We start from the raw sequence: 57,671 nt of genomic DNA on the forward strand, positions 1-57,671 counted from the left end.
CATCACACCTCCTGCATCCGTCACTGATCTTGGAGAAACTGATGTCGGTCCAACCTGGATCAACTGGACGTGGACAAATCCCACAGCTCCGGACTTCAGTCATGTGATGGTGTACCTGAACGGTGCATTTGTGACAAACACATCCGGTAGTTCTGTCAATTACTACAATGCAACCGGACTTACTGAAGGACTGACTTACAGCATCGGTCTACACACAGTCGATACTTCCGGGAACATCAATTCCACATGGGTGAATGATTCAGCAACTACTCCAATACCTTCAGACATCACACCTCCTGCATCCGTCACTGATCTTGGAGAAACTGATGTCGGTCCAACCTGGATCAACTGGACGTGGACTAATCCCACAGCTGCGGACTTCAGTCATGTGATGGTGTACCTGAATGGTATATTTGTCACAAATACATCCGGTAGTTCTGTCAATTACTACAATGCAACCGGACTTACTGAAGGACTGACTTACAGTATCGGTCTACATACAGTCGATACCTCCGGGAACATCAATTCCACATGGGTGAACGATTCAGCAACTACAGTGAAACTCCCGAAGGTCTTCGGCTTATCGGGGACCAATATCACAATCAGCTCGATAACACTGATATGGGGAGCTTCTAGTGACACTTTCAGGGTGGAAATATTCAGGGATAATATACTTATCGGGGATGTACGCGGAGTAACAACATATGTAGACAGTAACCTGAGCAGTAGTACGAAGTATAGCTATACCTTGATCCCATACACTGTGAATGGACTTGAAGGTAAAGCTGTGAGCATTAGCCTCACAACAGCTTCTCCCAGCAGCGGCAGCGGCGGTGGTGGAGGAAGCAGTACCAGCAAGACTAGCAGTGGTGGTGGAGGCGGCGGTGCAGGCAGTGCTGAAGACTTTACAAATGTGGTAATGAAAGATGTGGACACTGAATACCTTGCAATGAATACCAATGTTACCTATGAGTTCACAAGAGAAGGTAATCCCATTCAGTCGGTCAGCTTCTATTCTCTTAAGAACTCGGGACAGATAACGTCTACTATAGAGGTGTTGCACAATAGGTCCAAGCTGGTGAAAAGCAGCCCTGAAGGACTTATCTATAAACATGTCAACATCTGGGTGGGCAAGTCAGGGTTTGCCACGGCAGCTAACATTAAGGATGCTACTGTAAGGTTCAGGGTCACTGGCTCATGGCTTGAGGAAATGGGTGTGAACCCTGCAGATGTTAGGCTACAGAGATATAATGGAAATGCATGGGAAGTGTTGCCTACTACCATGGAAAGCAACACTACAAGCTATGCAATATTCGAGTCCCGGACACCGGGTTTCTCTCCGTTCGCTATCACTGCTGAAAAAGCAGTTGTGGCATCTGTGGACGATGAAACTGCTGAAGGACCAATTATGCCAGGGGATGTAGGTGTGGAAGAAACACAATCCGAAAGGTCCGGAATATGGACATTCATGTTGGCCATTCTGATAATAGGTACTCTTGCAGTAGGATATGCGTATCTGAAGAAAAGGCAAAATTGATCTATGCTACCCCTGTACAAAGGTACAGGGGATTTTACAGCAAAACCAGAATAATCTCTGATGCTATCCAATAGCTGAAAAAGTTGTTTCTATCCTCCCTTATTTTCTATTGATCCCATCTATTGATGTTTGTCAAATGAAGTTGATCATATTGTCCTTGGAAAGAGATTAAGAATATATAATTACATAATAAAAATATATTTCTATTCACAATTTTTATTGCGTATGTTCAAATAGTGCCTCATACCATATATTTCTATGTGTATCCACTAAGGCAATTTCCCATAAACTGGTGGAGTGGGTGTATATACAAATCATATCAAGTAGATTCATCTTTTCTGGAATTGTATTGCTGTTCCTTATACTGATGGCTGGACTCGGTTCAGCTGATAAGGTTAATGTGGAGCAGGTGGGACACTTTGGTGGACATATAAGTGGTGTTGCACTAGAGCACAATTATGCATATATTGGACAGGGTAAAGATCTTGTTGTGCTGGATATAAGTGATGTTTCCAATCCTTCAGAAGTGGGAAGGGTAATCATTCCATCAAGGGTGGATGAGGTTGTTTTGTCGGAAAATTATGCTTTTATAACCGGTTATGAGAATGGTCTTTTTGTTGTGGATATCACCGATCCTTCAGTACCAAAACTTGTTGGCAGCTATGATACTCAAGGAGCAGATAATATTGCTGTTTCAGGCAATTACGCCTACATAGCTGTTGGTGATGGTCTTGTGATACTGGATATCAGTAATCCTTCTGGACCAGCATTTGCAGGTAAATATAACATTGGTTCTGCATTGGACGTAGCCGTGGCAGGCAATTATGCCTACATAGCTGGTTGGGTCACTGGTCTTTCCACCTTGAATGTAGAGAAACCCGCAGAAAAGACATCGGGATTCGGCTTCTTGCTGGCAGTATCAGCAATTGGAGGCGCATTTATGGTTTTAAGAAGAATGAAGTGATATAAGTAGTAAATCTATAATGAGAAATAGGTATCAATAACAATTGTTAGCAGGGTATTAGATAAGTCGTGTTACGTAACTCACTCAGCACTAACACTTCCTCCAAAAGTGTTCAGCACCTACAACATTTATGCACGACTTATCAAACCCATTTTCGTTGGGGTCTAAATCCATTTCTTCCATAGGGGAGGGATATAACTTGTGGCATCCAAGCTTATGATATTTAGAAGAATACACCAAGATATCATAAGCTTGTGGCCCTGTTCTTTCCCCCATATGCACATATATGCATCTAAAGGCTTATAAAATGTTCTTTTTGAATGCGTTTACTACAACATATATGATTCATATAGAACTTGATTCGCAGTATACGGAGGCTTGGAGTCGTAAAGGTGGTACCCTTGAGGCTCTGGGTAGACATCAAGAAGCTCAAATGTGCTATGATAAGGCTAAGGAATTGGGATATAGGAATGAAAATATCCATTTTCATTTTCTACAAATTGTTTCTAGCATATATACATACCTACAACCCACAGCTGCCCGTTCATGTGAAGTACTTCTGCCTGCATCAACACGGTCTGAGTAGCTTTCTTCTGCTTGTCTGGAGGATGCCCATACTTACGCAATATCCTCTTCATAAGCACACGCATCTCTGCACGTACATTCTCTCGCACGGTCCAGTCAATAGTACAGTGGCTACCAGTTCCCTTGCAATTGTCTGCAGGATATCATCAATGATAAGGTCAATGAACTCCTTGATGACATGAGCGGTTTTTATGAAACGGTTATAATAGCTTCTAAGAGCCAGCTCAAGAATATCGGAATTCTACAGAGGCCCAATTTTTATTGTTAATTAGGTGATTATGGGTAGCAAAAAGAATATAATCTTTATTATTATATTATATATAAAATATTTATTTGTAAATATACCCGGGAGCTATGGAAAAAGATGATCATATGGGCAAAGGCGTTCTTTTCAATGTTTGTCGTATTTATTTTATCAACATTGCTGCCTTACGCGGGAATAAATGAAAATGCAACATTCAAAATACAACTGATCCTGATATTCTGTGTTTGTATCGTTGTTTTTTATCTTTCAGTTACCTATTCTCTTTCTGTTTCCAAAGATCATGTACCTGTAAATGGTGAGGCATGCCGGTCTCAGGTGCCGGCAGTTAATGGATCTCCTGTACCCCTGGTTCCTGATCATTCACCTAATAGTTTCAGATATGAGTTCCCGGAAATAATGTCTATTCTCTCTCTCCTTTCTGGAACAGCGGAAGGTATCGATAAAATATTAGGCCATATTGGGGAATTGACAGATTGTACAAGATGTTCCTTCTATGAGATACAAGGTACTGTCAAGATAGCTAAAAGAAAATATCTCTGGGTAAAGAACGGAGCTTATGTCCAAACGGATGTATTCCATAACTCCAGGATGAAAATGTTCCCTTTGGTATTTAGCAGTATGAACAGCAAAAAAACAGTGTATATAAAGGATGTTCTGGCATATGCTGACCAAGCAGCTCCCGATCTGAAAATGCTGCAGAAGCAGGTAAAAGTTTCTTTCATTGCCATTCCACTGGTCAATGAAGGGGAAGTCTTTGGTTTCATAACCGTTGAAGATTCTAAAGTAACCGGTTCTCTGGAAGAAGAGCCAGGGGATCTGATCTTTTTATCAGAACTACTAAGGATAGCGATAGTTCAGAAAAAGTTCATAGATGAACTCTCTTTATTCAAAAATCTTGTAAACAGGTCTAATGATTATATTATAGTAATAGATCGCAACAGTTCCAAGGTACTGGATGTCAATGAAACGCTCTGTGCTCAGACAGGGTATTCGAGAACAGAGTTCATGGCAATGGATAAAGATCTTTTGATGGATACAGTGGGTAATTTCTGGAATGGGGCTTTCTTTGAAACTTGTGGGAGTCGCTATCTGGATGTTGATTCCAGTTTCAAGGCAAAAACAGGAAAGAAGATACCTGTGGAGATCAACGTCACATTTATAGCACACGATGACAGTGGATATGTCCTTGCTGTTGCCAGGAACATTACTGAGCGCAAAGAAAGGGAGATCATGCTCCAAAAGACGAGAGATAGGGTTGAACTGGCTCTCAATGGCGCTGATCTGGGCATGTGGGACTGGGATGTGGCCACCGATGAGCTTGTTTTTAATGAACGCTGGGCAGAAATGCTTGGCTACAGGGCTGCAGATCTTCCTCCTAATTTTAGAACGATAGCTGGAATGATCCATGAGCAGGACAGGGATAGAGTGATCTCTGTCCTCAGAAACATCAGACCCTCCTCTCCTTTCTTTGAGGAAGAGTTCAGGGTCAATACCCTAGGTCAAGGATATAAATGGTTGCTTGTAAGGGGTAAGGCCACAGAGTTCGATAATGAAAGCAAGCCATGCAGAATAACGGGAACTGCTATGGATATTACCCAACGTAAACAATCTGAAGAACATCTCAGACAATATGCAGATAAACTACAGCGCTCAAACGAAATGAAAGAGTTGTTCACTGATATCTTGCGACATGATCTGCTTAATCCGGCAGGAACTATCAAAGGATTCACTGAAATATTGCTTGAGAACGAGAACAATGCACAGAAAATATCAATTCTTGAGAAGATCCATAAAAGTGATGCTAAACTCATCGATATGATCGATACTGCATCCAAGTTAGCTAAACTTGAATCTCAGGACGGTCTTGAATTCTCTGTAATGGATATTGGTGGGATCATTCATAGTGTAGCTGAAAACCTACGGCCCATGATCGAAAAAAAGAAAATGTCTGTTATCACACGTTTCTCTGGGACCCACAGTTCAGCTGTTAATCCCATAATTGAAGAAGTATTTGCTAACTTCCTCACCAATGCCGTGAAGTACAGCTCTGAGAACACATCTATATCCATTGATATATTTGATGAAGGCAATATGTGGAAAGTAGCTGTCAGCGATCAGGGTGAAGGTATTTCCGATGCTGATAAACCTTATGTTTTTGACAGGTTCAAGCGGGTCACAAAGAAGGGTGTCAAAGGTAGTGGTCTTGGCCTTGCCATAGTTAAAAGGATAGCTGAACTGCATGGTGGTGAAGTGGGTGTGGAGGATAATCCTGAAGGCAAAGGTAGCAGATTCTGGATCAGGTTGAATAGGGTTTGAAGATCACAATATATTTTATATTAAACTGACCCGGATGACATCTATTCTTCATGTGGTCCCTGATCCCCATGAAGGAAAAGTTTATGTAAGAGAGATACATGTATAGGGTGCTCGTGTTAACAACACGTAACACCTACTTCGAGCCGGGGTGGGGTAGCGGTTATCCTGTGGCCCTGTGGAGGCTACGATTCGAGTTCGATTCTCGATCCCGGCCCCATTTTCAAACATTTCTATTTTAAAGTTCATTTTTCTCTTAAACTTATCTTTCTTCGTATTCAGTAATAATACCCTACATACTATATCCAATGATGAAAAAAGCTTAGGAGAACTCGTTGAGTTTCAGTTGTCTGCGTGGGCAGTATTCACCCGGTATATCCAAAGGGTATTCACTTGTGAGGCATGCAAGGCACAGGTTTTCCTTTTCGATGCCTATTGCCCGGACCAATCCCTCTATGCTTAAATATCCAAGTGAGTCAGCATTGATCACGGCTTCGACCCCTGCCACTGTTTTATGAGCTGCTATCAATTCATTTCGGGTACCCATATCTATTCCAAAATAACATGGAGCTATTATCGGAGGGCTGCCAATGCGTGCATGTATCTCTTTTGCACCGGCACGCCTTATCATATCAATGATACGCCTGGAGGTAGTCCCCCGTACTATGCTATCGTCAATAAGAACTATCCGCTGGTCTTTGATGTTCTCGGAGATAGTGTTCATCTTGAGCCGCACAGCTGTTTCGCGCATTGCCTGTCCAGGGAGAATGAATGTCCTGCCAATATACCGGTTCTTCATTAGCCCTTCACTATACTTTATATTTGCTTCGTATGAATAACCAATTGCAGAAGTTATTCCTGAATCAGGCACAGGCGATACAATATCTGCTTTTACAGGATGTTCACGGGCAAGTTCTCTGCCTATCTTCTCCCGGACATTATACACAAGCTTACCATTAATGATAGAGTCAGGACGTGCAAAATACACATATTCGAACACACAATGTGCATGACACTTCTCCTGGACCAGACGATAGCTTTCAAATGTATCGTTCTTAAAAACGATCAATTCCCCAGGCTCTACTTCCCTGATCAATGTCCCATTGAGCGTGTCTACAGCAACACTTTCGGAGGCAACTATAAAGCCACGATCGAGTTCCCCTATACATAATGGTTTAAAACCCAGGGGATCTCGTAACGCATATAACTGATCATCTATGAGTATGGCAAGTGAATAGGAACCCTTTAGCCTTTTGATCACATTTGAGATAGATCCGATCGGGTCGTGGCGCAATAGTTCTTTTACAAGAAGGTGCGCGATCACTTCTGTGTCGGAATTGGTAATGAATATACGACCTTCCAATTCCAGTTCATTTCTCAGGGCTCTGTAGTTTGCCAGGTTTCCATTATGGGCGATCGCTATAGTACCGCTCTTATACTTTACTATCAGGGGCTGGCAGTTCTCTATTTTTGAGTCCCCGGTTGTAGAGTACCGTACATGGCCTACACCTACGTTGCCTTTTAGTTCCACAAGGTCTTTCTTGGCATATACTTCGGGCACCAATCCCATACCTTTAATGGATTTACCATGCAGTCCATCATGCACAGTGATACCTGTGGATTCCTGCCCTCTGTGCTGCAGGGCATAAAGGGCATAGTATATCTGAAGAGCAGTTGGGTTGTCTGTGGATGCGCCATCCTGCATCACAACACCAACAACACCACATTCCTCTTTCATCTATACTCCAAAAGAGAAAATCTTATGACGCTTAGAATTTGCACTTACGTTCCCATTTATAACTTCTCATACGTGGTGTCCTGCCAAAACCACATGCAGTACACTGCTTTGTATGGATATTAAGTGACACTCTACCACAGCGCCTACATGTTACATGTGTGCGCTTTTGCCTTTTTCCCATCGAAGGAGTACCTTTTGACATCTATCTTCACCTTTTTTACTATTTCGTCTCTCTATTTAATTATCATTATATTTACTATCAATTAGTTAACCATGTATCAGGCGAACCCCAGACAGTACCATAGGATAAATATGTTACGGGGATACGTATACTACGTTGTCACCCCTTATTATTACAGTACCCAGTTTCCTAGCCTCTCCTTCCTTAAGCTCTTCAGCTTCCTCGAGAACAAGGTTCATGTGTACATCGTAGCCCTGCAAATTTCCTCTGAACTCGCGGGCTCCTTTCAATCTCACAATAACAGGTGTGTTCAAAGCATCGTTCAGTATATCAAGAGGTCTGTTTCCCATTTAAAGCCGCCCTCATCTTAATAGATCAAAGTAGTCCGGAATGATATGTGTATCAACGGAATGATAGCATTATACTGGTCACCATTGTGTATAGTCAGATATAAAACTATCGAACATGGTATTACATTGACGATATGAAGAACAGGGTATAGATCACCCCAGACCATAATGTATTTAGGACATTGTCCATATTTCTTCCCGTATCCTTATAGTGATCCTTTTTGCAGGAACACAGATGGTGAACATAATGTCCGGTATTCCCGTGGTAATGACAATAGCAGGTTCTGATTCAGGTGGCGGTGCAGGTATTGAAGCTGATATAAAGACTTTCGCAGCCCTGGGGGTACACGGCAGCTGTGCCATAACTTCTGTCACGGCGCAAAATACAACGGGTGTGCTCAGCGCCTATGATCTGCCTCCCCATGTGATAAGTGCGCAGATAAATGCCGTATGTTCTGATATGGATGTCAGATGGGCAAAGACAGGCATGCTCTCTTCTGTTGAGATAGTTGGTTTAGTGGCAAAAGAGGCACGTTCCCATAGATTATCTCTTGTGGTGGATCCTGTGATGGCAGCGGAAGCAGGTGGGGACCTTTTGCGTAAAGATGCTGTGAAGGCACTTAAAGAGGAACTGCTTCCATTCAGCAAGGTGGTAACGCCCAATGTCCATGAAGCATGTACGCTCTCAGGTATTGATATTAAGGATGTGGAGGATGCAAAAAAAGCAGCAAAAAAGATCACAGAGTTTGGTGTAGAGGTCGTGATAGTCACAGGCGGCCATCTAGATGCATCTGATGTGGTATATGAAGCTGTTTCTGATAAATTCACTGTGGTACCGGGTAAGTTCCTGGAAGGTGGCACCCATGGATCGGGATGTACTTATGCTGCATGCATTGCAGCTTTTCTATCCAAAGGACATTCGATCATAGAAGCTGCCACGTTTGCAAAATCCTTTGTTGAAAAAGCTATAATCAGCAGTGTGAAAGTGGGGCATGGGGTGGGACCTGTGAACCAGCTGGGTTCAACTCTCAGGGATGCTCATCGCTTTGCAGCTCTTCAAAATACTATTTCAGCTGCTGATTTACTGGTCTCATGTGATGATTTCGGGCGACTCATTCCGGAAGTGGGGTGTAATATTGCCATGGCGATCCCTTCTGCCACTGTAGTGGCAGATGTGGCCGGAATTAACGGACGTATAGTCCGTGTAAGGGGCAGGCCCTACATCGCAGGAGTTGTGGAACTAGGAGGTAGTGGACATGTTGGAAGAATGGTTCTTGCAGCTATGGAATTTGATCCGTGTGTAAGGGCAGCTGTCAATTTAAGGTACTCGGAAAAAACACTTCTCATATGCAAGGAATTGGGGCTTTCTATTTCTTCTTTTGACAGGGCTGATGAGCCGGCACAGGCCAGTACGACCGGTACCGTGGATCGGGACGTGACCTGTGCAATTGAGAAATTCGGTTCAGCTGGTTTGAAAAAAGTGCCTGATATTATATATGATACAGGCGGTCTTGGTAAGGAACCCATGATCAGGCTTTTCGGAAAAAGTGCTGAAGAGGTTGCCTGTCAAGCAGTTAAGATCGCAAGATCATATTCCAGCATCAATGATACTGATGATCATATTGGTGTTTGATCTTTGTGTGTAATATGCGAAAGTTTATTCTTTAAATGGATGAGAACATGCAGGATTTCATTATAATTGGACATAAGGCTGTTACAACCGGAGGCTTTTCGCTTAATGATATGCCAGGCTCTGCAGGAAGGATGGATATTCTATGCAGATGTATAAATTCGGTTTTTTTCCTGTCTCACGATCTGCGACGGGACGTGCAGGCACATCTGTTACTTCTGGGTGAGCCCAATCCTCCCAGGGTCATACGTTTCAATGGCGAGAAACTGAGATATCTAAATCCGGATGAAAGAAGTGCAGGCGCATTGATCAAAAAAGCATTGGAAATAGATGACATCTCTTCCATTGAGACCCGCTCGACCCCGGGAGTCTGGATAAGGGAAGCTGATCTAAGCACTTTGCTGAGTGAATTTTCCAGTGATGGTCGCAAAATATTTTACCTCAGGGAAGATGGTGAAGATATACGGAGTATCTCTGAGGGGCTTAAAGACGGAGTTTTTATCCTTGGGGATCATCTCGGGCTTACGGAAGATGAGGAAAAACTTGTACTGGGAATGTCCGCAGGCACTATCTCAGTAGGGCCGCTATCATTACATGCAGATCATTGCATAATCCTTATACACAATGAGCTAGATAGAGTTGCGTTCGGTCAGATACAAAGATAACTGTTTTATCTTGGTTTGCCATTAGATGACCAGGACATAAATTCAGAGTGATTAGATGAGCATATTCGATACCGCTAAGATGATAATCCATGAAGGGCCGATCTGCGACAACTGCATGGGAAGGCAGTTCGCAAAGTTATCCACGGGCCTTACCAATGCCCAGAGAGGTAATAGTCTGAAGATGGCGCTTGCCATGGAAGGACACCGGATACATAAAGAAGAAGGAGATGATTCTCTCCTCAGGGAGCTTGCTTCAAGCTCCGGTTATGTGAGAAAGGTACTTGGCGTGCATGGGGAAGACGAACGTTGCTGGGTATGTCTTGGTTTGTTCATTGACCTCGAAAAATGGGCCGATCTTGCTGTTGCTGCACTTGAAGGTCTTGAATATTCCAGTTTTCTTGTGGGCACCAAGGTCAGCGGCCTTCTGAGTGAGAACGAGGAGATCCTCTGGAGCGAATGCAGTATTGCCCATGCCGAGCAGCTAAAGACCGAAATGAACAGGGAAGTGGGAAAACTTATCGCATCCAGGACAGGCAAAGTGGTGGACTTCGAAAAGCCCGAGATAGTTGTGATGCTTGACCTCGCTGCCGAGACCCTGAGCCTTCAGATAAGATCTCTTTATATTGAGGGCCGCTACAAGAAACTTATCAGGGGGATCCCTCAGACAAGGTGGCCATGCCGTAATTGTAAAGGCAGAGGATGTGAAAAATGTAATTTTACCGGTAAGCAATACCCGGAATCTGTAGATGAGCTGATAAAAAAAGATGTTGTCGATGCAGCCTCTGCTGCTGATACTGCATTCCATGGTGCAGGAAGGGAAGATATCGATGCTCTCATGTTGGGCAGTGGCAGGCCTTTTGTGGTGGAGGCCATCAGTCCACGAATTCGTACCATCGATCTGAAACAGCTTCAGGAAGCTATTAATACTCATGCCGGCGGTAAGGTGGAAGTACATGGGTTGCAGGTCGTATCAAAGGATACGGTAGAGAAGCTGAAAGCAGCTCATGCGGATAAAGTATATAACCTTAAAGTTACATTCACTGACCCAGTTTCAAAGGAAGAACTAATATCAGCACTGGAAAGTCTTTCAGGTGCAGAGATCCAGCAACGCACGCCTCAGCGCGTATCCCACAGAAGGGCTGATCTGATCCGAAAAAGGTATGTCCATGTTATAGAACTTTTAGGATGGGAGGCAGACCATGCAATAGTGAGGGTCAGCTGCGAGGGCGGCCTCTATGTAAAAGAACTTGTATCCGGCGATGAAGGGCGGACCGTTCCAAGTCTCACCGGAATATTAGGTAAGCAGGCAACAGTTGCTGAACTTGATGTAGTGAACGTTGACATTTGAGCTATTATCCATTAATCACAATACATACAACGGAGAAGAATTATGTCACATGGTGAGAGACACTGTACAAGGTACAAATTGAAGAAGACCATAAGGGAAAGAGGTATTTCCCCAGTAAGTAAGGCTATTCAGGAATTCAATAACGGACAGATGGTACACATAGATATCGACCCAAGTGTCCAAAAAGGAATGCCAAATCCGAAATTTCAGGGAAGCACGGGTAAAGTCGTTGGCCAGAGGGGCAGAGCTTATCTATTGCAGGTAAGGGACGGGAATTCCATGAAAGAGGTAATTTCCCTGCCGCAGCACCTGAAACCTCAGAAGTGATGGGAATAATACCTTCACTGGCAACATTTTAAGATCATTATCGATAAATATATCTTGATGTGTGATTATAAGCTATATGTTATCGATAGAGTTCCACATACTGTAGGATACATTAAGAGTGTATTTAGATGATAGTAAAGAACATTCTAAGTGAAGAACTTCTGACCATCTCTGAGGTCAGGGAGATGCTCAATGAGATCATGGAAGATCGCCTAAGTAAAGGAGAGGAGCTCAGGTACGAGCTACGTAAGGCTATCAACCATGCGGAGATGTTCTCCAGGATGAGCGCCCAGAGGTCACGGGAACTTGTTAACAAGCTCATGGAATTGGAAAAGATGAAACCAGAGATCGCTGTACGGATAGCCGACATAGCTCCCCAGACAAGGGACGAACTCAGGACCCTGTATGCAAAGGAACGGTACACTCTTTCCGAATCCGAGCTGGACTCGATATTGGACCTTGTGAGCGAGGCAGTAGAATAGATTTATATTTGAATATCCCATTTTTATTTTGATTGTTGTACGCAAGCATTAGCGGTTAGTTTTACGGAAGTGTTTAGTATGATGACAAGGGGAAAATCACCTGAAAGAGAGGACTACGCATGGATCATAGATTATCTGCCCTACGGCAGTAGTGTGGATTCCAAGCCCTCCTACCAGAAAAAACCTCTCGTTCAGGCTGTAGGGGAAAAACACTTTGCCCTCATGGAATTAGTACCTAAAGAGAATGCAGTACCTCAGATCGGGTCGAGGGTCTATATTGGCGAAGGGGACCGTGATGTTATTGATCATGTTAAGCACAGGATCGGTTTCAATGATCTCAGCCATGGCTCTCAGCTAGAGCTTCCATATATGGTTGAGAAGATGGTACTTCTTGATGAGCAGCGTTTCGTGGATTTCTTCAATGATGCGCATCCTATAACCAATCGATTGCACATGCTGGAACTACTTCCGGGTATCGGGAAGAAGCTCATGTGGGCTATCATCGATGAACGTAAGAAAGGCAATTTCACCAGCCTTAAAGAACTTCACGGAAGAATAGGGGGCCTGCACTCTCCTGAAAAGATCATCGCTAACCGTATAATCGATGAGCTCAAGGACGACAATATCAAATACAGGCTATTTACCCTGCCTCCCCGCCGTCCCAAGCAGGAATAAGGGTGGAAGTATCCTTGGTCCGCAGTATTCTGCGCCATTATGGCATACATGGAGGGCAGCATGACCAGCATTTTCTGGTGGATGAGGCTATCCTGGACAGGATAGTCGAATCTGCAAATATTGCTCCTGATGAGACTATCCTTGAGATCGGTGCAGGCATAGGCAACCTGACAGAGCGTCTATTGCGCCGGGCCGGCAGAGTAATAGCAGTCGAATTTGATCCAAAGCTTGTGGCTGTACTGGAAGACAGGTTCAGGGGAGAAGAGAAACTGCAGCTTATCCACGGGGATGTCCTGAGGGTGGAAATTCCCGTCTTCGATAAAGTAGTGGCGAACCTGCCGTACTCCATTTCTTCGGAAATAACCTTCAAGCTCTTCAGGTACGATTTCAAGCTGGGGATACTAATGTACCAGTATGAGTTCGCCCGGCGCATGATCGCAAAGCCTGGATCAGATGATTACAGCAGACTAACAGTGAATACTGCATACTTTGCAGATGCATCTATTATTATGAAAGTTCCAAAAGGTGTTTTTTCTCCTCCGCCTCAGGTAGAGTCCGCTGTGGTAAAGGTCTGCCCAAGGCCAGCTCCTTTTACAGTAACTAACAAGGATTTTTTTCTGAAGTTCGTAACAGCGGTCTTTACCAAAAGGCGCAAGAAAATAAAGAACGCCATTGTAGAAAGTAACCACATGTTAGGCATACACAATGTCAAGCAGGTCGTCTCCAGGCTGCCTGAGAACCTGATGAAACTGCGGCCTGAGAATCTGGACCCTGCTCAGCTTGCTGCACTTTCCGATGGGATACTTGCAATGCAGCAGGAGGCATGATGCCCTGCATCACTCACAGGAAAGCCAGTGTGAAATTTGCTGATGATGTCTACGAGCCTGCAGAAGATTCTTTTTTGCTTGCCGATGCTGCACTCGAATATGCAAAGAAAGGCATGAAGATCCTGGAAATAGGCACAGGTACAGGTTTTGTTTCTGCGGTTCTGCAGTCAAATCTGGACGTGGACCTGCTTGCTACGGACATAAATCCCCATGCTGTGAAATGTGCTTGTGACAATGGAGTTCTGACCATCAGGGCCGACATGTTCTCTGCGTTCAAGCCGGTCCAGTATTTTGATATGATCATTTTCAATCCTCCATACCTTCCCACTTTAGAGGAGGATAAGGTCCCAGGCTGGCTCAACTACGCTTTTGATGGTGGTGTCGATGGTACGGGACCTCTTTGCAGGTTCCTTGAAAAAGTTTCTCTTCATCTTCGTCCCACCGGCATCATACTACTTTTGATCTCATCGCTTACAGGGATCGAAAAGACGAAGCTCTGGATGGAAGAAGCAGGCTTTGAACCGGAAGTTGTGGAAAAAGAAAAGTGTTTTTTTGAAGAACTGGTGGTCTTAAAGGGCATCCGGAAGGATAAACCTCAGAAAGATGAAGTGATCCGGCAAGATCACATGAACGAATCTATCAATTCATCTACCAGGGTCTGATCTTTAGGGCTGCTAATAAGAGTTCCTTCTCCAAGCACACCGAATCCGTCTTCAAGGGTAGGTTTCTCTTTCTTGTAAAATATTCCTATAGGGATCCGGTCTCCCCATTCAAGCGATCTTTCAAAAGCCTTGATCCGGTCATCAGGCACATACCCTTCTTCATCAAGCCTGTATACTCTTTCTGTATACCACTTGAATGTGTTGAGTTTATTAAAGGACACGCACGGTTGCAAAATGTCCACCAATGCAAAACCGCGGTGCTTGATCGCTTCTTCCAGAATGCCTGCCAGATGTTCGATATTCCCTGCATATCCCCTCGCCACAAAGGAACAGTCCAGGGAAATGGCAAGAGCAAGAGGGTTTAGAGGTGTATTTACCACCCCATGGGTCTGGACCTTGGTCTTCATACCAAGCTCACTTGTAGGAGATGCCTGTCCTTTGGTAAGGCCATATATCTTGTTATCGTTAACAATGGCAGTTATGTTAGGATTACGTCTGATGGCATGGATAAGGTGATTACCGCCTTCTCCATAAGCATCCCCGTCCCCGCCTACTGTGAGGACCGTCAGTTCATGGTTAGCTATTTTTGCCCCGGTGGCCGGAGGCAATGTTCTTCCATGCAGCCCGTTGAACATATTACATTTCATATAATGGGGAAGTTTACCTGCCTGTCCTATGCCGGACACCATGAGGACCTCATGCGGAGCCTTACCTATGTTCACCAGTGCTTTCCTGATAGCTTTAAGTATCCCAAAGTTCCCGCACCCTGGGCACCATTCGGTCTCAATGTCAGGATAATCCTCTATCGTGACCATCAGATCACCTTCTTCTCATGCAGGGCACGCATTATATATCCTGGAGTGAAAGGCATGCCATCATACCTCAGCAGGTTCATATCAACAGATATGCCTGCTTCGGCTTTCAATAGCTGTGCGAACTGCCCAGTCGCATTACTCTCCACACATACGGTCGTTCCTTTCCCTGTAATCATATTCCTTATCTCTTCACTTTTAATAGGGTATATATGTGTGAAATGCACGAGGTTCAGACTTTGTCCTTCTTCGTTTAGCAGCTCCACTGTTTCTGCAAGGGGTCCATATGACGATCCCCATCCGATAAGAGTAACATCTGCTTCCTGAGGTCCGTACACATCAGGTCCTTCCATTTCCATTGTAAGCCCTTTAAGTTTCCTCATTCTCTTTTCCATCATAAGGATACGATTATCCGCTGTCTGGTCAATGTGTCCCTCCTCATTGTGTTCATCGCTATCCGCAACTACAAGGTGCTTACTCTGACCAGGCAGGGCACGGGGTGAAATGCCATCAGGTGTGATACTATATCGCCTGTATGTGTCCATAGTTCGCAGTTCATCATCTGATAACAGATGTCTATCAATGGTGATCTTTGAAGTATCGAACCGCTCGCAAGTGAACTGGGCATCGGCAAGGTATTGGTCACTCATGATAAACACAGGGATCTGGTACTTGTCCGCCAGGTTAAAAGCCTTGGCCGTGAGATAAAACGCATCCTCAGGGGTCTTTGGTGCAAGTATGCATCGGGGAAACTCTCCCTGGGAAGCGTGCAATGCGAACAACAGGTCCCCCTGTTCGGTCATCGTAGGCAGTCCGGTAGCAGGCCCGGGACGCTGGCCAAGGAATATTACGGCAGGTGTCTCCGTCATACCTGCCAGCCCTAAAGCTTCAGCCATAAGACTGAATCCACCTCCGGATGTAGTGGTCATGGCTCTGGCACCGGCAAAAGATGCACCCAATACCATATTAAGGGCGCTGATCTCATCTTCCGCCTGTTCGACTATCACATTGAACCTGTCTGCATGTGCAGCCACAAAATTCATCACTCCGGTGGAGGGGGTCATAGGGTAAGAGGCAAGGAATTGCACGCCTGCCGCAAGCGCACCAAGCCCTACAGCATCATTCCCATCTATTAACATCTTCCTTGAAGTTCTGCCGGCCTTTGCAAAAGAGTATTTACACTTGTCCTTATAGTTATTCTGCGCATGTTCATAGCCGGCTCTTGCGGCAAGTATATTAGTGTGAACTATTTCTTCTCCTTTTTTTGAGAACGTATCTCTTAACACATCTTCCAGATATCTCAATTCAAAGCAGAGCAAGCCCAGGACAGCTCCCATGGCCACAGTGCTTGTATATAACTTGCTGCCACCGGTCCCTTTTGCTATTTTCTGGAATGGCACATCAAATAGTTGTTTGTCATAGCTGGGAATTTTAAATTCTTCTGCGTCCAGGAGTACAACACCATCATTCAGCTCTTCCATGTATTTTTCAAGAGACTTTCTGTCCAGTGCGATCAGCATATCCAATCTATCCGACATCGCTCTTACTGGCCTGTCGCTCACCCTTATTTGGAAATAGTTATTCCCTCCCCGAACCCTCGATAGATAGTACTGTGTTGAAAAAACATGCAGTCCACTTTTTTGGAACGTCTTTGCCAGCGCAAGGCCTATGGTTTGTATACCCTGTCCGGCTTCTCCTCCTATTCGTATGCTTATGTCGTGTTCCATTTCCTTCCCCCTTGAAAGCTAAATGTATCCTCTGATGTTTGCGATGAACCCATGGGATCAAAGATGCAAATTCAAAATCAGCGCATCCGGTTATCATAATACTATTGAGGATATCCGCTTATATCATTTACCCATAATTTTTGTCGGTGATGCTTCGATCATTCTTCTCAGCTATTGTCTGCTGGAATAGCCAGCTATATATACTTATAATTATAATATGCAAAATATAAATAATCTCGAATATGGAACTCAGTGATAGAATGGAACGCGTCCCCACAGGCATAGAAAACCTTGACACAAAAATAGGTGGAGGCTACCCACAAGGAAAAGGGATACTTTTAACAGGTGTTCCGGGTACCGGTAAGACTATATTTGGACTCCATCTGTTGTACCGATCCTGTTCGGATGGTAAGAAATGTGTGCTTATAGCAACTGAAGAGTCGCCCGAGGATCTGCTGCAGCAGGCAGGTATGCTTGGCTTAAAGTTAGATCCTTTTCTGGAAAATGGCCTTCTTAGTATCAAGCAGGTCCTGGAAATAAGGGCAGGAGCAGTGGCCAGAGCGGCCCATATTGTAGATGGGTTCAACAACACTGAGATCGATCTTATTGAAGAATGTGAACTGGACAGATCCTTCAGGCATGATCAGGTGGGTTTCAACATTGGTGCGATGGACCTTGTGGATGTGGTAAAACTAATTCCGGATGATGCTAACGTAGTGGTTGTAGATAATCTGGGAGTGCTTACCTTTGGTCTTGACATGAAGCAGTTCAGGGATAAGTTCGACACTCTCAATCGTGTACTATCCGCTAAGCAGATCACTGTAGTATATGTAATGGACGATGCTGCATACCAGTTGACCCATCAGATAGCTGATTACTCGACACATGGGGCTATAAAATTGTTCGTGAAGGAAAACCCATATACAGGAAAAATGGAACGTTTCCTTAGTATCCCGAAGATGCGTAGTACGTCGATATCATTGGACTTTATCTTATTTGATATCACTGCTTCGGGGATCCAGTTAAAGGGCTCCAAAGGTAAGCTTATAGATGTGGGTTAAGGATGTGGGATGTTGCTGAGTTCCAATATATGATGCCTGTATCGTGTAGCATTATTATTGCAATGGAGTGACCAGCTTCTTTCAAGGTACATGTGGATCAGTATTTCATAGATGTATGGAAGGCAGCAGGATCTATCGATATGGGGTGAATTATATGGCAGATCAACCAAAACCTAAAGTGCTTATAGTAGATGATGAGCCCATGAACGTGGAACTTTTGGAGGCATATCTGGGTTCTGAATACGTGACCGTTTCGGCTTCTAATGGCAAAGAAGCACTTACAAAGGTAAATGAAGAAAAGCCGGACATTTTACTTCTTGATATAATGATGCCGGAAATGAATGGTTATGATGTATGTAAGCTTATTAGGTCTGCTGAAGGCACTCAGCTCTTGCCGGTAGTTATGGTGACCGCGCTCTCTAACAGAGAAGACCGGATAAGGGGTGTAGAGGCCGGAGCGGATGATTTTCTTATAAAACCAGTGGATAAAGTAGAACTAACTGCAAGGATCAGGTCCCTTCTTAGAATTAAACATCTGCATAACAGTTTGCAACAGGAAAAGGACAAACTTGAGATGCAGAACCGTGTCAGATCTGTGCTTACAAGGATCATCCCCACTCTTTTTAAAACCATTCCCTTGGAACAGAAGAACATGATCATTCACCAGATGACAAATATGGTAGTGGAATCAATGTTAGAGGGCTTAATTGGGTATGAGGATATTAAAAGTAAAGAAAATCCTCTTGGGGATGCTTGCTGCATGCTGATGAACCAGCTTGGAGGCAGTTTTGAATCAAAACCCAATGCAGAAAATCATAATTCGTTTTACTTAAAAGGAACCAGGTGTCCCTGGGGTGCTCAGGAAGCACAGTTAAATCCCGTCCTGTGTAATCTTACAAGAGGTGCTTTTGCAAGACTGGCTGAAAGAATAGATTATGAAATGGATGTGGAAGTTCTTTCAACTATGGGTAACGGCGACGAGCAATGTATTTTCAGGTTCAGCAAGCAAGGCTGATCAGCCACTGAATATTTTTTAACTGCTTAGCAGGTCAAGTATCCTTATGGCAAGATGTGCTGCGTTTGCACCATTGTCAATACCCACGCTGGCCACAGGCACGCCCGGAGGCATCTGAGCAATGGACAGCAATGCATCAAGTCCCATCATTTTCGCACTCACAGGCACTCCTATTACCGGTTTTTTTGTTTTTGATGCAATAACTCCAGGTAATGCGGCAGAGAGGCCTGCAATTGCAATAAATACCTTTGCACTGCTTCCTGCAATGTATTCATCCAGTGTATCAGGATTGCGATGTGCTGAGATCACCTGTATGTCATAAACGTACTTGCTCTCATCCAGTACTCCTGTTACACGATTGGCTATGGCACGATCCGATTCAGATCCCATTATGACTGCTATGTCTACCATTATATACTTCCTCAGGGGAATTTACCCTTTCCACTAAGCTCCTGCTGGTGTTCTATGCTCATTTCAATAAGTATCTTGAATATCGATCGCACAGGATTTGTATCAAGATTGAATTCTATAGCATTGTCTACTGCCCTCTCAAGGACAACTTTGTTCTGAGCCTCGTCATTGATCGGCAGACCTGACCTTCTCTTTGACTCAAGTACTTTTTCCGCAAGTTCTGTACGTTTCTTGATAAGATCAACTATGTTCCTGTCAATACGTTGGATCTCAGCACGTGCTTCTTCAAGTGAGCTCATTATTACTCCCGGCCAGCAAGTTTTTTTGCCGCTTTATTATATATCTTAGTGCTTATCAGGCTTCCGCTTATTCCCAGCTGGGACCAGCTTTCCTTTAGTTTTGAACAGGACACATTGTCCACAAGTGCAACATAAGATGGTCCAGTGCCTGATAGTGTGACGCCTTTAACTCCGGCTTCCAGAGCCAGCATCATTGGTCCTGTATCAAAGCCCAGAGCACTGCAATAAAGAAATCCATTAAGGGTCATTGCCTCTTCATAGTTTCCCTCCAGGGCCAGCATGTAGGCCATATCTACCCACGGAGCGATCAATCGTGAACGAGATACATTGGTAGCTGAGCTGAAGGCTTTTCGGTCAGGTGCAAAGATGATAACATCTTTTTCCTTCTTTTCCCTGCGCTCCAGTTCCTTAAGTTTGTTGTCCGTAACCACTACCCCTCCAAAAAAAGAAGCACACGCATCATCAAAGGCACCAGTGATGCTGACACCCACATCCAAAGCAGCTTGCACGCCCAGTTTTACGGCATCAATAGGTTCGATTTCTTCGGCAAGTGCATCCAGTGTGGCAAGGACCGTGGCGTTAGCAGCTGCACTGCTGCTTTTCAATCCACTGGCAAGAGGTATTTCACTTCTTGTTCTTACTGAACCTTGCATCTGGACATCGAAGTACTGCAGTACCAGTTCTACAGTTCTTTCTATAAGCCGTGTATCTGCTTCAGGCTGACCTTCTATAGTTCCTGTAATTTTTCCCTTGCCATTATTTATTTCGACGTCGGCAAAGGTCTTAAGGTCCACTGCAAAAGCCGCACCTTTCCAGGTGGAGATCGCATTTACTATAGTACCTGCTCCAAGAGCATATGCATGTCCTGTATAGGTCATAACACCTCTATTTTTGTACAGTCTTTTTCCTGTAATTGTTCTACCAGTGGGTAGTATACACGATCATATTTAAAATGTGGTCCGTCCAATAAGCATATTTTATAACCAGTTGTTGCCGCTTGTAAATTAGAACGATAATTTTATAACAGATACATGTTACTATTATAGCGACCTCAGGTAGTATAATAGGTCGAGAACTGGAGCTATTGTATTTATTACACTACTGTTGGCATCAACGGGCAGAATATGCCTTAGCAGACAGACGGGATGCATTCTGTACTGATATCCGGCCAAATGAGTTCAGGCGTGTTGCCAGAATAGCCACGATAATGGATCGTCAGTTCCAGAACAGAGAAGTCTGTAACAGGTGCCTTTAGAGGAAGGGATTCTTATTGCATTGGACCTTCAATTTACAATGCATGCTATAGGCAGGATTACGGAGTAGATCAGATGAATGAAGTAATGTTTGGAACAAAAGACGACAAGCAACTTATGTATCTTCCGGAGAAGTGCATAGGATGTGGAACTTGCGTCATGGCATGTCCGAAAGGAATCATCACCATCGGTTCCGTGGGGGCTGTTGCCAGGGGTCTTATTGACAAGGACTACCTGGAGAATGATCCTTCAGGCTGTATAATGTGTGGTATATGTGCCAAGACCTGTCCCACAGGTGCATTGGAAATGCGGCAGGCTGGCAAATCGATCAATGATAACACATATCTCAGTTTTGTGCTTAAACCGACAACTGTCAATGAGAACTGTGTCCACTGCGGATTATGCGAACAGATATGCCCGCAAGGATGTATAGAGGTCAGGCAGTGGCTGGCATCTGATGGCAGTGCGAAGATCGATGGTGAGACAAAGATAGATAACTCATGCTGTGTACATTGCGGATGGTGTGCCTCCGTATGTCCCGCCGATGCGATCACTGTACAGAAACCGTTTGCGGGAACATGGGTAAGAGACGAGGCTACCTGTACTGCCTGCCGTTCATGTGTTGACACATGTCCATGTAATGCACTTTTTAACCCAGAATGGGAAGCCGGGGAGAGAGTGGATAAGGTGGCCCAGCGCGCAGACGTATGTATCTATTGCGGGGCCTGTGAAATGGCCTGCCCCGTGGATGCCATTACTGTAACCAAGACCCAGATCATCCCCGAAGTGGATAAGAAAGCCATCATCGAGAAAAAGTTGCTTAACGTCAAGGCACCGAGACCCACTCTCACTTCTGTGCTTATGACGGATGAAGAAGCCTGCCTTGGGTGCGGTAACTGTGTTATCATGTGCCCGGTCAATGCTCAGGATAATAAGAACCTTGCAGCCGGCTATCTTAACGAAGTGGAAAGCAAGAAGATCCTTGAGGTCAGGAATGGTACTGTCAAGGTTGTCAATCAGGATGTCTGTGGCTCAGATGGTGCATGTGTTATGATCTGTCCCGTGAACGCCATCTGGTTAGAGAGAAGGGAGTGTTAGATATGGCTGGAACGATTGCAATAAAGAATGGTTATGTGTTCGATCCCCTCAATGAGGTCAAAGGGGAAAGGATGGATGTTTTCATCAGAGACGGAAAGGTCGTGAGAGAGCTTTCAGCATCTGAGATGGATAACGCAAAGGTCATAGATGCCAGCGGCATGACCGTCATGGCTGGTGGTGTGGATTCACACTCACATGTTGCGGGTGCGAAAGTAAACAGTGGCAGGCTAATGAGGCCGGAGGACCACTACAAATGTTATATGAAGAAAACCCCTCTTACTCACTCCGGGTCAGGTTACACCGTTCCTACTGTGTACCTGGGGGGGTATGAGTATTCCAAGATGGGTTACACGACCGTGTTCGAGGCAGCAGTACCTCCCCTTGAAGCCCGTCACACCCATGAGGAAATGCGTGCAACACCCATGGTAGATATGGGAGGCTACCTCGTGCTGGGTAACAACTGGTTCCTTATGAGGTACATGAACGAGGGTGATTTTGACAAGGCGGCAGCCTACGTTGCATGGATGATGAGGACCCACAAGACATACGGTATAAAATGTGTGAACCCAGCAGGTGTGGAGAACTGGGGATGGGGAGAGAACGTCAGTTCCCTTGACCAGGCGAACATACACTTCGAGGTCACACCCACGGAGATCATCAAGAACCTGACCGAGATCAATGAGCACCTCGGTTTCCCAATGCCACTGCATCTGCATGCAAACAACCTTGGACACCCGGGCTGCTGGGAGATCACACGGGACTCTCTCAAGATCCCAAGCAACGTAAAGGGTAAGCCCAATGTGGATGTGGAATGGGCGGAAACAAAGATGAATGCAAAGAGGCACGAGTCCGTTTACCTGACACACTGCCAGTTCAATGCGTTCGGTGGAACTTCATGGAGAGATTTCGAATCCGGTGTAAAGGGCATAACAGATTATGTCAACGGCAAGGACCATGTAGTAATGGACAGCGGTTGTGTGCCATTCGGCGATGCAACTGTCATGACCGGCGATGGACCTGCGATCCACGATCTCTACGTACTTACAGGTAACAAATGGTCTAACACGGATGTGGAGTGCGAGTGCGGCTCAGGTGTACTGCCATTCACATACCTAAAGAGCAATCCTGTGCACAGCGTGCAATGGGCAATGGGTCTGGAAGTGCTGTTGTACGTAAAGGATCCCTGGAAGTCCATCATGACAACCGACAGTCCCAATGGTGGTCCATTTACAAAGTACCCACTTGTTATGGCATGGCTGATGTCCCTCAAGGCAAGACAGGATACCATGGCGGAATGTCACAAGTGGTCTCAGGACAGGAGCGGCCTGGGCGGCGAGGAGAGAGAGATGTCTCTGTACGACCTTGCGATCCTGACCCGTGCCAACCCTGCAAGGACGATCGGCATGGCATACAGGAAGGGGACCCTGGGCGTGGGAGCTGACGGTGATGTTTCCATTTATAACATTGACCCGACCAAGCTCGATGTGAACGACTATGAGGGCCTTATAAGGAACCTGCAGAACTCAGAGTATACCATCAAGGACGGAGAGGTCGTTGCCCGTCAGGGTGAGATCGTAGCCATTCCGGAAAAGAGGACCTATTATTCTGACATCAAGGTTCCGGATGCTGATGAAAAACACATGCTTGAAGATGTAAAGGAGTGGTTCAGGTACTACACCTTAGGCTTCTCTAACTACCCGACGCCTGAGAGGTACCTCGCAAATCCAACTCCGATGACCGTGAATCCGTTGAGGTGAGTCAATGGTAGAAGTTACACTTAGACCAAAAAATGATATTGATATAATGGTGGAAGCAGAGGTCATAACTCCTGACCATTTCGCCGGCAAGAATGCAAAGGAAATTGGTGAGCTGGTCGTATGGCAGGGCCCAAAGGAGCTGCCTCTTTCCTATTTCTTTGATGTGCAGGGTAACGGAGGAAGCTCTGCACAGGATACCACTATCATTGTAGATGGTGATGTTCCAAGGGTAAAGAGGATAGGACAACAGATGACCGCCGGCAAGATCGTCATAAAGGGCAATGCAGGGATGCATGTTGGCTCCGAGATGGCCGGAGGGGAGATCGTTGTAGAAGGGGATGCCGAGTCCTGGGCAGGCATGGAGATGAAAGGCGGCCTGCTTCATATCAAAGGTAATACCAAAGACCACGTGGGCTGTGCATACCGTGGCAGCTGGCATGGTATGACCGGCGGTCGTATCGTAATTGATGGCAACGCAATGAACCAGGTAGGCGGCGGTATAAGCGGCGGAGAGATCATCATCAACGGTAACGTGGACAATTTCTGTGGCATCCGTGCCAATGGCGGCCTTATCGTTGTGAAGGGAGATGCCTTCAGGACCGTGGGTGCCGAGATGACCAATGGTATTATCGTAGTAGGCGGCCACATATCCAGGTTCACTCCGGGATTCCAGTATCAGGCCACAGAGAAAGATCTTAAGTTCGGTGATGTCGAATGCCCGGGCGAGTACAAGAAGTTCGCAGGTGACTATGCAATACCCCAGAAGGTAAAAGGCGTAATGTACGTATCAAGCGAGTTTAACGGGGGTCTGTAAAATGGTATGCATTGAAGCTTTACTTAATACCGGAAGTACCATAGATGAAGGAAGGCTGGCCAAGGGCGGTGACAAATACTCAGATGCATACACAAAGGAGTGTGCAGTCTGCTGGCTCAATGAAGTTGATTACGCAGCACTGGGATTCCCTGAGAAGGTAAAGGTCATAAGAAGGGACGGACAGCGTTCAGTTGTAGTATATACCAAATGTACCAACGACATGAGGTGTGGACAGGTCTTCATGCCAAGGGCGATATGGGCCAATGTGGTAGTAGAGCCATCCACGTTCTCCACAGGTTCACCTCTGTACAAGGGAAGCCTCGTGACCATCGAGCCTGCTGAAGGCGAGGTGCTCAGTGCTGAAGATGTTGTTCTTAAGGTGTACATGGGAGGTGAATAAAATGGTTGCAAAGAACATTATATGTCCGGTATGCGGTGCATCATGTGACGATGTCATTGTGGATCTCAAAGGTAACACCATCGATGTCCAGAACGCCTGTAAGATGGGTAATGCCAAGTTCCAGGAAGTTGTGAGCCATCACAGGATAAGAGAACCCATGGTACGGGAGAACGGCAAATTGAGGCCTGCTACATGGGATGAGGCTCTGGACAGGGCCGCTCAGATCCTGGCAAGCTCCAGAAGACCTTTCTTCTTCATGGGCAGTGAAACAGCCATTGAGGCGCAGGAAGTAGGTCTGCACATGGGTGAGTACCTTGGTGGTGCAGTCGATTCTAATGCCACTATCTGCCACGGACCCACTGCAATGGGCATTCAGGAAGCAGGCAGGTCCGGATGTACGGCCGGACAGTCAAAGAACAGGGCAGATGTCATCATCTACTGGGGAACCAATCCTCTGGAATCCATGCCCAGGCACATGTCCAGATATGGTGTGTTCCCAAGGGGATACTGGACCAAGAGAGGCAGGTTCGATCGTACGGTCATTACAGTTGACCCGCGCAAGACTCCTACAACAGTCGCATCTGACCTGCACGTGCAGCTCAACCCTAACACAGACTATGAACTGCTGAGTGGACTGTTCACCATAATCAATGGGAAAAAGCCACATCCATCAGTAGAAGAGATAACTGGTATTCCTATTGAGGTCATGGAACAGGTCGTCACCCTGATGAAAGAGTCCAATTTCGTGTCCATATACGTAGGACTGGGTGTGTCCTCATCTTATGGAAAGCACAGGAATATCGAAATGGCCCTGAACATGGTAAAGGAAATGAACAACTATACAAAGTGTACTATCGGGGCACTGAGAGGTCATTGCAACGTGGCAGGTTTCAACCAGCTCGCATCTTACCTCTATGGATATCCCTTCGGCCTGGATTTCTCAAGGGGCTATCCGAGATACAATCCCGGAGAGTATACCTGTGTGGACCTGCTGAGGGACAAGGATACGGATGCAGCGCTGGTGCTCAGTGCTGACCTGGTGTCCCACATACCTGCCGACGCTGCAGAGTATATGGCCCAGATACCCACTATCTGCATTGACATTGCACCGTGCCCCACAACCACAGTCTCTGAAGTGGTGCTGCCCGGTGTCATCGATGCGATGGAATGTGATGGTACTTTCTACAGGCTTGACGATGTGCCAGTGTACTTCCAGCCGTTCACGGAATCTCCGTTCCCTTACACAAAGAGCAACGAAGATACCATGAAACAGCTTTTCGATAGAGTGAAGAAACTTAAGGAAGCATGAAGAAGAACCAGTACGCGAGTAATTCTTCTGTAAAGAGGGAATTCGGCAGGGGCGAATATGTCGCCCCTTCTTCCCTCTATACAACTATAGCGTGCACGGAGATCTCTGGTGGCCAGAGAAAACAAATAGAAGCGGATGTTATCATTGAAGAGGCATTTGACCTTTTCATCAATGATGTCCACCTCACCACTTTTTATGCGAGTCCCAGGGAACTTGAGGAGCTTGCAGTTGGATTCATGGTATGTGAAGGCTTTATCGGCAGGGATGATATCCGGAACATACTTTCCATTGATATAGGTCCTAAGAGGATAGATTGTAAGATCAATATCGAGACTTCACGGCTTTTCGATCTCGGACGTGTGGAAAGGTGCGGTACGACCCTTTTTACGCCCAGGGACCGTCCTTTATTGCCAAAGGATGTGTTTTTCAGCCCACAGGTCATATTCAATGCAGTAGGGAAACTGAAAGAATGGGGCAACGCATGGAAAAAGACCGGTGGCGCTCATTCTTCTTTGGTGTGTGATCCATCAGGTAATGTTCTGGTATTCTGCGAGGACATCGGACGTTCCTGTTCTGTGGACAAGGCGGTTGGAAAAGCATTGCTTGAAGGCATAGATATTTCCAGATGTGCGCTTGTAACTACGGGCAGACTTGCAGGTACTATGGTTTCAAAGGCTATTAATTCTGGTTTTCCTCTCATGGCCAGTAAAGGCGCCACTGTGAAAGAAGCAGTGTTACTTGCACAGGATGCAGATCTGACCCTCGTAGGTTTCGTGAGAGAACCTAATATGTATGTATATAGTGGGGAATATCGGTTGATAGATGCGTGATTTTATTGTTTTTTGTTGTATTTTCCGGGGATAAATGAAAAGAACTATATTTGATTAAAACTTACAACCATCCGAGTAAGTAACACTTTTAGTAGAATTATTGTTACAATTTTTCAAAAAGGTGATATATATGAGCGAAAAGATCGGTATCCTTGCCATAGGCCATGGCAGCAGATTGCCCTACAACAACCAGGTAGTTACTGAAATTGCAGACATGATCGCAAAAAAACACCCGGAATATGTTGTAAAGGCCGGATTCATGGAAATGAGCACTCCTTCAGTGGAAGAAGCATTACTTTCATTCGAAGACACCGGTGTGAGCAAGATCGTTGCTGTGCCCGTATTCCTTGCATCGGGCGTGCATATTACCAAAGATATTCCGGGTATATTGAAACTGGACCCTGAGACCAATCAGGGCAGCATTCAAATGAATGGCCGGCAGGTAAGGATCCTCTACGGCAAGCCCCTTGGAAGCGATGAGCTCATTGCCGACCTGATCTTCAAGAGAGCGCAGGAAGTCCTTTGATCATAGCTGTGTTACAGAACACAGCATTTTTTTGTACGTTCAAAAAAAGAAGATGTTCAGTTTTTAAACATCGTTCTTGCAGATGCCACAAGCCCTGGCAACATGTCCACTGGTATGCTTATGATCATCTCATCGTCTTTTATTTCGGTGTACTTGCGGCTGCCGCTGCATCCCACGGTCACACCTGCTTCGCCTGAGAGATAGGGGTAAGCTACGCCATCTGCACAAACGCTCTGTTTACCGGCAAAGCTCGCATTGACACGTCCACCGCTTTTATGAAGCAGTGCCTGTGACAGTTCCATTACCTGTTTAGGATTTGTAATGATCAGGATAACATCAGGGTTGAATGTGGTTTTTTCAAGAGGTGAATACACTACAGCTTTTACGGAGTGTGCTGGCACACGCGGCACTTTTTCCATAGTGCTTTTTGCAGCATCCATGGACCCGAAATGGTTAAGATGATAGTACACTTCTCCTGTCTTTAGTTTTTCACCCATCTCGGTAAGTCCCATCACTGCCGCACCGCCTTTGCACATGTGATCTTCAAGAAGTGCATAGAACTGAGATCCTTTCCTTCTTACATTATCCACCATCTGGCAATGCCTGACGTTCTCTGTTATTCTTTGCACGTCAGCGGGCAATTCTTCATCTGCTTTAACAAGACGTACGGCTACAGGTGATGTTTTAAGGTGGAGTGTGTCTATAAGTTCTTTTCCTAATCTCTGGATCTCTTCGGTGTTCATGCGATCTTCTCCTGTGTCAATCATAGGTTTTGTTCGGCTGTGCGAATATTATGCAAAGGGGTATATGTAGTTTTTCAAATAGGGATTCTGTTAAGTTAAGGGGTATTCAAAAAGCAGATCCAATGAAATATGAAAATTTCCGGCCACTGTGCCAATAATGGCCGGATCAGCACGCTCAGACCTTCTGGACAACGTCCAGTACTATCTGGTTATCTCTGGCATCCACTACTACTGTGGAGCCTTCGGCAACCTGGCCCGAAACTATCAGCTTTGCCATCTTTGTTTCCACTTCGTTCTGGATGACACGCTTAAGTGGTCTGGCACCGAAGGTCTCGCTGTAGCCTACCCTGCCCAGGTATTGTTTTGCCTCATCAGTGATCTCCAGCTGTATCCTTTTGTCCCTGAGCCTTGCCACAAGGTCCGCCACCTTGAGGTCTACTATGTGGACCAGTTCATCGGGCCTAAGCGCATGGAATATGGCGATCTCGTCTATACGGTTGAGGAACTCAGGCCGGAAGTACTTTCCAAGTTCACTGAGTGCCTTTGCCTGTAACTGCTCATATCCATGGCCTTCCTTATGAGTTACTTCCGGCATTCCCTGTTCGGGCCTGTACGTGCCGTCAGGAACGTCCAGGAGTTTGGTCAGATCACCTGCAAAGATGTTCGAGGTCATGATCAGGAGAGTGTTCTTGAAGTCCACTGTCCTGCCCTTGGAATCCGTCAGCCTGCCGTCATCCAGTATCTGCAACATGACGTTGAACACATCAGGATGTGCCTTCTCTATCTCATCAAAGAGCACCACTGCATACGGTCTCCTCCTCACGGCTTCGGTGAGCTGTCCACCCTCGTCATGGCCGATGTAACCCGGGGGCGCACCGATCATACGGGCAACTGTGTGCTTCTCCATATACTCGGACATGTCGATGCGTATTATGTTGTTCTCGTCATCGAAGAGTTCAGCCGCAAGGGCTTTGGCAAGTTCTGTCTTACCTACGCCGGTAGGTCCCAGGAATATGAAGCTTCCAATGGGTCTCTTTGGGTCTTTGATACCTGCATAGGCACGGATCACTGAATCAGCTACTGCCTTTACAGCTTCTTTCTGGCCTATGATACGCTTGTGCAGGTTATCTTCGATATGCACAAGTTTCTCACGCTGTCCTTCCAGCAGCTTGGTGACAGGGATCTTCGTCCAGACCGAAACGACCTCTGCAATGTCCTCTTCACCCACCTCTTCGCTCAGCAGCATCTCATCCTGCGTTCTCTTGAGCGCTTCCTCTTCCTGTGCATACTGGTGCTGCAGGGGGATAAGGGTTCCATATTTCAGCTCTGAAGCCAGTTCCAGGTTGTTATCGTTCTCGGCAAGCTCAAGCTGCACCTTGGCATCTTCTATCTGCTGCTTGATGGAGTTGAGCTTGGCTATTGTTTCCTTTTCCTGGTTCCACCTTGCACGCATGGCATCGGACTCGGCACGGATGTCGGCAAGTTCCTTTTCCAAAACTTCAAGGCGTTCCTTGGATGCCTCGTCCTTTTCTTTCTTAAGTGCTTCCTTTTCGATCTCAAGCTGCATGATCTTACGGTCAGCTTCATCAAGTTCCGCAGGCTTGCTGTCTATAGCAGTTCTCTTCTTTGCGGCAGCTTCGTCTACCAGGTCTATGGCTTTGTCAGGCAGGAACCTGTCTGCTATATACCTGTGGCTCATGACAGCCGCTGCCACCAGAGCTGAGTCCTTGAGACGCACACCGTGGTGCACTTCGTATTTTTCCTTAAGTCCACGCAGGATGGATATTGTATCCTCTACCGTAGGCTGCTCTACCATCACAGGCAGGAAACGACGTTCCAGAGCAGCATCTTTTTCAATGTACTTTCGGTATTCGTTCAGCGTGGTAGCGCCTATACAATGGAGCTCACCACGTGCCAGCATGGGCTTGAGCAGGTTTCCGGCATCCATAGCCCCTTCTGTGGCTCCAGCACCTACTATAGTGTGGAGTTCGTCAATGAACAGGATTATCTGGCCTTCCGATTCAGCAACCTCTTTAAGCACAGCCTTAAGCCGCTCCTCGAACTCGCCCCTGAACTTGGCACCTGCTATAAGTGCTCCCATGTCAAGGGCAACGATGCGCTTATCCTTCATGGCATCAGGTACATCTCTCTTTGCAATACGTTGTGCAAGCGCTTCGACTATGGCTGTCTTACCCACGCCTGCCTCACCGATGAGTACAGGGTTGTTCTTCCTGCGTCGCGACAAGATCTCTATAGTACGCCTTATCTCCTGTTCCCTGCCGATGACAGGATCAAGTTTGCCCTGTGAAGCCAGCTCTGTGAAGTCGATACCATACTTCTTAAGTGGTTCCATTGTATCTTCCGGATTCTCTGAAGTAATGCGCCTGCCCCCTCTTATCTCCTTGATGGCAGCAAGCAGGCGGTCCTTTGTGATACCTTCCCCTGCAAGTATTTTACCTGCTATGGAATCCTTTTCCTCTGCGATCGCTATAAGCAGGTGTTCCACACTGACGAACTCATCCTGCATCTTGCCTGCTGTCTTGCTGGCAGAATCCAGCACTCTCCTGAGTGTCTGGGTCATATACACCTGCTCTCCTCCGGGACCGGATACTTGCGGCAGGCTTGCCAGCTTGTCCTCCACCTTCTCTGTGATCCTGCCCGGGTCTACATCCAGCTTCTGCAACAATGTGGGCACTAAACCCCCGTTTTGTTCCAGCATTGACAGGAGCAGATGTTCAGAATCTATCTGCTGATTATGATATCTGGCAGCTATCGTGGTTGAGCCCTGGATGGCCTCCTGGGCTTTCTGAGTGAAACGATTCAGATCCATACTTTTCCCCCTATGTTCCTCAAATGATCAATGATCGTGATATGTCTTATAAGCGCTGTTCTACTCGCTGTACTAATAAATTGCTGTTAGTTTTCAGCAAAGATTCCACATCTTTGGAAAACTGACTGTGCTGCTGCCATGAACCAGCATGTAAAAAGGATGGTAGGGCCATGGCCCGAAGGTCATGCCCACGCACCCAGATACAGGTGCAATAAAAAATATGGTCCTTTATGTCTACTCGATGAGGATCTTCTTCTTCTCTTCGATCTGCAGCTTTGGCAGTTCCACAGTGAGCACACCGTTCTCCAGTTTTGCCTTAGCACCCTCTGATGTAACTGCTTCAGGCAGGGTGAGTGTTCTTGAGAACATCTTGTATGTACGCTCCCTGCGCATGTATCCCTCTTCCTCGCTCTCGGTCTCCGTACCGGACTTTGCCGAGATGCTTATGAGGTTCTCCTGGACATCGATGTTGACATTCTGCTTGTCAACGCCTGGAAGGTCGGCAGTTACTACGAGCTTATCTCCCTGATCCTGAACATCTACAAGGGGAGCCAGGGTATCAGCTTCAGTCCAGCGGTCTCCCAGTGTCATGTCCTTGAACATACTGTTCAACTGCTGCTGCATCTGTCTCATCTCGTCAAAGGGGTCCCATCTAGCTGTTCTCGCTGGTGTCCATCTTGTCAGTCCAAACTTCATTGTCTTTCACCTCTGCATTTCAGATATAGTACAGTTGATCGATATTTTTCAAGAAAGGAAGGCGATCAGATTATGATCGCAGCAGTCCTTTCATCTTTCTCGTCGTCGAAATCCGCGACCAGTACCTCAGTGGTCAGTACCATGCCCGCGATGGAGGCAGCGTTCTGCAGCCCGCTGCGTACGACCTTTGTGGGGTCTATCACGCCAGCTTCAAAGAGGTCCTCGAACACATCGGTCTTGGCATTGTATCCAAAGTTCGGATTTGCTTCTGTGCGCACACGTGCCACGATCTCAGCTCCCTCTCTGCCTGCGTTGATAGCTATCTGGCGCATTGGTTCCTCGAGTGATCTTTTCACTATCATGGCACCTATCTGCTTATCCCCTTCGAGCTTCAGCTCATCAACGATGGATGTTGAATGGAACAGTGTTACTCCGCCACCTGCGACCACGCCTTCCTCTACTGCGGCTTTGGTGGCGTTCAGGGCATCGTCGATCCTCATCTTCTTTTCCTTGAGCTCGGTCTCAGTAGCTGCACCTACCTTTATCACTGCCACTCCGCCACCGAGCTTTGCCAAGCGCTTCTTAAGTTCCTTCTTCCTGTAATCAGACTCGGTGACATTGACCTGTGACTCTATGAGCCTCATCCGTTGCTCGATCGCGGCTTTGTTACCCTTGCCTTCCACTATGGTGGTCTTGTTCTTGTCCACAGTGATCTTCCTTGCATTGCCCAGCATCACATCGGTGAAGTCCTCAAGCTTCATGCCTTTGTCCTCACTGATAACAGTGCCGCCAGTGAGTACCGCTATATCCTCGAGCATGTCCTTCTGGTCATCGCCAAAGCCCGGGGCCTTGACGGCACATACCTTCAAAGCACCGCGGATGATGTTCAATATGATGCCCGCCTGTGCATCACCTTCGACATCCTTAGCCACTATCAGCAAAGATCTGCCTTCCTTTGCAACCTTCTCCAGCACAGGTATGACCTGGTTCATTGTGCTTATGGTCCTGTCAGTGATGAGGATATATGGCTCGTCGAACTCACACGTCAGTTTCTCGTGGTCAGTGGCCATGTAAGGTGACACAAAACCCCTCTCGAACTGCATACCTTCCACTACTTCAAGGCTGGTTTCCATGGTCTTGGAATCCTCTACGGTAATAACGCCGTTGTATCCTACCTTCTCCATGGCACCTGCTATAAGGCCGCCGATCTCTTCATCATTGTTGGCCGATATCGTGGCAACCTGGATGATCTTGGCCTTGTCCTTTACATCCTGGCTCTGTTCTTTTATATGTTTTACAACCGCTTCTGTGGCCCTTTCGATGCCTTTCTTGACCTCTATGGGATTTGCTCCCGCAGTAATGTTCCTTATACCTTCGGTGATAAGTGACTGGGCTAACAGGGTTGCAGTGGTGGTACCATCACCGGTGGTATCCTGGGTCCTGGATGCCACTTCTTTCACAAGCTTTGCACCAATGTTCTCGAACTTGTCTTTGAGTTCGATCTCTTTTGCAATGGTAACGCCATCGTTTGTTACTACAGGGCTGGTTGCTTTGTCCAGTACGACGTTGCGCCCTTTTGGGCCTAATGTGATCTTCACGGTATTAGCTACCTTATCAACACCATTCAACAATGATCTGCGTGCGTTCTCATGGAATGTGATCTGTTTGGAAGTCATTTCTACACCTCATTTTCCATTTACGATATTTCTTATTCTATAATGCTTGTTTTCTCTTATTTCTCAATTACTGCAAGCAGATCCTTAAAGTCAACGAACACGTGCAGTTCGTTGTCTATGTCTATTTCATCGCTCTTGTAACCACCATATATCACGTGGTCCCCTTTTTTCACAGGCAGTTCACGTCCATCCTCAAACGTGCCAACAGCGACAACAATGCCTTCTTTCTTTTCTTCCTTGGCTGAATCTGGCAGGTAAATGCCGCTATCGGTCTTCTCGGCCTGTTTGACCACTTTTATTAATATTCTCTCTCCAATCGGTTTGATGATCATTGCTGATATCCTCCAAATGAAACTATGCCAGCTTTTTGCCTGGCTTACATGCATCTATATTGTCAATCCAATATATAAACGTTATGTATTTTAGAACAATTATCTTCATAATATCGAAATGATATGTACAAAAAACAGTAACATTTATATAACTTATGTATGATAAACTATATCCATGACACAGCAGAACCAGCAAATAGTTCTGATAAGCCTTGAAAAACCCAGGGACAAGAACCTTGAGGGTGATATCAGATGGCTGTGTGACAGCTTCGGGCTTTCATCCGGCCGGGACACTGAGAACATGGCCACCCGGATAGTAATGGATATGTTACGGATGCTGGCTGAGGAAGACAGGGTAACCTCAGAGTCTATAGCCGATAACCTTGATGTAAGGCTGGCGCGTGTCAACCATCATCTGCGCAATCTCATAGATTCAGGAATGATCTACAGAAGAAAAAGGTTGCTCTACCTGCGTGGAGGAAGCCTCAAAGCCGCAGTTCAGGAAATGAGGAAGGATTCAGAGCGCATTTTCGATGAACTGGAGGTCATGGCCGAAGAGATCGACAGGAAAATGGGCCTGAAGAACAGGTAACTGCACAGAGCCATCTTTTCGTGTCATTTCTCCACATCATGCACCCAGAAGTCGCCTTCAATTGTAAGTTCTTTCTTCCATACGGGCACTTCTGATTTTAACATTTCCAAGGCATCAGTGAGGGCTATGAACAGTTCCTGCCTGTGGGCAGCTGCAACGACTATGTAGACGATATCCTCTCCTGGCCTGATAGTGCCTGTACGGTGGTGCATTCTTACGTCCAGAACTCCTTCTCTTTGCATCAGGTCTTGACAGATCTTTTGCATTGCCTCTTCGGCAACCTTCTCGTATTTCTCGAAATGCAATGCCTTTGTTTCCACACCTTCGGAAAATTGTCTGACGATGCCGGTAAATGTGCCGATGCCCCCTGTCTGTTTCATTCGTGGGTCCTGCTTTACCTGTTCGATGAGCAGGCCGAGGGTGACCCAGTCATCCTGCTGCGTCACGAGCTCAGCAAGGGTATCAATGTCCCAGTCTCCTCTTGCTGGCAGTCTTGCAACAATATTTTGTACCTCGTCGATATTGTCAAGGTCCCCCAGAACGATCTTCGGCAGGCTGCTTGTCTTAGCGCCTTCCACTATAGCGAAATCCATGCCGTTGTCTGCCAGGGCATCAAGAGCCTTGCTGAGGGAAGGGTTGCGCCTCACAAGCACAAGTTCGTTATCTGTTATTGCTGCCACAGCCTCGGCTCCTGCATCGAAGTGTTTGCCTGTGTCAGTGTTCTCAGGATTGAACCTATGATGGCACATCTGTTTTACAGTACCGACCTTGCCTTTTCTGGAAAGGCTTTCCACAAGTCGTGTGACCAGTGTCGTTTTACCTGTTTTCTTATAACCGACCACGCTGATGACTTTCATGCACAGTCCTATGTAGATCAATGATATAAATAGAACGTAAGGTTTGGAAGGTTTTACGGATAATGGTCTATGATCAAATATAATTATATTTTATTTATTTTAAATTTAATAAATATAGAATACTTTATATTGTATCAGGTAATTTTGGAGGTCATGAGCGATTACAGGCTGAGGATGCATGACATTCCTGTTGACGACAGGCCCACTGAGCGCCTGTTGAAATATGGCCCTGAGTCTTTGTCCACTGCTGAGCTTCTGGCTGTGGTCCTCAGGACAGGAACGCAGAAGGAAAATGTGGTAAATATGTGCCAGCGGATCTTCTCCGAGTACAATGTAAAACAGTTGAGCCAGGCACAAATATCTAAACTGACACAGATACATGGCATAGGTCCAACTAAAGCTGCCCAGATCGCTGCTGTCTTCGAGCTTGCACGCAAGCTGGAGCGGCATGTGGATGAACCCAAGCGTAAGATAAGATCGCCTGCAGATGTTTATTCAATGCTGTATCCGGGTATGAGGGAGCAGAAGCGTGAGAAGCTTGTGGTGCTTTACCTGGACACAAAGAACCAGGTGCTGAAGGAGGAAGTTGTTTCCATCGGCAGCCTGAATTCCAGCATCGTGCATCCCAGGGAAGTGTTTAAATCCGCGCTCATGGAGTCATCTGCATCAGTTATTATCTCTCATAACCATCCATCCGGTGATCCGACGCCCAGCAAGGAGGACATAGCAGTTACAGAAAAGCTCATCGAGGGTGGTAAAATACTGGGCATTGATGTGCTGGACCATGTTATCATAGGCGATGGCAGGTATGTCAGCCTCAAGGACGAAGGTCTTGTCGGTTAAAGGAAAACAAAACCTTTAAGGTATTTACTATCAATTAGGGACTCAGATGAAAGATATAGAACTCAATGACCCTTATACAACTCCATATAGGGGTATATATGCAATATGCGATAAAAATAATGAATACGTTGAGATCGTTGAGCATTCCAATTGTTATGGAGGTGCCGCATGGTCAAAGTTCCATTATTCGCATTCTCCCCTCATTTTAAAGACAAGGTCCATAGGGAACATGATCAGGTACCTTGCAAAAACAGGCACATGCAAGCTCGAACTAAAACCTTCGGTTGCAGCTGCTGGCATAGAATCCATTATTGTGGATAAAGATGAGGTGCATATCACATATGCAGGTCTGGGCGGCGGGGGTGTGGGCGCCACTAAGTGCCGGGCCTTTGCACAGGGTGTCCTGCGCTGCGATTACAGTGAATCCGGCGGCGGGCGTGCAGCAAGGGGTACGGTCATCGTTCCCAGAAGGGAGCGGGTGCTCATAGGGATCGACGATACCGACTCCAAGGAAAAGGGAGCCACATGGACCCTTACCCATAATATCGCAAAAGAGCTGGATTGTCCGGAGTCTGTCTATCTTTCACATTCCCTTGTCCAGCTTTTCCCGGTCTCTGCAAGAACTCAGAACTGTGTATCCACTGTGCTGGAGTTCGGGTGTGTGGACGCAAGATCGACCAAAGAACTGCTTGAAAGCATAAAGGGAGCACTTCTGAAATACAGTGTTTCAGATGAGACCGGTATGGTTGTGCTCCGGAATTTCAATGCTCATGAGATCTATCCCTACAGCAGAAAATGCCGCAGTGGTGAGCTTACCAGGGAATATGCCCTGCAGTACGCTAACGATTATGGTGTGGAGATATGGATGAACGGCAATGGCGTTATAGGTGCGCTGGCCTCGCTTGCATGGTTCTCAAGGCCGGAAGAATCCGTCAGGATGGATGCTGAGATACATGATGCCTGATGATGCAGCGTTTGATACAAAAGCCTTCACTGGTATAGAAGCCCTTCTTCTTTCTGTTATTGACAGTAGGGTACGGTTTGTAACCGGAGTGGCCGGTTATCCTGCAACCGCTTTGATGGAACTGCTGCTCAAGCATCAACTTGAAGGCTACAAAGCTTTCTGGATGACCAATGAAAAGACAGCCCTCGAAAAAGCACTGGGTGCATCGGTTACGGGGCAGCGTTCAATGGTGGTCGTAAAGCATGTGGGCATGAACGTGCTCAGCGACCCTTTGATGACATCTGTGTATCACACCATCGGAGCAGGTGTTGTGATAGTTGCCGGGGACGATGCCGGGGCCAGAGCCTCCCAGAACGAGCAGGATTCCCGTTTTTATGGTAGTCTTGCAGAGGTAGCTCTGTTCGATCCTGCAACACCCCGGGGAGTATATGATGCAGTTATGCATGCTTTCCAGTTATCAGAACAGGCAAAAGTCCCTGTTGTCATTAGAATAACAGACAGGCTGCTCGATAGTAAAGGACATGTTCTCAGAAGCCGGCAGAATGAAACAACTGCCACTTTCGATAAGGATATCTGGAAACTTACTACTAAAGGGAAACACCAGCGATTCCACAGGGAATCTATGCCTTTGCTTGAAAAGGCTGTTCAGACAACTTCTTTGAACTGGCTTCGTCCAGGGAACAGCAGGATGGGTATCATTTCTTCAGGCTATATTTCAGTGCTTGTGGACAAGGCGCTTTCAGAACCAAGATGGAAAGGTCATGCGCACCTTTCCCTGCAGATGGTGTCTCCTTTTCCTTTTGACATGGTGCGGCAGTTCATCAGTGAATGCGACGAAGTGCTTGTGGTAGAGGAGACCGAGCCTTACATAGAATCCCATGTTGCCGTAACCGGAAAAGTAAAAGGCAAGATGACAGGACATATTCCGTACGGGCAGGTGGAGGCAGAGCATATTGGCTATGCGCTGGACCATCTGGGTGAGAGCAGGATAGGGAAGTATACCGAAGTGCAGACCATCAAAAGCAGAGGTTCAAGGCCTTTGTGTCAGGACTGCCCATTCATGCCTCTTTACAAATGCCTGGCGAACATCGATGTCATGGTGGCCGGGGATATGGGCTGTTCCATACGGGCAGCGCCTGAACCGTTGCAAGCCATTGATACGGGTTTTGCCCTCGGCTCAGCTATATCCACAGCATGTGGCTTTAAAGATAAGGGCATTGCGGTCATAGGTGATTTTGCACTTGCTCATTCAGGTATAGTTGGCCTGATCAATGCCGTGGGGTCCGTGGATGATGTTGTTGTCGTTATATTGCAGAATCGGGTTGCTGCCATGACGGGTGGACAGGAGGCTCCTGATCTGATGTCTGTTGTAAAGACACTGGTATCTGATACCATTGTTCTGGAAATGCCTGCCTATACATCTGATACATCAAATGATGCAGAAGATCGACTGAAAGGGTTGCTTCTATCCAAAATGGATCAAAAGGGAGTTTCTGTAGTATATCTTCTGGGGAAATGCACAAAACAATGAGATCAGTAATGGAGGAGGAGGGTGCCCGATTGTGGTAGGAGGAAGGATTCGAAAACCCCATATTAAGGCTAGGTTATAGTGTAGGCACCCGATATAATATATATTGGTACAAATATATAAATATACTGTATCCTTACTTTTAGATTTCTTTTTTTATATTATTTTACCTCATCTGTGATCAGTTCTGCAGCAGCCCAGTATGATTAAATAAGATGGTCCGATATTTGGGCGTATAATTTATTTTTACATTTAGGTGACCTTTTTGATCGGAATACTTGTCAATGACCGGATTAAAGCAGGTAAACAGGCTGTCAATGAGCTGTACAATGTCGGATACTATGGGCGCCCAAAAGGTGATACTCTAGAACTTACGCTCATTGAAGCTGCATATCTGCACTACAAAAAAAAGCTTGAGATCCACATGGATGACAGATCCCTGTCGTTCAAGGAGTTCTTTACAGAGGCGTCAAAAAGACAGCAGTATTTTGATATAAAGTATATTGTCTATAAAGACTTACGTGAAAGGGGTTTTTATGTACAGCCTTCGGTGACGGATTTCAGGGTATATCCAAGAGGAGGGCATCCCGGAAAGACTCCTGCAAAGTTCTTTGTTCATGTCATTTCGGAGCGCATTCCTTTATCCCTCAGGGAGCTGCGCATGTCTCTGGAAGCTGCGCATAATGTGCATAAAACGATGGTACTTGCCATTGTTGATGAGGAAAGTGATATCACTTTCTACGAAATAGGGAAAGTGGAACCAGCTGGGGACATGAGACCTCTTGAGGAGTCGTTACAGGATATAAGTGGAAGTTCCACGTTCCTTGAAGACCGCGTGGTGGTCTGGGACAGTGATATTTCACATTCTTTACACGCTGAAGGTTTTTATGGGCAGCCCCTGGACGCGGATCGTCTGCAGCTGTCACTTGTAGAATCAGGGTATCTGCTTAAAAAGGGTGTACTGGAAGTTGCCGATATGTCCGGTACTTCTTCTGCTCTTGCATTCGATGATTTTGCTGCAAAGGCCTCGGTCATAGAATCGGAATTCATGCTTAAGTACATGGTGTACGAGAACCTGAGGGACAGGGGTCTTGTCCCGAAGACAGGTTTCAAGTTCGGTAGCCATTTCAGGGTGTACCAGAACTTCAAGTCGGTGGATAAGCTTCCTCACTCGGAGTATCTGGTCCATTCCATAGCAGAGGACTATGAGTTCACGCTTCCGGTGATGTCCAGAGCAGTGCGCCTGGCCAATAGCGTGCGCAAAAGAATGATATATGCCGTACATGATAACGTCCACTGTGCCTACATCGATATTGGCAGGATCAAAATGTGACCGATACGCATGTTCGATATCATTGCCGTGGACATTTCTGGAAGACATATGGAAAACGGAGAATACTTCATGGTATGCGTTGCTGTATCGTTCTCTGTGTCCCCCGACCATATAGATAAGACCCATCAGGTGAATATCCGTCAATTCACAAGCATTAATGCTCCTGAGATCACTGATGTGGTCACAATGGTAGAAAAGACCGTAGAAGGCCTTGATCCCCGGGCTACTATCGTAATGGAGGCCGGGGATATGTTCAACCGGCCGCAGTGGCTGGCAGCAAGCATGTTCTCCCGGGATTTCAAATACCAGGAATCTCTGGGCGAGCGCAGAGCTATAGAAATAGCACACCATATTTCTGTAAGCGCCAGAAGGCTACTTAAGATAAAATGTTCCCTCAGTCTTCAGTCGGATAAGGGGGACATTATAAATTAAATAATTTAATGGGCGCAGATATTGGAAAATAGGGGGATTCGATATGTTAAGTGATCCTGGATCCTGTGATAAAAACTATTCATATAGCTCAAGGGTTCGACGCAAAAAGACGATCCTACATTACTTTTATTAAAATACCCGCGCATACGAAAGATCAGAAACAAGACGTCGGCCAAGTACATTACTTTCTTCTCAAGAGCACCACCAGAAGCTATAGAATTACTTTATAGAATAGTATAGTGTAACGAGATACTTTTAAGTTCAATGTATATTTGCCGCATGGAATACATTTTAATAATAGAATAGAGTACAAATCCATGTAAATTTTCAATTGTGATCAACCAGTTGACAAGATCCTAGAAGATTAATCTGGTGAACTGCAGATTCATATGTTGCCAGTTAAATTCTGGATACTGACTTCAAGAATGGTATCACAATAAAGTTGGTTTTTAGTTTTCCATGATCTGAGGGATTATGGAAGCAGATATATTAGACAAGTCAAAAGTAAAAGATCTCAAAGTATGGGGAGATATAATGAGCTCAAAGGATAATCTAAAAGCAGCATTTACTGGCGAATCAATGGCGAACAGGACATACCTCGCCTTTGCAAAAAAAGCAGATGAAGAAGGGTACCCTCAAATAGCTAAACTTTTCAGGGCTGCCGCAGCTGCAGAAACAGTTCATGCATTGAATCACCTGCAGCGCATGGGTGGGATCGGGACTACAATGGACAATCTGAAAGAGGCCATCAATGGTGAAAAGTACGAATTTGAAAGTATGTATCCCCAATTCATAGAGGAAGCTAAGGCTGAAGGAGATAACAGAGCCCTCTGGAGTTTTGAAGTGGCCAATAAAGTAGAAAGGATACATGCCGGACTATTCCAAAAAGCACTTTCTGAGATCGGGAATAATGAAGAGGTCGATTACTATGTCTGCAGCATCTGTGGACATACCCACGAAGGCAAACCTGAAGCAAACTGCCCCATCTGTGGAGCCCCTGCATCCAAGTTCGAGAAAATAGACTGACTACATGAAAAATAACTTTGCTTCTGAGGATCAATAGCATCTATCGAGAGATAAGATCGGAATAAACTCTCGATTAACTTTTTATCTGAGTGCCTATCTTTGGAAAGAATATCTTCTGGTTTGTCTGCATGCGTTCCTCAAACTTCTTACATTATTGACGATATCTATAATGTTCAGACGTATAGATGTGGGCAGAAATTTCAGGTCAATGATGTTGAGTATAATCGTTTTTCTACAGAGGCAGTTTCCTAAATGCTGAGATATCTGCATGGAACATATTGACGTTCAATAAGAATTGTGTCCTTGCTTTGAGGCACCAGGAAGCTACCAAGCTTCTCAGGGCCACTCTCTATTGGCAGGCATAGTTGTATATGGCTTGGGGCACATCTCTCTTTATAGAGTTTATAGTGTGGTATCTTCTTGATACTATTCCCCTCTTATCTTATTCTGAGTATGTAAAGCAGCTTTGAAATATCCACATGGACGATGGAATTGCAAATGAAAAAAGTGATCGTTGTACAGAGGGTTGATCCGGGAAGTGATGAGCTCAAGAACAAGAGGCAGCTAACTGAGCTGAAGGAACTGGCGTATGCTGCCAATTACTCTGTAGTGGGCGAGGTTATTCAGTCCCGTTATCCGGATAAGAAATACCAGCTGGGCAAGGGCAAGGTACAGGAGCTTGCATTGGCTGTAGGATCCCTTAATGCCGAAAAAGTGATCTTCTGCAATGAACTGAGCAGTATGCAGCTGTACCACATCACAGATATATGCAAATGTGCGGTCATTGATAAGTTCCAGCTTATCCTGGAGATCTTTGCGTTGCGAGCTACCACACGGCGCGCCAAGCTGCAGGTGGAGCTGGCAAGACTTGAGTATGAGATCCCCAGGGCAAGGATCATTGTGTCCCATCTCAAAAAAGAAGAAAGGCCAGGCTTTATGGGACTGGGGAGCTATGAGGATTCCTATGAGCAGGACATAAAGGGCAGGATAGCCCGCATAAAGGATGAGCTAAGCCATGTGCAGAGCCACAATGACTCCCTGCGCAGTTTCAGGCACGCTCATGGTCTATCCCTCGTGGCGCTTGCGGGCTATACCAATGCCGGAAAAAGTACGCTTTTCAATTCTCTGATGGATGAGGGTGTGGATGTGGCAGATATGCTTTTCACGACCCTCTCTCCGGTCGCCCGTTCCATGGATGTCATGGGGCGTAAGGTCATTCTCACTGATACGGTAGGTTTCATTGAGGACTTGCCCCACTGGCTCATCGATGCCTTCCGTTCGACGCTGAACGAGATATTCCTTGCAGATATCATTTTGCTGGTAGTGGATGCAAGTGAACCGCTGGACATAATGCACGGTAAGCTGCTCACATGTCATGACACTCTCTGGGAACAGGTACATGGAGCATCCATGATCACGGTAATGAACAAAACAGATCTTATCAGCCATGAAGACCTCAATGGGAAAATGGAAGCTCTTGGGTATCTTGTTCCGAACCCTGTTCTTATATCTGCGAAGACAATGAAAGGCCTGGATGAACTTAGGCAGGCGATAAGGGATAAGCTGCCGGTATGGAAAAGGAAGGAAATATCAATGCCTCTTTCCGAGCATTCAATGTCGGTGCTCTCCTGGCTTTTCAAAGAAGGTGTAGTCCATTCGGTGAAATATGCTGACCAGATACTCGTGGACCTGGAAGCAAGGGAAGAGGTGATGAATAAGATACAATCGTTTTCAGCTAAGTAAGCAAAATTTGTTACAATCTGTTTCCTCTACAGCACATTTGGCGACATGTTTATATAACATGGAGTATGTTAGTAAACATGCGAACGGGTCTCTTCTCAAATGTACCACCAATCCTATCCAACCACCCAATACACAACTCCTTTAACCCGTTCGCTTGCTTCTTTTAATGAAGGACCATTTATCTTGTCCTTATAACTTTTGGCCTTATTATCGTAAGCCATACAGACATTTTATAAGGAATAATTTTTAATCTGAGTGTATGAAATTCGACCTGCATGTCCATACACGTTTTTCTAAAGACAGTGATGCAGATATTGACGCGATCATCCACCATGCCAAAGAGAATGGCCTCGATGGTTTTGCAGTATGTGATCATGATGTGATCGAAGGAGGTCCTTTTTCTGTGCAGCGGGCAGCCGAGCTAGGCTCTGATCTTGTGATCATTCCGGGCGTTGAAATAACCACTTCCGAAGGGCACCTGCTTGTGCTGGGCATAAAGGAAAGCATAGAACCTGGCTTATCGCCGGCTGAAACCATACGAAGGGCACGGGCCCAGGATGCGTTGGTAATATTACCCCATCCTTTCAAGATCACATCTCATGGCATAGGATATGTGGAAGGTCTTGATGTGGACGCTGTGGAAGTTCTTAATTCACGGTGCCTTACGGATGGTCCTAATAACAAGGCGCGTGCCACAGCAAGTTCTCTGGGGCTTGCTCAGGTTGGTGGCAGTGATTGCCATGTGCCTGAAATGGTGGGCATGTCATATACTGAGATAGATGTAGATGTGCAGGAACGATCATTAGAGGCTGTCCTGGGCGCTATCCGGCAGGGCAGGGTAAGACCCGGTGGCGGTAAAACCCCCAAGGTCTTTGTGATACGCCAGATGATGAAGAATGCAAAAAAGAGAACTGCTAAAGCATTGAAGCTGGGCTAAAGATGGGAACGTAATAGCATAAGAGCCTCCTTTTCCCTTTCTCCGCCGCACTTGTTAATGATATCCTCGTAGAAATCTATCAGCTTAAGATATTTTTCTTCTCCATTCATCTTGTAGCGCGTGGCATGTATGGTTGCCTCAAGGATAGCGTTCAGTCCTCTGTTCGGTGCTTTTGGATAGAATGAATTGACATGTCCTCTCAGAGGTCTCAGTTCCGCAACAAGGGCTTCGGGTGTTATTTTGGTATTAATGCATTCGAAGGCAACCCAGCTCTGTGCTTCCTTCAGGACAGGGAACTCTCTCCAGGGAGAAGATATGGTCTCGATATCTTCTGGCTGAACATCGGAAAAAGTGTATCTGACAAATGCAACAGGATCGTTCGTTACATTGGCCACAAGGAAGTTCTCCGCCAGGATATTATGATAGGTCCTGGAACCTTTGAAAAGTCTTATGAGAATGGTATCCTGCTTTCGGATGATGCCCATAGGAGCTGCGTTCGGAGCCCATCCATGATGTGTTGTAACAATGGTTTCAGAGATACCTTCAAAGAATCCAAAGTCCTCAAGTTTCAGTTTCTTGCTTTCTGTCAGAATCTCATTCCTCCAAGAAGGGATATAAAAAGGCCGCCTATCATTATATCGGCTGTAGACCCTGGATTAATACCCCTTGCAAGCAGTTCTTCATCAAAGTTGTATACATCTGGTAATATATTTTCCATATTATTACCAGAGTATTCTAATTTATAATTTATTCTCCTTGCCTTTGCAGACACTTCCTCGGCTGTTTGCCTGTCAAATTTCGTCTCAATGAACGTATCCATGTCAGTTGCAAGCATCTTCAGAAAAGCGTAAACTATAATGTGATTGATCCGAGAGTTACCTGCGTGGACAAGTGTTCCATGACCACCCATCTCTCTTGTAAGTATCCGGGCGCATTGTGCGCAGCGAGTAAAACCGGATGTCCATTCCTTTGCAATAAGGTCATAAGAGCTGGACATCTGCATTAATTGGTACAGTGTCGTACGCTTGTTTTCAATATCCGCAATGGCTTTTGCATCGGACAGGTCGAATTCGTTCACCTCGCGCACCTTGACCCCTGCTGGTCCAAAGGACAGGTAGATCTGTACCGCATCTCCTACGTCTGTTTCTTTTACAATGTTGAACGCTTCTTCGGTTAAATTCTCAGGTGTAAGTTCCCTGGAGTTCCGAATAAGTCTGCCTGCTGCCATTGCAAGGGGAAATAAGAGCAGAAAAGCACCGAAGTGAGTGTTACCTCCTTTCTGCCAGGCTATACTTTCAAGTACAGCCTCATGAACATATTTTCCGATCTCGTGTTCTTTCCCTGCAGCTTTCTCAAGTATTGGATATACTGCAACCGAAGATGTGAGGAAATGCTCGAAGGTGGTGTTCTCATAATCGTGATCCCTGTCTATATTCCCGGGTTTAGGGTGAGCCGATACTTCCAGCAGCATAGCAAGCTGTGCACATCTCGCCACATATGAAGCTGTATGATATGCAGAAGCTTTGCCAGGCTTTCCTTTCATTTCCTGTTCCTTCTTCATTTACCAGTAACTTTTGGATGGTCAAGGATGTGATCAGCAAGTTGTCTTTTCAGTTTCATGTATTCTGCATCTGAAAGTCCGATCGTTTCGAGTACTCCGTCCCTTAATGGACACATCTTTGTGATCTTACAGCACCATACAAGGCTGCCGAAACAGGTGCTATCTCCGTACTCAAGAGGTGTTCCCTTTGCGAATTCCATCTTTATATCAGCGAACTCCTTTGCTGAAAGTCCTATCTTCTTTATATTTGAATGTACAGGACACGGCTTGACCGGCAGGCAGCAGAACGCAAGCCCTCGCAGATCCCCTTCTCCTCTGCATACGTGTTTAGGTGAATTGTACCATCCTATCTCCTGCTGCAGCAGAGTTACTTCTTTTACAAGGCTGGATATCAGGGATGGGTCTTCCATGACTCCCCTTCCCACAGAAACCATGTCCGCACCTCTGGTGAACATTTCTTTCGCGGTGTCAAAATCAGTTACAGAGTTATTACCTATCAGAAGGAGTCTTGTAGCATCCCTTATCTTCCTGATGGTTTCCATGTCAGCGCCGGATCCCTTCTTCATAGCATCCACATGCAGTATGTCAGCGCCTGCATCTTCGATGGCCTTTGCCATTTTGATATTATCGATCACATTGGCACGTACCTTCACTGACACGATGACTCCTGTTGCTTTTACCTTACGGATAGTGTCCTGCAGTTTGGAGAGATCGCGCAGTAGTGCCTCTCCTACACCTATTCTTATCATTTCAGGCTGCCTGCAGTGTGCGTCTATTTCAATTATTGCGTTCGCATTCTTCGCCATCCTGGCAGCTTCGATCAGTGGCTCCAGCGTGGAGCTTCTTAAGTTTATAGCAACTACGCTTTCGGTTTTAACTGATCCCAGCTCATTCTCTATCAGTTTTAAAGGTTCATCTGAAAAGAATTCTTTCCTGCCTCTCTTTGCCATTTCGGACGCTGCCAGGTTAGTTGCAGCATCCAGGTTGTATCCTCCAAGTATCACAAGTCCTGCATCTTTTGCAAATTCGTTTGCAAATCGACTATCTGTTATTCCTCCCATGGGTGCAAGAGCGATGGGATTCTTAAAAGAAAGATCATCTATTTTTATATCAAAAAGGTCTTCAGACACGTTTTACCTCTGCAAAATGTAAATTATCATGTATGTCGCTGAATAATAGCAGATTCTATTATTAATATAACGCTGCACTTTTGGTGAGTTCTTTATGTGCAGGCTTCAAAAGTGCACATTATTTCTTTTCAGCTTTGCAGGAAATTTTCTGAGGCACGTCTTCTATTTTTCCATTTATCCTTCAGGCTATAGCGCTTGTTTGTAAGTGATGCTCAAAACTAAATACCATCAGTGCAAACATTAGAGATGTATATGGACCAACCCCAGTGGTAAGGTCGATCGTGGAGGTTATCTTATGAAATGTCTGGTTTGTGGTATTGAAAGCGAGACCAAGTATTGCAGTACATGTGGAAAAGTAATGGCCGATGTCATTAAGATCGTAGGCGAAGAGCGTTGGAGCAATATCGATGACTGTTCTTTTATATATCCTACGGTATTGCGTGTTGCAAGAGGAGAGCTTACTGTAAATGATGTCATACAGGCGCTGGAAGCGGAGGATTGAATCCTTTGCTTTTTCACTTCACGATATAGTGCATGGAAGAATAGCGCTGTTCTTTTTATTTATCTGAAAGCTACTTCTATCTGTAAACCCGGATGATACTGCTATCTGATGGCTTTTTTTGGTTTTTTTGTTATGTAAAAAATAGAAAATCTCTTATACTTAGAAGTCGGTTAGTTATCACCTTATGTCAACATAAGTAGCATGTAAGAGGAAGAGTAATGACTTTAGAAAATCCATTTGAAAATTCAAGAAAACAGTTAGCAAAATGTGCTGCTATTCTTGGGCTGGATGAAAGCGTACATGAAATGCTAAGGCACCCAATGCGCGAACTGCGTGTCACGCTCCCTGTTCGCATGGATGATGGCTCGATCAAGGTGTTCGAAGGTTTCAGGATACAGTACAACGATGCCAGAGGACCTACAAAGGGCGGTATAAGGTTCCATCCGGAAGAGAACATCGATACTGTAAGGGCGCTTGCCGCATGGATGACTTGGAAATGTGCAGTAGTAGACATACCACTGGGTGGAGGTAAGGGAGGAGTTATCTGTAACCCTAAGGAAATGTCCGATGGTGAGCTTGAGCGCCTCAGCCGCAAGTACATTTCAAGCATTGCCCAGATCATTGGTCCGAGAAAGGACGTTCCAGCGCCGGATGTATACACCAACCCCAAGATCATGGCATGGATGGTTGACGAATTCTCAAAGATCTCATCCTTCAATCAGCCAGGTGTCGTCACAGGTAAGCCCCTTACAATGGGTGGTTCACTTGGAAGAGGTGACGCGACAGCAAGAGGTGGTCTCTACACGATCCGTGAGGCTGCAAAAGTGCTCGGGATCGAGCTTAAGGACGCAAAGATAGCCATTCAGGGATACGGGAACGCCGGATACTACGCAGCAAAACTCGCAAAGGAACTGTTCGGCTGCAAGATAGTGGCTGTCAGTGACAGCAGAGGCGGCGTTATGAACATGGATGGTATTGACCCAGAGGCGGCAAACCAGCACAAGGCAAAGACCGGTTCAGTTGCAGGCCTGCCAAACACAACACCTGTCAGCAATGAGGCTATCCTTGAGTTAGATGTGGATGTTCTCATTCCTGCAGCCCTTGAGAACGTGATCACGGAGAAGAACGCACACAAGGTCAATGCTAAGATCGTTGCAGAACTCGCAAACGGTCCGACAACGCCTGCAGCAGATGAGATCCTCTTCCAGAGGGGTATTCATGTTATTCCAGACTTCCTTTGTAATGCAGGCGGAGTGACAGTTTCATACTTCGAGATGGTCCAGAACTTCTACATGTATTATTGGAGCGAGATCAGGGTACACACTCGTCTGGACAGGAAGATGACCGAGGCATACAAGGCAGTGTATGCAGCATCACAGAAGTACAACATTGATATGAGGACAGCTGCTTACGTTGTTGCCATCGAGCGTGTCGTAACTGCAATGAAGGACCGTGGATGGATCTGATCCGCCTTGGATCCAATCCTGCAATATAACTGAGCAACATTTATATGGTCTGAACATAAGACCATATAGATCCTCCCTTTTCAGGTCGGATAGTTGATATAGTTGTATTGTTGTTGATGGGATTATCATGAAGATTGCACTAATTGGCGGTACAGGCAGCATAGGTAAAGGTTTCGCTCTCAGGTGGGGGCAGAAACATCAGGTGATCGTGGGTTCAAGGAACCAGGAAAAAGCTCAGGCCAAGGCCACCGAGTATAACTGCATATTGAAAGACCATGGCTTCAAGGCAAACATAACAGGCGAGGTCAATGCACAGGCAGCCTCGGAAGCTGATGTGGTGCTTCTTGCCATCAGGTATGGGCAGATAGCTTCCACTATCGAACAGATCAGACCCGGACTTTCCGGCAAGGTCATCATATCCGTAGTCGTGCCAATGGAAAAGAATTCCTGTATCATTGTTCCGGGTGAAGCTCCTTTGGAGATCTCGGCTGAGTCCCGGGAAGACTACAAAACGGACTACTTCTGTTATGTCACGCCTCCTTCAGGAAGCGCTGCACAGGAAATAGCAGCTTTGTTGCCTGAGGGTGCTGACGAACTGGTCTCTGCTTTCCATACCGTTCCCGCTGCTAAGCTCTCCAATCTTGATGTAGAGCTCGATTACGACATCGGGGTCTGCGGAAATAGTATGCGTTCCAAGAGCATCGTCTTTGATCTTGTCAGGGACATCCCCGGAATGCGGCCTATGGACATCGGTCCACTTGAAACCTCCTCGATGGTGGAATCAATTACACCTCTCCTTGTCAATGTGGCCATACGCAACAACATGAAAGATGTCAGTATCAAGTTCGTAGATTAATATCCCTCCAAGGATCTCTTTTTTTATTGCCATTGTCCCTTCAGCTTGTCCAGTTTCCATGTTCTTCCAACAGTTGATTTTTCAAGGTAGCATACAGCATCCTGTTCGTACAGATTAGCGATGACCACGGCATGTCTTCCTCCCGATGCCTCACGGACATTGATCACCTTGATAACATTGCTGAACCTTTCATGATCAGGGAGGATATCTTTAAGCACGTTGCCTGAGTTGCTGAAGAACTCATTGTTGAACCCTGAGCTCTTCATGTCCGGATATACGGGCATGTAGATGATCTCCTCTTCCACGATATCCTGGAAGAAATGAGTTCCATACGATACTTCCGGGGTGTGGCCAGCCTTCTCAAGTGCGATCTCCACTAGCAGGGAGGTGTGATCTATCTCACTATATGTTGCATTGACACCCAGTTCTATATTGCTGCTCCCCCACCTTCCGGGTCCCATCAATATGAAATTAGTATCCATGGAGCTCATCTTTTCGTTGATGTTCCCTACAATGCGGCCTATGGACCTTTTTGTATCTATGTCTGCAATTTCATATGCCTGAGGGTCGATGTACACTATATACTCGACATTTTCCACTTTTCCCTCATTGATGAGCATGCTGGATCTGAAAAGAATATTTTCCTCTTTTATATCATCGGGTATGGCTATATTCTCGCTGCTTCCCGGCGTTGTCATGGGCCTGCATTGCACTATGTTTATCCTTATATTTCCCTTTTGATCGACCGCTGCCGTAAACTCGATATCTACCGGGTGTTCGTATACCTCTTCTACTATCCGGAGTATTTCTCCCATTGTATCAACGAACTTCGTGTTCTTTATGAGGTTATTGAATGTCAGCACCATTTCCTGTGAGCAGTCTATAGCATTGGTGTATGGGTCAGTAAGGTATCCTTCGTTCATGACCGAAATGAACAGTCTGAGTCCAGGATAATCGCAGTCTTTGGCAAGGTTCTGGAAAGGTATGGTTATGAGCTTCCTTGCATCCAGGTCCAGGGCATCCACATCCCATTGCGAGTATTTCATCACTTTCATGCCAGTTTCAGGGCGGAGTGTAGGGTGACTCACTGCGATCATTCTGGGGTAGTCCCTTCCTACACGGTCCACAGCCCGGGTGCCGAGTCCAAAAACAAGTCTTATCAGTCCTTTTCTAGGGTCAATGCGTTTTGTCCATCGGAAGAGGTTCTTTGAGAAAGCAACTCCTGCAAGGGCCGGAAAGAAATACTGCTTATAAGGCATGCCAGAAACACGCTGCACCAGTATTGCCATCTGCTCGTCCTGGTAGTGAAGCCCTCTTGTCCTTCTGTAAGCAAGGGCGTCCGGGTTCAGGGCACTGGCATAGACGAGCTTGACGGCATGCATGAACTCTTCGAGGCGCTCATCCGGACTTCCCTGGTTAGGGCAGAACTCGCTCCTGTACTTACCTGCAAAAGCATTTCCGTAGTTGTCTTCCTGCAGGCTGCTTGACCTTACTATGATGGGCGCCTGCCCGAAGTAATCCATCAGTTCCCTGAACTGTTCTACTATCTCTTCCGGGAACCTGCCTTCCAGGAACTTTTTTTCGACCTCCTCGAACTCTGCCTTTGTCATACTGGAACTGTCGGAAAGCTTTATCTTGAGGCGGAAAAGGTCGTTATTTATCATGAAGGTGAAAAATACATCAGAACCAACGTAGAATGAATCATGAGGCTCAATTATCCCTGAGAACTCTTCTTTCTTCTCGCTGGCCAGGATTATGTTGCGTGAGAGCAGCATTCCTACAGCTTTTCCACCAATACGGCCGGAACCTATCATTCTGTCTCGTATGCTGAGCAGGTCTTCCAGTCCCAGGTAGGTATCAGCAAGACGGTTGAAGCGGGGATGGTCACCGATGATCATCCTTGATAGTTCCTGTTTAAGCGCGGTTATCTCGGGCTCTGGTATAGTGTCCAAAATTTCCATGTCATGGTGGAACTTCAATTTTGTGTACACAGTGTCCCAGGGGGCTGTGCCACTTTTCCGCATACGTATGATCTTTCTACGGTCGCTGGATGATATTGTGGCGGCTTTTGAGCTATCTAAAATAGGCTCCCATGTCTCTCCGGTTACCAGGTGAGGCAGGAACATGCTCTGAGAATAGCGGTCGTAGACCTTCAGGGGGTGGATGTATGTCTTTCCGTTGATGTGGTAGTAGTCGATAAGCACTTGGGTCGTTTCCCGGATACCAGCAACAGTGGAATGACTATGCTTTCCACGAGTGAGACAGAAATAACCAATGGTCTCAAGTTCGAACAGGTATGGGCATGTGGCTTTAAAGAAATTGGCTACCAGCTCATCGGTAGCCCATTCGACCATGAGTGAGGAAAGGTTATCAAATACGTAATAAACCTTCTCACCATAGTATTCAATTATCCTGTGGACCTGGCTGCTAAAGAAGTCAAATCCATTGCTCGGATCTACTTTTACTATGTCCAGTCCTTCCATTGCCTGAAGAATGGGCTCATGTGGTGCGAACCTTACATACACGCACTTTGAGCCGGAACTGATAGCTTGTCGTATCAGTCTGAATGCAAAATATCTGTAGTCTTCAAGTCCCTCCACTTCCCAAACCACGTTATCCCCCAGACGGAAAGAGTGGAGTATCTCATCGAGCTGAGGGACTCCGCTGGTTATCTTCTCTTTATCTGCGTATTTGAGGGTCTTGAGTTCTACATTGATCTTTTGATTCACTCTGCTTTCTCCATGGGATGGGGACATAAAAGTATCCTGTATTGTCAGGATCAGCTTTCAAGTATCTCCTCTGCAATGTCCCTGTATGCATCCATAACATAGGCAATTCCGGATACCTTTGCAGCTTCCTCGGTAAGCGCCATGACATCTTTACGTGTGATGGCATGGATGTTGAATCTTCGGGAACCGGCCATAAGTTGCTGCAATCCCACTTTGATCCTCTCTGTATATGAATAGATGCCTACCGCTCCAAGAGGTATGTTTTTCATCTCTTCTCCATATTTCTCTTTCAGTTCCTCGTAGTGTACGAAGATCTCTTCTTTGGTAGTGCCAAATTCAGATACTGTCTTAGGGAGATCTTTTTCTTCTAACCATTTGCCTATGTTCTTGCCCACCATTCCGGGGATCATGAGGCCACGGCCCATGCATACTGCCTTGAAATAGGGTGATCCCATTGCAAGTGCCTTATAGATCCCATCCTCACTGGAGAAACCGCCTGCCATTGCCAGATCAGGCACTTTCTTACCTCTGCCTGATAGTTTCTGCGCAAATTCATAGACCTGGGATTGCAGGTAGAATGTCGGGACTCCCCATTCTTCCATCATAGGCCAGGGGCTCATGCCGGTGCCTCCAGGTGCTCCATCATATGTGAGCAGATCTATCCTGGCTTCTGAGCTGTATTTTATGGCCATGGCGGTCTCTGCCATGGAATATGCTCCCGTCTTGAGGGTGATACGTTTAAAACCAAGGTCTCTGAGCCTTTCACATTCCTCACAGAATCCTTCCTCTGTAACAAACCCAAGTCTGGAATGTCTTTCAAATTCCTTTATGGCGCCCATTCTGAAAGCTTCCTGGACAGAGTGAAGCTCAGGGTCCGGAGTGACTATATATCCTCTTCTTTTTAGTTCCATGGCACGGTCAATGTCTGCGACCTTTATCTCGCCGCCAATACATTTCGCTCCCTGTCCCCACTTAAGCTCGATGCTTTCCATATTGTGCTTGCTTGCAAGGTACTCTGCAACGCCGAGCTTTGTATCCTCTACGTTCATCTGGACAAGCATCTCTCCGTAACCATCATAGAACTTATTGTAAAGCTCGATCCTGCGGTCCATTTCAGGCGATTCTTGGACAAGGCCGTCACTTCCCAGTTTCAATCCGGGGTCTACTCCGCACACATTCTCTCCGCATACGATGGTGATGCCTGAGATTGCAGCACCTATGGTGAAGTGTTCCCAATTGTTCCTTGCGATATCTGTTGAACCGAGCGCACCGGTAAAGATAGGCAATTTCATCTTGACCTTTTTTCTCCAACCGTACTCGATTTCGGTATTGACGTTAGGGAACCTTGCGGTTTCAGGACCAGGGATCATACCTTCCGGCAGACCTATGGCACCGACCGCATATCCCTGGATATTGAGATGAGAGTAATCTATGGGGTAATTCTTGTCCCCACCTGCAGTGATCTCCCCGAAGGGTCCAGGGTATATCACTTCACGTCCCCGGAAGGATGACTTGAATATTTCGCAGTTGCCGCGACATCCGTCCAGACAACGTGTACAGATACCTGACATTGGTGTTACGTTCTTTGACCTGTTAAAGGTCCGAGTGGCTTCATTTGCGTTTGGCTGTCTTAAGTTTCCCATTATTTCACTTCCTCAGAATAACACTATCTGCAATGCGGGAATTAACGCTCTGTGTCCCTACTATTTAACAGCAGTAGGATAGTGGTTGGCCAATACTATTATTTATAGTTTTTGAAAAACCTTTTATTTGTGATCAGAAGTAACTAAATGAAAAGTGTATGGTATGTGTAATGTAAATTTACATTATCACATAGTATCTAAACATATTACTATGTTGTTTCTATCTTTTTACAGACCGCATCAACCGAAAAAGCAAATTTGGGATTCGCTTGTATTCAAAAGTCATAAACAACTTACAATTTTAGAAAGATATCATTATAGTATTCTTGAGTTAATTTTATATTCTAATATGGGATTTAAGCCATTAAAATGGCGAAAATAGTACTGTAGTGTTAGAGAGACTATTTGACTATATACGGAACAAAGGAAGCTTTATGAATAACGGAGCTTTTTGGAAGTCAGTCCCATTTTTGAGGAGTCTGTAAATGCAGGAAAAGAAGATTGGTACAACTCATAAGGTGTTAAGATTTGTTGCAAGTTTTTTCCCTTTATTCATCATCGCGATGGTTGCTGCTGGCATTGCAATCGCCTATTTTATAGACCGTCCTGATTTTGCGATCAGAGGCTTGTTAGTAGCTGTACCAGCAATATTCTCTGCCATATTCTTGTCAAAAATGTTCAGAAAGGACGTTGGTCATGATGAGCTCCTTCTCAAAAGCATCTCTTTGAGCCAAAGAACTACGGTTCTAGCTTTTATAACGCTTTATATATTATCCATCATATTCCTGTTCTTAAGTGCCACAAGAACATGGTATTACTTTGGAACAGTGACATTGGCCTATATCTTGGTTTTGAATCAGATATTCTCCAAGTCTTCAAGAGCTTATATTATTCTTATTGAGCTCTTCCTGCTGAGTTTAAACTTGATCTATAGTGTCACGCTAAAATATTCTCTGTATTTTGGCGGAACAGATATCATGTCTCATCTATTTCTCTCGGAGGTAACTTATCTATCGGGTCACTTGGCTCCCGGGGACCTGAGCACCTTTTATGCAAGCTTCCCACTATTCCACATTTTTAACTCTCAGCTTTCGTATTTATTAGGGCTGGACCTGCAAACAGCTTACTTCATTGGTTCAGGTTTGATCTATTCGGTACTGTTCATTTTCATATACTATTTCTTTATGAAAACTACAAATAATTCCACATTTTCTCTTTTGTCATGTATGGTGTATTCTGCAAGCGGCACTGTTATCTATTACGGTATGTACATGATCACAAGGACTTTAGCATATGCAGGTTTGATAATAATCCTATATCTGTTGTACAAAAAAGATGAAAATGATCGTGGTTTTGCTTATCAGGGACTTGCTATACTACTTACCATATTCTTAGTGCTCGTTCATCAGGTTTCAGCTGCTCAGATAGCTATTATATTGTTCCTTCTTTTGGTGTGTGAACATATCCTGTCAAATGAAAACTATATAAATACCACCTATTTTTCATTGTTCACTGCAATGTTCATGGGCTATTGGTTCTACTTTGCAAATGTCTTCGTGGAAGAATTGTTGCTAAGCAGATCTGACATTCAATTTTATGAAGAGTTCCAGATCAAAGAAACCGTGCAGATGGGTTATGAGTGGATATATATATTAAATCATCTTGACGTTTCTGTATTTTTGCTCTTTGCTCTGATCGGGATAGGTTATCTTCTATGGGATCGTATCAAAGCCAACAAAAGGAACTATACAGATTACTTCTCGGTGTTCGCGCTTTTTGCTTTACTTACACTTGTGCTTTATATCCCTACTCCTATTCAGACCCTGTGGCAAACAATGACCTTATTCAGATTTGACAGGTTCATGTTGCTTATAAGTCCTTTCATGGCGTTTGCTATGGCTGCAGGTATTTACATTCTTTATTCGCATCTCTCGGACAGTGGCAAAAAGCCAGGCTGGATGATCGTTATTTCCGTACTCATGGCTATTTTTGTGCTCAGCTCCATTTATTATAATGGTCCGGAATCAAAGCCCTTCTTGTCAGATCCTGTTAGAGAATACTTTACTTCAGATGAGATCAAGGGATTTAATTATTTTATGGATCACGTTGATCCCGGATCTGCATTGTACTCTGATTATCACGCACATAGGTTTTTCATTCAACAAAACTTCAGTGAATCGCAGGAATTGGGCTTACCTTTCTTCAGAAGTTATACCATTTCGGATGTTGCTGAAATTCCAACTTATGACGGATATGTGATCATAAGACAAAAACAGTTCCTGGATGGAGGTATATATACTGGTTCCGGTTCCTCTAATTTCCTTTATGGTCCGGAAGATGGGAATGATGCAGCATTGACAAGTTCGTTATTAAAGGACGCTAAAATCTACTCAAATTCAGGGGTTGAACTGTATCTCTGAGACTGTGGAGCTCTAATTATGCTAAAGCTCTTCATCTCGGACAATCATCATAGATCATAAAGTATCGGGTATCGATCAAGTCACTCTAACCTTCTGTAATGTTGTTTCCCATGACATCTAAGAAAGGCTTTATATTGATGGCTACTGTGCCTTCGTATAGTGTTGTGCAGTCTTCGAGGGCCTTGCATATATTTTCCGAACTCAGTAAAGAGTTCCAGGACATGTATCTGATCATGCAGTCCTATGATAAGAATGAGGTTGAGCTGGACAATTTGATCCAGGTACGACCTTTCATAAGCATGGATGGTAGTTTTTCTTTATTGAAAGGAATGCTCTACAGGCTTCAATTGACACTTTTTGCATTCAGGTTTGCAATACGTCATCATCTGGATTTTGCAATATTGAGGGGATACGACTCAATTATGTTGTTGATCTTATTGAAACTCATAGGTGTCAGGGTATATTCTGATTTCCATGGGAAGTATGATCTGGAATTATCTCAACGGGGAAAACATCTGAGAGGTTTTTTTGTCAAATACATCGATAGGACCACTTTAAAGTTCAGTGATCGCATCATTGTTGTCAGTGAAGGTATTGAGGCTCAAATACAGGAATACAAAGAAAAGTGTATCTTGGTCCCTAACGGGATAGATGTGCAGAAGATCGATGATGCAAATAATTATGTCTCTACATTTGATCTCAAGGGCTACAAGAAGGTCGTGGGTTTTGTCGGTAATTGGGAATCTTTCATGAACGTAGAGGACATGTGCCAGGCAGCTGAATACATTCCTGAAGTTTTGTTTGTCATAGTGGGTGAAGGTTTTAATGCTTCCCAGTTGATGGAAAAATACAGGATTTATGATAATGTGATCTTTGCAGGGCGCAGGCCACAGAAAGAAGCATTTTCAATTATGCACAAGTTCGATATTTGTATTTTGCCTTATGATAAGATGGATGCGCATTCAAGGTAT

Annotated in this window: 54 protein-coding genes and 1 tRNA gene (1 of these 55 running past the window's edge); 35 read left to right on the forward strand and 20 right to left on the reverse strand. The window is 45.5% G+C overall.

The genetic code is table 11. The features are described from left to right. A partial coding sequence (locus tag A4E24_RS08185) for a PGF-pre-PGF domain-containing protein (protein ID WP_292352793.1) occupies positions 1-1,537 on the forward strand: 1,537 nt, incomplete at its 5' end. Between the two features lie 349 nt (positions 1,538-1,886). Continuing rightward, a complete protein-coding gene (locus A4E24_RS08190; protein WP_292352794.1) occupies positions 1,887-2,501 on the forward strand; it encodes an LVIVD repeat-containing protein in 615 nt (204 codons plus the stop codon). A 506-nt stretch (positions 2,502-3,007) separates the two neighbouring features. Here the strand turns inward: A4E24_RS08190 and A4E24_RS08195 are convergent. Continuing rightward, on the reverse strand, positions 3,008-3,187 hold the full coding sequence (locus A4E24_RS08195) for a type I restriction enzyme endonuclease domain-containing protein (protein ID WP_292352854.1): 180 nt from the start codon (positions 3,185-3,187) through the stop codon (positions 3,008-3,010). Between the two features lie 263 nt (positions 3,188-3,450). On the opposite strand from A4E24_RS08195, the gene A4E24_RS08200 reads away from it, so the two are divergent. Together A4E24_RS08200 and A4E24_RS08205 are read left to right on the forward strand one after the other, a co-directional pair. Then, positions 3,451-5,667 carry an ATP-binding protein gene (locus A4E24_RS08200; RefSeq protein WP_292352795.1) on the forward strand — a complete coding sequence of 739 codons (2,217 nt, stop codon included), beginning with the start codon at positions 3,451-3,453 and terminating at the stop codon, positions 5,665-5,667. A gap of 142 nt (positions 5,668-5,809) precedes the next feature. Further along, a tRNA-His gene (locus A4E24_RS08205) sits at positions 5,810-5,884 on the forward strand. Between the two features lie 102 nt (positions 5,885-5,986). On the opposite strand, the gene purF is transcribed toward A4E24_RS08205, so the two are convergent. The 3 genes from purF to A4E24_RS08220 all read right to left on the reverse strand — a co-directional run bounded on the left by purF (position 5,987) and on the right by A4E24_RS08220 (position 7,933). Next, positions 5,987-7,402, reverse strand: a complete 1,416-nt coding sequence (gene purF / locus A4E24_RS08210) for an amidophosphoribosyltransferase (RefSeq protein ID WP_292352796.1) — start codon at positions 7,400-7,402, stop codon at positions 5,987-5,989. A 31-nt stretch (positions 7,403-7,433) separates the two neighbouring features. Continuing rightward, positions 7,434-7,604, reverse strand: a complete 171-nt coding sequence (locus A4E24_RS08215) for a 50S ribosomal protein L37e (protein WP_292352797.1) — start codon at positions 7,602-7,604, stop codon at positions 7,434-7,436. A gap of 113 nt (positions 7,605-7,717) precedes the next feature. Next, positions 7,718-7,933, reverse strand: a complete 216-nt coding sequence (locus tag A4E24_RS08220; RefSeq protein ID WP_292352798.1) for an LSM domain-containing protein — start codon at positions 7,931-7,933, stop codon at positions 7,718-7,720. Between the two features lie 235 nt (positions 7,934-8,168). On the opposite strand from A4E24_RS08220, the gene thiD reads away from it, so the two are divergent. The 8 genes from thiD to A4E24_RS08260 all read left to right on the forward strand — a co-directional run bounded on the left by thiD (position 8,169) and on the right by A4E24_RS08260 (position 14,549). Next, positions 8,169-9,566, forward strand: coding sequence for a bifunctional hydroxymethylpyrimidine kinase/phosphomethylpyrimidine kinase (gene thiD, locus A4E24_RS08225; RefSeq protein ID WP_292352799.1), 1,398 nt, complete (start codon positions 8,169-8,171; stop codon positions 9,564-9,566). 47 nt (positions 9,567-9,613) lie between these two features. After that, positions 9,614-10,228: a tRNA (pseudouridine(54)-N(1))-methyltransferase TrmY gene (gene trmY / locus A4E24_RS08230; protein ID WP_292352855.1), complete on the forward strand. Its 615-nt coding sequence runs from the start codon at positions 9,614-9,616 to the stop codon at positions 10,226-10,228. A 55-nt stretch (positions 10,229-10,283) separates the two neighbouring features. Continuing rightward, entirely contained in the window at positions 10,284-11,576 is a 1,293-nt protein-coding gene (locus A4E24_RS08235; RefSeq protein WP_292352800.1) for a tRNA pseudouridine(54/55) synthase Pus10, read from the forward strand. A 42-nt stretch (positions 11,577-11,618) separates the two neighbouring features. Then, positions 11,619-11,903 carry a 50S ribosomal protein L21e gene (locus A4E24_RS08240; RefSeq protein ID WP_015324135.1) on the forward strand — a complete coding sequence of 95 codons (285 nt, stop codon included), beginning with the start codon at positions 11,619-11,621 and terminating at the stop codon, positions 11,901-11,903. A gap of 128 nt (positions 11,904-12,031) precedes the next feature. After that, entirely contained in the window at positions 12,032-12,385 is a 354-nt protein-coding gene (locus tag A4E24_RS08245) for an RNA polymerase Rpb4 family protein (RefSeq protein ID WP_292352801.1), read from the forward strand. 78 nt (positions 12,386-12,463) lie between these two features. Next, positions 12,464-13,060 (forward strand): DUF655 domain-containing protein, encoded by a 597-nt coding sequence (locus A4E24_RS08250; RefSeq protein ID WP_292352802.1) that lies wholly within the window; start codon positions 12,464-12,466, stop codon positions 13,058-13,060. A 14-nt stretch (positions 13,061-13,074) separates the two neighbouring features. Further along, complete coding sequence (gene rsmA, locus A4E24_RS08255; RefSeq protein ID WP_292352803.1) at positions 13,075-13,887, forward strand: 16S rRNA (adenine(1518)-N(6)/adenine(1519)-N(6))-dimethyltransferase RsmA; 813 nt, start codon at positions 13,075-13,077, stop codon at positions 13,885-13,887. Continuing rightward, entirely contained in the window at positions 13,887-14,549 is a 663-nt protein-coding gene (locus tag A4E24_RS08260) for a HemK2/MTQ2 family protein methyltransferase (protein ID WP_292352856.1), read from the forward strand. The genes rsmA and A4E24_RS08260 overlap by 1 nt, the downstream gene beginning before the upstream one ends. Here A4E24_RS08260 and A4E24_RS08265 read toward each other — a convergent pair. Further along, entirely contained in the window at positions 14,510-15,364 is an 855-nt protein-coding gene (locus tag A4E24_RS08265) for a 2-oxoacid:ferredoxin oxidoreductase subunit beta (protein WP_292352804.1), read from the reverse strand. The genes A4E24_RS08260 and A4E24_RS08265 overlap by 40 nt on opposite strands. Then, a complete protein-coding gene (locus A4E24_RS08270) occupies positions 15,364-17,088 on the reverse strand; it encodes a 2-oxoacid:acceptor oxidoreductase subunit alpha (RefSeq protein ID WP_292352805.1) in 1,725 nt (574 codons plus the stop codon). Before A4E24_RS08270 ends, A4E24_RS08265 begins: the two co-directional genes overlap by 1 nt. A 242-nt stretch (positions 17,089-17,330) precedes the next feature. Between A4E24_RS08270 and A4E24_RS08275 the strand changes: the two genes are divergently transcribed. After that, the gene (locus A4E24_RS08275; RefSeq protein ID WP_292352806.1) at positions 17,331-18,149 is read left to right on the forward strand and encodes an ATPase domain-containing protein; all 819 of its coding nucleotides are present in this window, start codon (positions 17,331-17,333) and stop codon (positions 18,147-18,149) included. Between the two features lie 154 nt (positions 18,150-18,303). Continuing rightward, complete coding sequence (locus A4E24_RS08280) at positions 18,304-19,164, forward strand: methanogen output domain 1-containing protein (RefSeq protein WP_292352807.1); 861 nt, start codon at positions 18,304-18,306, stop codon at positions 19,162-19,164. A gap of 18 nt (positions 19,165-19,182) precedes the next feature. On the opposite strand, the gene A4E24_RS08285 is transcribed toward A4E24_RS08280, so the two are convergent. Genes A4E24_RS08285 through A4E24_RS08295 form a run of 3 tightly spaced genes read right to left on the reverse strand, consistent with a single transcriptional unit; the run spans position 19,183 to position 20,752 of the window. Beyond that, positions 19,183-19,575 (reverse strand): AIR carboxylase family protein, encoded by a 393-nt coding sequence (locus A4E24_RS08285; protein ID WP_292352808.1) that lies wholly within the window; start codon positions 19,573-19,575, stop codon positions 19,183-19,185. An 11-nt stretch (positions 19,576-19,586) separates the two neighbouring features. Then, positions 19,587-19,874 carry a chorismate mutase gene (locus tag A4E24_RS08290; RefSeq protein WP_292352809.1) on the reverse strand — a complete coding sequence of 96 codons (288 nt, stop codon included), beginning with the start codon at positions 19,872-19,874 and terminating at the stop codon, positions 19,587-19,589. A 2-nt stretch (positions 19,875-19,876) separates the two neighbouring features. After that, positions 19,877-20,752, reverse strand: a complete 876-nt coding sequence (locus A4E24_RS08295) for a shikimate kinase (RefSeq protein WP_292352810.1) — start codon at positions 20,750-20,752, stop codon at positions 19,877-19,879. Between the two features lie 450 nt (positions 20,753-21,202). On the opposite strand from A4E24_RS08295, the gene A4E24_RS08300 reads away from it, so the two are divergent. The 7 genes from A4E24_RS08300 to cfbA all read left to right on the forward strand — a co-directional run bounded on the left by A4E24_RS08300 (position 21,203) and on the right by cfbA (position 27,861). Further along, positions 21,203-22,225 carry a 4Fe-4S binding protein gene (locus tag A4E24_RS08300; protein WP_292352811.1) on the forward strand — a complete coding sequence of 341 codons (1,023 nt, stop codon included), beginning with the start codon at positions 21,203-21,205 and terminating at the stop codon, positions 22,223-22,225. A gap of 2 nt (positions 22,226-22,227) precedes the next feature. Beyond that, positions 22,228-23,982 carry a formylmethanofuran dehydrogenase subunit A gene (locus tag A4E24_RS08305; protein ID WP_292352812.1) on the forward strand — a complete coding sequence of 585 codons (1,755 nt, stop codon included), beginning with the start codon at positions 22,228-22,230 and terminating at the stop codon, positions 23,980-23,982. A gap of 4 nt (positions 23,983-23,986) precedes the next feature. Next, entirely contained in the window at positions 23,987-24,796 is an 810-nt protein-coding gene (locus A4E24_RS08310) for a formylmethanofuran dehydrogenase subunit C (RefSeq protein WP_292352813.1), read from the forward strand. Between the two features lie 10 nt (positions 24,797-24,806). Then, positions 24,807-25,196, forward strand: coding sequence for a molybdopterin dinucleotide binding domain-containing protein (locus tag A4E24_RS08315; protein ID WP_292352857.1), 390 nt, complete (start codon positions 24,807-24,809; stop codon positions 25,194-25,196). Between the two features lies 1 nt (position 25,197). Then, entirely contained in the window at positions 25,198-26,505 is a 1,308-nt protein-coding gene (locus A4E24_RS08320; protein ID WP_292352814.1) for a formylmethanofuran dehydrogenase subunit B, read from the forward strand. After that, positions 26,502-27,335: a formate dehydrogenase accessory sulfurtransferase FdhD gene (gene fdhD, locus A4E24_RS08325; RefSeq protein ID WP_292352815.1), complete on the forward strand. Its 834-nt coding sequence runs from the start codon at positions 26,502-26,504 to the stop codon at positions 27,333-27,335. The genes A4E24_RS08320 and fdhD overlap by 4 nt, the downstream gene beginning before the upstream one ends. 100 nt (positions 27,336-27,435) lie before the next feature. Continuing rightward, the gene (gene cfbA, locus A4E24_RS08330; protein ID WP_292352816.1) at positions 27,436-27,861 is read left to right on the forward strand and encodes a sirohydrochlorin nickelochelatase; all 426 of its coding nucleotides are present in this window, start codon (positions 27,436-27,438) and stop codon (positions 27,859-27,861) included. A 56-nt stretch (positions 27,862-27,917) separates the two neighbouring features. Here cfbA and A4E24_RS08335 read toward each other — a convergent pair whose 3' ends face one another. The 5 genes from A4E24_RS08335 to groES all read right to left on the reverse strand — a co-directional run bounded on the left by A4E24_RS08335 (position 27,918) and on the right by groES (position 34,138). Next, positions 27,918-28,604: a DUF169 domain-containing protein gene (locus tag A4E24_RS08335; RefSeq protein WP_292352817.1), complete on the reverse strand. Its 687-nt coding sequence runs from the start codon at positions 28,602-28,604 to the stop codon at positions 27,918-27,920. A 175-nt stretch (positions 28,605-28,779) separates the two neighbouring features. Then, the gene (gene clpB / locus A4E24_RS08340) at positions 28,780-31,434 is read right to left on the reverse strand and encodes an ATP-dependent chaperone ClpB (RefSeq protein WP_292352818.1); all 2,655 of its coding nucleotides are present in this window, start codon (positions 31,432-31,434) and stop codon (positions 28,780-28,782) included. 234 nt (positions 31,435-31,668) lie between these two features. Next, positions 31,669-32,130 carry an Hsp20/alpha crystallin family protein gene (locus tag A4E24_RS08345; protein ID WP_292352819.1) on the reverse strand — a complete coding sequence of 154 codons (462 nt, stop codon included), beginning with the start codon at positions 32,128-32,130 and terminating at the stop codon, positions 31,669-31,671. A 65-nt stretch (positions 32,131-32,195) separates the two neighbouring features. After that, complete coding sequence (groL, locus tag A4E24_RS08350; protein ID WP_292352820.1) at positions 32,196-33,806, reverse strand: chaperonin GroEL; 1,611 nt, start codon at positions 33,804-33,806, stop codon at positions 32,196-32,198. A gap of 56 nt (positions 33,807-33,862) precedes the next feature. Then, positions 33,863-34,138 (reverse strand): co-chaperone GroES, encoded by a 276-nt coding sequence (gene groES / locus A4E24_RS08355; RefSeq protein WP_292352821.1) that lies wholly within the window; start codon positions 34,136-34,138, stop codon positions 33,863-33,865. Between the two features lie 175 nt (positions 34,139-34,313). Between groES and A4E24_RS08360 the strand changes: the two genes are divergently transcribed. After that, positions 34,314-34,730 (forward strand): helix-turn-helix domain-containing protein, encoded by a 417-nt coding sequence (locus tag A4E24_RS08360; RefSeq protein WP_292352822.1) that lies wholly within the window; start codon positions 34,314-34,316, stop codon positions 34,728-34,730. 23 nt (positions 34,731-34,753) lie between these two features. Here the strand turns inward: A4E24_RS08360 and A4E24_RS08365 are convergent, their stop codons facing one another. Next, the gene (locus A4E24_RS08365) at positions 34,754-35,587 is read right to left on the reverse strand and encodes a molybdopterin synthase (RefSeq protein ID WP_292352823.1); all 834 of its coding nucleotides are present in this window, start codon (positions 35,585-35,587) and stop codon (positions 34,754-34,756) included. Positions 35,588-35,740: 153 nt separating this feature from the next. Between A4E24_RS08365 and radC the strand changes: the two genes are divergently transcribed. The 8 genes from radC to A4E24_RS08405 all read left to right on the forward strand — a co-directional run bounded on the left by radC (position 35,741) and on the right by A4E24_RS08405 (position 44,393). Continuing rightward, the gene (gene radC, locus A4E24_RS08370; RefSeq protein WP_292352824.1) at positions 35,741-36,430 is read left to right on the forward strand and encodes a DNA repair protein RadC; all 690 of its coding nucleotides are present in this window, start codon (positions 35,741-35,743) and stop codon (positions 36,428-36,430) included. A 46-nt stretch (positions 36,431-36,476) separates the two neighbouring features. Further along, positions 36,477-37,394: a methanogenesis marker protein 11 gene (gene mmp11 / locus A4E24_RS08375; RefSeq protein ID WP_292352825.1), complete on the forward strand. Its 918-nt coding sequence runs from the start codon at positions 36,477-36,479 to the stop codon at positions 37,392-37,394. Further along, positions 37,384-38,925, forward strand: coding sequence for a thiamine pyrophosphate-dependent enzyme (locus A4E24_RS08380; RefSeq protein WP_292352826.1), 1,542 nt, complete (start codon positions 37,384-37,386; stop codon positions 38,923-38,925). Before mmp11 ends, A4E24_RS08380 begins: the two co-directional genes overlap by 11 nt. Before the next feature lie 262 nt (positions 38,926-39,187). After that, on the forward strand, positions 39,188-40,255 hold the full coding sequence (endA, locus tag A4E24_RS08385; RefSeq protein ID WP_292352827.1) for a tRNA-intron lyase: 1,068 nt from the start codon (positions 39,188-39,190) through the stop codon (positions 40,253-40,255). Between the two features lie 9 nt (positions 40,256-40,264). Further along, on the forward strand, positions 40,265-40,687 hold the full coding sequence (locus A4E24_RS08390) for a DUF2209 domain-containing protein (protein ID WP_292352828.1): 423 nt from the start codon (positions 40,265-40,267) through the stop codon (positions 40,685-40,687). Between the two features lie 534 nt (positions 40,688-41,221). Then, positions 41,222-41,713, forward strand: a complete 492-nt coding sequence (locus A4E24_RS08395; RefSeq protein WP_292352858.1) for a rubrerythrin family protein — start codon at positions 41,222-41,224, stop codon at positions 41,711-41,713. A 498-nt stretch (positions 41,714-42,211) separates the two neighbouring features. Then, positions 42,212-43,456: a GTPase HflX gene (gene hflX, locus A4E24_RS08400; RefSeq protein WP_292352829.1), complete on the forward strand. Its 1,245-nt coding sequence runs from the start codon at positions 42,212-42,214 to the stop codon at positions 43,454-43,456. Positions 43,457-43,715: 259 nt separating this feature from the next. Next, positions 43,716-44,393, forward strand: coding sequence for a PHP domain-containing protein (locus A4E24_RS08405; RefSeq protein WP_292352830.1), 678 nt, complete (start codon positions 43,716-43,718; stop codon positions 44,391-44,393). Here A4E24_RS08405 and A4E24_RS08410 read toward each other — a convergent pair. From A4E24_RS08410 to A4E24_RS08420, 3 genes are read right to left on the reverse strand one after another with little or no spacing between them, the layout of a single operon-like run. Next, complete coding sequence (locus tag A4E24_RS08410; protein WP_367121168.1) at positions 44,390-45,007, reverse strand: DUF447 domain-containing protein; 618 nt, start codon at positions 45,005-45,007, stop codon at positions 44,390-44,392. The genes A4E24_RS08405 and A4E24_RS08410 overlap by 4 nt on opposite strands. After that, complete coding sequence (locus tag A4E24_RS08415; protein WP_292352831.1) at positions 44,980-45,954, reverse strand: triphosphoribosyl-dephospho-CoA synthase; 975 nt, start codon at positions 45,952-45,954, stop codon at positions 44,980-44,982. The genes A4E24_RS08410 and A4E24_RS08415 overlap by 28 nt, the downstream gene beginning before the upstream one ends. After that, positions 45,951-47,084 carry a methanogenesis marker 9 domain-containing protein gene (locus A4E24_RS08420; protein WP_292352832.1) on the reverse strand — a complete coding sequence of 378 codons (1,134 nt, stop codon included), beginning with the start codon at positions 47,082-47,084 and terminating at the stop codon, positions 45,951-45,953. Before A4E24_RS08420 ends, A4E24_RS08415 begins: the two co-directional genes overlap by 4 nt. A gap of 295 nt (positions 47,085-47,379) precedes the next feature. Between A4E24_RS08420 and A4E24_RS08425 the strand changes: the two genes are divergently transcribed. The 3 genes from A4E24_RS08425 to A4E24_RS08435 all read left to right on the forward strand — a co-directional run bounded on the left by A4E24_RS08425 (position 47,380) and on the right by A4E24_RS08435 (position 49,908). Then, complete coding sequence (locus tag A4E24_RS08425) at positions 47,380-47,586, forward strand: hypothetical protein (RefSeq protein WP_292352833.1); 207 nt, start codon at positions 47,380-47,382, stop codon at positions 47,584-47,586. A gap of 218 nt (positions 47,587-47,804) precedes the next feature. After that, on the forward strand, positions 47,805-49,052 hold the full coding sequence (locus A4E24_RS08430; protein ID WP_292352834.1) for a Glu/Leu/Phe/Val dehydrogenase: 1,248 nt from the start codon (positions 47,805-47,807) through the stop codon (positions 49,050-49,052). A gap of 127 nt (positions 49,053-49,179) precedes the next feature. Then, positions 49,180-49,908 (forward strand): NAD(P)-binding domain-containing protein, encoded by a 729-nt coding sequence (locus A4E24_RS08435; RefSeq protein ID WP_292352835.1) that lies wholly within the window; start codon positions 49,180-49,182, stop codon positions 49,906-49,908. A 23-nt stretch (positions 49,909-49,931) separates the two neighbouring features. Here the strand turns inward: A4E24_RS08435 and A4E24_RS08440 are convergent, their stop codons facing one another. Together A4E24_RS08440 and A4E24_RS08445 are read right to left on the reverse strand one after the other, a co-directional pair. Next, complete coding sequence (locus A4E24_RS08440; protein ID WP_292352836.1) at positions 49,932-52,637, reverse strand: PEP/pyruvate-binding domain-containing protein; 2,706 nt, start codon at positions 52,635-52,637, stop codon at positions 49,932-49,934. A 50-nt stretch (positions 52,638-52,687) separates the two neighbouring features. Next, positions 52,688-54,280, reverse strand: a complete 1,593-nt coding sequence (locus A4E24_RS08445; protein WP_292352837.1) for an FMN-binding glutamate synthase family protein — start codon at positions 54,278-54,280, stop codon at positions 52,688-52,690. A gap of 1,226 nt (positions 54,281-55,506) precedes the next feature. Between A4E24_RS08445 and A4E24_RS08450 the strand changes: the two genes are divergently transcribed. Together A4E24_RS08450 and A4E24_RS08455 are read left to right on the forward strand one after the other, a co-directional pair. Continuing rightward, positions 55,507-56,700 (forward strand): hypothetical protein, encoded by a 1,194-nt coding sequence (locus A4E24_RS08450; RefSeq protein WP_292352838.1) that lies wholly within the window; start codon positions 55,507-55,509, stop codon positions 56,698-56,700. Positions 56,701-56,810: 110 nt separating this feature from the next. Further along, on the forward strand, positions 56,811-57,671 hold the 5' portion of the coding sequence (locus tag A4E24_RS08455) for a glycosyltransferase family 4 protein (protein ID WP_292352839.1). Its footprint extends 285 nt past the window's final position; only the first 861 of its 1,146 coding nucleotides appear in the window; its start codon is at positions 56,811-56,813; its stop codon lies off the right edge, out of view.

Origin of the sequence: Methanomethylovorans sp. PtaU1.Bin093, assembly GCF_002067275.1 — an archaeon.
In the GTDB taxonomy this organism is placed as follows: domain Archaea; phylum Halobacteriota; class Methanosarcinia; order Methanosarcinales; family Methanosarcinaceae; genus Methanomethylovorans.

What these genes read in the sequence shown, in the direction of transcription:
- A4E24_RS08265 (WP_292352804.1), bottom strand. Translation starts at nt 15,364, where the DNA reads ATGGTCACGATAGAGGATTATCCTGACATTGAGACCGAATGGTGCCCA.
- A4E24_RS08245 (WP_292352801.1), top strand. Translation starts at nt 12,032, where the DNA reads ATGATAGTAAAGAACATTCTAAGTGAAGAACTTCTGACCATCTCTGAG.
- A4E24_RS08365 (WP_292352823.1), bottom strand. Translation starts at nt 35,587, where the DNA reads ATGAAAGTCATCAGCGTGGTCGGTTATAAGAAAACAGGTAAAACGACA.
- A4E24_RS08390 (WP_292352828.1), top strand. Translation starts at nt 40,265, where the DNA reads ATGTTCGATATCATTGCCGTGGACATTTCTGGAAGACATATGGAAAAC.
- A4E24_RS08450 (WP_292352838.1), top strand. Translation starts at nt 55,507, where the DNA reads ATGGTGTATTCTGCAAGCGGCACTGTTATCTATTACGGTATGTACATG.
- A4E24_RS08435 (WP_292352835.1), top strand. Translation starts at nt 49,180, where the DNA reads ATGAAGATTGCACTAATTGGCGGTACAGGCAGCATAGGTAAAGGTTTC.
- thiD (WP_292352799.1), top strand. Translation starts at nt 8,169, where the DNA reads ATGGTGAACATAATGTCCGGTATTCCCGTGGTAATGACAATAGCAGGT.
- A4E24_RS08275 (WP_292352806.1), top strand. Translation starts at nt 17,331, where the DNA reads ATGGAACTCAGTGATAGAATGGAACGCGTCCCCACAGGCATAGAAAAC.
- A4E24_RS08235 (WP_292352800.1), top strand. Translation starts at nt 10,284, where the DNA reads ATGAGCATATTCGATACCGCTAAGATGATAATCCATGAAGGGCCGATC.
- A4E24_RS08250 (WP_292352802.1), top strand. Translation starts at nt 12,464, where the DNA reads ATGATGACAAGGGGAAAATCACCTGAAAGAGAGGACTACGCATGGATC.
- purF (WP_292352796.1), bottom strand. Translation starts at nt 7,402, where the DNA reads ATGAAAGAGGAATGTGGTGTTGTTGGTGTTGTGATGCAGGATGGCGCA.
- A4E24_RS08200 (WP_292352795.1), top strand. Translation starts at nt 3,451, where the DNA reads ATGATCATATGGGCAAAGGCGTTCTTTTCAATGTTTGTCGTATTTATT.
- hflX (WP_292352829.1), top strand. Translation starts at nt 42,212, where the DNA reads ATGAAAAAAGTGATCGTTGTACAGAGGGTTGATCCGGGAAGTGATGAG.
- A4E24_RS08345 (WP_292352819.1), bottom strand. Translation starts at nt 32,130, where the DNA reads ATGAAGTTTGGACTGACAAGATGGACACCAGCGAGAACAGCTAGATGG.
- A4E24_RS08220 (WP_292352798.1), bottom strand. Translation starts at nt 7,933, where the DNA reads ATGGGAAACAGACCTCTTGATATACTGAACGATGCTTTGAACACACCT.
- A4E24_RS08430 (WP_292352834.1), top strand. Translation starts at nt 47,805, where the DNA reads ATGACTTTAGAAAATCCATTTGAAAATTCAAGAAAACAGTTAGCAAAA.
- groES (WP_292352821.1), bottom strand. Translation starts at nt 34,138, where the DNA reads ATGATCATCAAACCGATTGGAGAGAGAATATTAATAAAAGTGGTCAAA.
- mmp11 (WP_292352825.1), top strand. Translation starts at nt 36,477, where the DNA reads ATGAAAGATATAGAACTCAATGACCCTTATACAACTCCATATAGGGGT.
- A4E24_RS08295 (WP_292352810.1), bottom strand. Translation starts at nt 20,752, where the DNA reads ATGACCTATACAGGACATGCATATGCTCTTGGAGCAGGTACTATAGTA.
- A4E24_RS08445 (WP_292352837.1), bottom strand. Translation starts at nt 54,280, where the DNA reads ATGGGAAACTTAAGACAGCCAAACGCAAATGAAGCCACTCGGACCTTT.
- A4E24_RS08260 (WP_292352856.1), top strand. Translation starts at nt 13,887, where the DNA reads ATGCCCTGCATCACTCACAGGAAAGCCAGTGTGAAATTTGCTGATGAT.
- A4E24_RS08380 (WP_292352826.1), top strand. Translation starts at nt 37,384, where the DNA reads ATGATGCCTGATGATGCAGCGTTTGATACAAAAGCCTTCACTGGTATA.
- A4E24_RS08415 (WP_292352831.1), bottom strand. Translation starts at nt 45,954, where the DNA reads ATGAAGAAGGAACAGGAAATGAAAGGAAAGCCTGGCAAAGCTTCTGCA.
- A4E24_RS08270 (WP_292352805.1), bottom strand. Translation starts at nt 17,088, where the DNA reads ATGGAACACGACATAAGCATACGAATAGGAGGAGAAGCCGGACAGGGT.
- A4E24_RS08310 (WP_292352813.1), top strand. Translation starts at nt 23,987, where the DNA reads ATGGTAGAAGTTACACTTAGACCAAAAAATGATATTGATATAATGGTG.
- A4E24_RS08405 (WP_292352830.1), top strand. Translation starts at nt 43,716, where the DNA reads ATGAAATTCGACCTGCATGTCCATACACGTTTTTCTAAAGACAGTGAT.
- A4E24_RS08285 (WP_292352808.1), bottom strand. Translation starts at nt 19,575, where the DNA reads ATGGTAGACATAGCAGTCATAATGGGATCTGAATCGGATCGTGCCATA.
- A4E24_RS08395 (WP_292352858.1), top strand. Translation starts at nt 41,222, where the DNA reads ATGAGCTCAAAGGATAATCTAAAAGCAGCATTTACTGGCGAATCAATG.
- A4E24_RS08305 (WP_292352812.1), top strand. Translation starts at nt 22,228, where the DNA reads ATGGCTGGAACGATTGCAATAAAGAATGGTTATGTGTTCGATCCCCTC.
- A4E24_RS08300 (WP_292352811.1), top strand. Translation starts at nt 21,203, where the DNA reads ATGAATGAAGTAATGTTTGGAACAAAAGACGACAAGCAACTTATGTAT.
- radC (WP_292352824.1), top strand. Translation starts at nt 35,741, where the DNA reads ATGAGCGATTACAGGCTGAGGATGCATGACATTCCTGTTGACGACAGG.
- groL (WP_292352820.1), bottom strand. Translation starts at nt 33,806, where the DNA reads ATGACTTCCAAACAGATCACATTCCATGAGAACGCACGCAGATCATTG.
- A4E24_RS08425 (WP_292352833.1), top strand. Translation starts at nt 47,380, where the DNA reads ATGAAATGTCTGGTTTGTGGTATTGAAAGCGAGACCAAGTATTGCAGT.
- A4E24_RS08290 (WP_292352809.1), bottom strand. Translation starts at nt 19,874, where the DNA reads ATGAGCTCACTTGAAGAAGCACGTGCTGAGATCCAACGTATTGACAGG.
- A4E24_RS08280 (WP_292352807.1), top strand. Translation starts at nt 18,304, where the DNA reads ATGGCAGATCAACCAAAACCTAAAGTGCTTATAGTAGATGATGAGCCC.
- A4E24_RS08215 (WP_292352797.1), bottom strand. Translation starts at nt 7,604, where the DNA reads ATGTCAAAAGGTACTCCTTCGATGGGAAAAAGGCAAAAGCGCACACAT.
- A4E24_RS08360 (WP_292352822.1), top strand. Translation starts at nt 34,314, where the DNA reads ATGACACAGCAGAACCAGCAAATAGTTCTGATAAGCCTTGAAAAACCC.
- trmY (WP_292352855.1), top strand. Translation starts at nt 9,614, where the DNA reads ATGCAGGATTTCATTATAATTGGACATAAGGCTGTTACAACCGGAGGC.
- clpB (WP_292352818.1), bottom strand. Translation starts at nt 31,434, where the DNA reads ATGGATCTGAATCGTTTCACTCAGAAAGCCCAGGAGGCCATCCAGGGC.
- A4E24_RS08240 (WP_015324135.1), top strand. Translation starts at nt 11,619, where the DNA reads ATGTCACATGGTGAGAGACACTGTACAAGGTACAAATTGAAGAAGACC.
- A4E24_RS08335 (WP_292352817.1), bottom strand. Translation starts at nt 28,604, where the DNA reads ATGAACACCGAAGAGATCCAGAGATTAGGAAAAGAACTTATAGACACA.
- A4E24_RS08320 (WP_292352814.1), top strand. Translation starts at nt 25,198, where the DNA reads ATGGTTGCAAAGAACATTATATGTCCGGTATGCGGTGCATCATGTGAC.
- fdhD (WP_292352815.1), top strand. Translation starts at nt 26,502, where the DNA reads ATGAAGAAGAACCAGTACGCGAGTAATTCTTCTGTAAAGAGGGAATTC.